Genomic DNA, 56,619 nt, shown 5'->3' on the forward strand with positions numbered 1-56,619 from the left:
TCGCGGCGATCGCGGGCGTATAGCTGTCCGAATTGAGACCACTGGTGCAACTGGGAAAAACTCCAGGTCACGGTGATGTCACGGAAATCGGGGCCATCGGGGAGACGAAAAAAACCGTGCCCTTGCCAGCCGATGACTGACAAGGGCACGGTTTGCGTGTTGTGCGCCATCAGGGACTCGAACCCCGAACCCGCTGATTAAGAGTCAGCTGCTCTGCCAATTGAGCTAATGGCGCTTGCTCCGTGTTCCGGTGCGGGACAAACCTTAACAGGCCGGGGCCGCAGAAGTGAAATCGTGTCCTGACCGGCGCGGATGTGATGCTCTCCGCCGCCGTAACGCGTGGGTTCGCCGCGGTGATCTAGTGGTGGTAACGCTGCAGTGACGGACTAGGTGTTCACATTGGCCAGGAGGTGACGCACTGGCAGAATGTCCGATTGTGGTTTCGACCGCCCGCGTACACGGCGGGGTGAGCGGCGTGGCGGTCGGTATCCGAAGCCCTCGGTGTGTCCTGGAGCGCCGAGACTTTGAAACGGGGTTGAAATGAGTTTTGGTCGAGGTCGGCACGTGCGCAAGCCGACTACGAGGCGGTCGCTACGCACGTTCGCGGGACCGGTGATAGTTGTCGCGGTCGCCGCGCTGGCATTGACCGGATGTTCGGCATCCGACGCCAAGGACGCGGCTCAGGTCGCCATCGACCGCAACCCCATCACAGAACTGATCAAGCCGAAGTTGTTGTCGCCGGTGAAAGATGGCGAGGTAGGGGTATCGCCGGGCGTCCCGTTGGCGCTCAAGGTGGAAGACGGCAAGTTCACCAACGTGAGCTTGGTCAGCCCGCAGGGCAAGGCGGTGGAGGGCAGGCTCGCCGCCGACGGGCGTTCGTGGGAGACCACCGAGGTGCTCGGCTACGGCAAGACCTACCGACTGAAGGCCGACGCGATCGGGCTCGGCGGGGCGAACTCCGCGACGCTGAGTTTCACCACGAGTTCGCCCGGTAACCAGACCAAGCCCTACCTGGTGCCCGGCGAGGCGGAGGTCGTCGGTATCGGACAGCCGGTGGCCGTCCAGTTCGACGAGAACATCCCCGACCGGAAGGCCGCGCAGGATGCGATCAAGATCACCACGGAGCCGCCGGTGGAGGGCGCGTTCTACTGGGTGAACAACCGCGAGGTGCGCTGGCGGCCGGAGCATTTCTGGGCGCCGGGATCGAAGATCACCGTCGATGTGAACGTCTACGGACGTAATCTCGGCAACGGCCTGTACGGGCAGGACAACATCCACTCGTTCTTCACCATCGGCGACGCGATGGTCTTCACCGCCGACGACAACACCAAGCAGGTGACCGTCGAGTTGAACGGCCAGGTGATCCGCACCATGCCGACCTCGATGGGCAAGGACAGCACCCCCACCGACAACGGGGTCTACATCGTGGCCGACCGCCACGAGAAGATCATCATGGACTCCTCGACCTACGGCGTGGCGGTCAACGCGCCCGACGGGTACAAGACGCCGGTCGACTTCGCGACGCGACTGTCCTACAGCGGCATCTTCTTCCACTCGGCGCCCTGGTCGGTCGGTGCGCAGGGGTACAGCAACACCAGTCACGGCTGCCTGAACCTCAGTCCGGCGAACGCGCAGTGGGTCTTTCAGAACGCCAAGCGCGGTGACATCACGATCGTGAAGAACACCGTGGGCGGCACCCTGTCCGGTGTGGACGGCTTGGGTGACTGGAACATCCCGTGGTCGGTCTGGAAAGCGGGCAACGCCGAAGACAATCGCTGAGCCGAAGCGGAACGCCGAACGGGCCACCGGAGCGATCCGGTGGCCCGTTCGGCGTTCAGGGGGTCACGGCAGCATGTTGCAACCCAACTGGGCGTCGCCCAGGATCGCGATGGCGCTGCCGGTGGCGGCGCACAGCAGCTTGCTGCCCGCCGAACCAGTGCCGGAGGAGCCGGTGGTGGCCAGGCCGCCCGCCGATCCGCTCGACGCCGAGCCGGAGTCGGGCAGCGGGGGAAGTCCGATTCCCGCGACCGCGGTTCCGCTGGATCCGGTGAGGAGAGTGGCGCCGACGAAGGCTGCGATAACCGCGGAACGCATCACGAGGTGTGTCTTTCTGGTCGAACCGGGAAGGCGCCCCAGCGACACCGTCCCACGTGCACCGCAGTCTACGGACGCGTGGCGGATTCTGGAGTGGTTTCGTTTCACATCGCGGCGAGTGCCTGCGGCAAAAGGTCTGGGGCGCAGTGAAAGAGCCTTGCGCGGAGTGTCAGCCGCGCCCGATCGAGCCGACTCGGCTCTCGGTGGGGACGTGGGCCGGTTTCCTCGATCGGCGGCGCGAAGCGATGCCCGCGACGAACGCGTCAGGACCCGGCCGGTGCGGCGAGGCGGGTCATGCGGGCGCTCGGCCTCTGCGGAAGATGATTTCCATAGGCGCCGAGACCTTCGGTGGTCGGCCGTGGCAGGAGGGCGCGCTCAGGCATGAAATGGCACGCCGCATCGTGACGCATTTCGCATGTGGACCCATTCGAGTGCAGGCGCTTGCCGATGGCTTGGGGTCTTCGGGACATGATCGCCGCCTCGGAGAGATACGGACGGCTATTTCACGTCGCGCGCCGATGCGGGGAATGAACAGAGTAGAGAAAGCGCCAGCCGTAGTGTGCGAACCGCCTCAGAGGACGGTTCGCACACCGCGACACCTGGGGTGAGCGACGGGACTCGAACCCGCGACAGCCAGGATCACAACCTGGTGCTCTACCAACTGAACTACGCTCACCATCGCCGGTGAAGAACCAGCGGGCTAGATATTAGCGTGTCTACCCGCCCACTCCCTAATCGTTATCTGGCGAGCCGTTGACCTGCGCCGATTCGGTCCGCTGTTCGGCGGTCTCGGAGACCTCGGCGGCGACGGCGGCGATTTCGGTGGTGGAGGGACCGGGCGGCGCGACGAACGCGGTCCGCCGGTAGTACTCCAGTTCCCGGATGGACTCCTGGATGTCGGCCAGTGCGCGATGGCTCAGGCCCTTCTCCGGCTGGCCGAAGTAGATGCGCGGGTACCAGCGGCGGCACAGCTCCTTGATCGAGCTCACGTCGACCATCCGGTAGTGCAGGTGGGCATCCAGCAGCGGCATGTCCCTGGCGATGAAACCGCGGTCGGTGGCGATCGAGTTGCCTGCCAGCGGCACGGTGCGCGGGGTGGGGATGTACTGGCGGATGTAGTCGAGCACGCGCTGCTCGGCCTCTTCGAGGGTGACGGTGGAGCGACGGACCTCGTCGGTCAGCCCGGAGCGCGCGTGCATCTCGGCGACCACGGCAGGCATCGCGGCCAGCGCGTCGTCGTCGGCGTGGATGACGATGTCCACGCCCTCGCCGAGGATGTTGAGATCGCTGTCGGTCACGAGTGCGGCCACCTCGATCAGCTTGTCGCTGTCCAAGCGCAAGCCGGTCATCTCGCAATCCATCCACACCATGTATTTGTCGGACACCCGTGCAACATTAGCCGGGCGAAGGTCCGGTGCCCGCGATACGGCTCGGCAACCCCGAAGCCGCCTATGCGGACGGGAATCCGACCGGTGGCGATACAGTTTCTTCCAGATCGTCACCCGGCGTTTTCGGTGCGGCAGCAAACATTGAGTGAAGCAGCCCGGTCGAGCCAGGACGGAGACGTGCGATGACCACCCCGCAGGAGAAGGCGGCCGCGGCGCGCAAAGCGGCCGACGAGGCGGCGCGGATCGCGGCGGAGGCGTCCGCCGCCGCGGAGGCCGCGGAACGTGAACTGGCCGAGCAGACAGCGGGTGGAGCCGGTGCTGCCGAAGGAAGAGACGAACCGTCCCCGGGCTCGACCGCCGCACAAGAGATCGCCGCGGGCTACGCGTTCGAGGGCGCTGCGCTGGACCTGGGCACCGTGGTGGTCGACGGGAGGGTGGATTCCGGCGCGCGCGTCCGTATCCCGATGCGGATGATGAACCGGCACGGTCTGGTCGCGGGGGCGACCGGCACGGGGAAGACGAAGACCCTCCAAGGCATCGCGGAGCAACTGTCGAGCGCCGGGGTTCCGGTGGTGCTGGCCGATATCAAAGGCGACCTGTCGGGTTTGGCCGAGCCGGGCCGATCGAGCGAAAGACTCGCCACGCGGATCGCGGAGACCGGCGCCGCGGACTGGGCGGCGACCGGCTTCCCCACCGAGTTCGTGTCGCTGGGCACCACCGGGGCAGGGCTTCCGATCCGCGCCACGATCAGTTCGTTCGGCCCGGTTCTGCTGAGCAAGGTGCTCGGGCTGAACGAGACGCAGGAATCCACCCTCGGACTGATCTTCTACTGGGCCGACCGCAATGGCCTCGCGCTGCTGGACCTGAAGGACCTGCGCGCCGTGATCACTCATCTGACCAGCTCCGAGGGAAAGGATGACCTGAAAGGCATCGGCGGTGTCTCCGCGGCCACCGCGGGCGTGATCCTGCGCGCCTTGGCGAATCTGGAGGCCGACGGCGGCGACACGTTCTTCGGCGAGCCGGAACTCGATCCGGCCGACCTGGTGCGGGTGGTGGACGGAAAAGGGGTGATCACACTCTTCGAGCTGGGTGCCGAGGCGGCGCGGCCGGTGATGTTCTCCACATTCCTGATGTGGGTGCTGGCCGACCTGTTCCAGACCCTGCCGGAGGTCGGCGACGTGGAGCGTCCCGAGCTGGTGTTCATCTTCGACGAGGCGCACCTCCTGTTCTCCGACGCCTCGAAGGCGTTCTTGGATCAGGTGGAGCAGACCGTCAAACTGATCAGGTCCAAGGGAGTGGGCGTGTTCTTCTGCACACAGTTGCCCACCGATATCCCGAACCCGGTGTTGTCCCAGCTCGGCGCGCGCATCCAGCACGCGCTGCGCGCGTTCACCCCGGACGACCAGAAGGCGTTGGCCAAGACCGTCCGCACCTACCCCAGGACCGGTGTATACGACCTGGAGCAGGCGCTGACCTCCCTCGGCACCGGCGAGGCGATCGTGACGGTGCTCTCCGAGCAGGGCGCGCCGACGCCGGTGGCCTGGACCAGGATGCGGCCACCCCGGTCGCTGATGGACACCATCGGCGTGGACGCGATCCGGTCGCGGGCGCTGTCCAGCCCGCTGGCCTCGAAGTACGCCCGGACCATCGACCGGGAATCGGCCTACGAACTGCTGGCCGCCAAGATGGCCGACGCGACGCGGGAGCCGGAACCGGCACCCGTCCCCGGCCGTAACGTGAACCGCGTGGAAGAGGAGTCCGCCGCCGAGCGGATCATGCGGAATCCCGCGGTCCGCGGCTTCCTGCGCTCGGCCGCCACCGCGGCGGGACGCGAGATCACCCGCAGCCTGTTCGGCACCCGGCGCCGTTGAGCGCGCCGGTCATCCGACCTCGCGGGCGAGCAGGTCCGCCGTCGTCTCCCTGCGGATCAGTTCGCGGGCGCGGCCGTGTCGAACGGCGATGATCGGCGGCCGCCCCACAGTGTTGTAGGACGAGGCAAGGCTGTGATGGTAGGCGCCGGTGCACGGCATCGCGAGCACCTCGCCGGGGCGCAGGTCGGCAGGTAGCCGGACGTCGGCGGCGAGGATGTCGCCCGCCTCGCAGAAGCGACCGGCGACCGTCGCGGTCATCTGCGGACCGCACGGGTGGCGGCTGGCGACCACGACCTCGTAGCGCGCGCCGTAGAGCGCGACGCGCGGGTTGTCGCTCATCCCGCCGTCCACGGTGACGTAGGTGTGCCCGCCTTCGACGTGCTTGATCGAGAGCACTCGGTACAGCGTCACCCCGGCCCTGGCGACGACGGCGCGGCCGGGTTCCAGCGCGAGGACCGGGCGTGGGAAGTGGTGGCGGGCGCAGGCGGCGTCGAGGGCGTCTTCGAGGATGTCGGCGAGTTCGGCGAGATTCATTTCGGCGTCACCGGCGCGATAGGCCACCGCGTGACCGCCGCCGAGATCCAGTTGGGTCAGCACGACGCCGTGGTCTTGCCGCACCTGCGCCATCGCGGCGACCAAGCGCCGTACCGCCTCGCCGTAGTGATCCGGGTTGTAGATCTGCGAGCCCAGATGGCAGTGGAAGCCGACCAGGGTGAGGTTCGGTTGGCGCAGCACACGGTCGATCGCCTCGGCGGCCGAATCGCTGCCGAGGGGGAAGCCGAACTTCTGGTCGTGCACACCGGTGCGCACCGCGGGATGACCGTGGACATCGATGCCGGGGGACAGCCGCAGCAACACCTGCTGTGGCTTCGTGGCCAGGGCGGACAGCAGCGTGATCTCGGTGTGCGAGTCGATCACGATCCGGCCGAGCCCGCTGCGCACGGCGGTGGCCAGTTCGTCGAACGACTTTCCGTTGCCGTGCAGGACGATGCGCGCGGGGTCCACACCGGCCGCCAGCGCGACGGCCAGTTCGCCCGCCGAGCACACGTCGACCGAAAGGCCTTCCCGGGTAACCCAATCCAGCACCGACCGGGTCATCAGGGCCTTGCCCGCGTAGATGATCTCGGCCTCGGGAAAAGCTTTGCGATAGGCCCGGCAGCGGGACCGTACCTCCTGCTCGTCCAGGACGTAGGTGGGCGTCCCGTACTGATCGGCGATGTCGGCGAGGGCGACGCCGCCGAGGGTGATCCCGCCGTCGCCGTCGTAGTGCGTGTCCCGCGGCCAGACCGCGGCATCCAGGCGCGAAGGTGATCCCGACCGCAATGACGGGAGGATGTCGAGCAGCGTCACGATGTTCTCCTGGGTCGCCCCCGCTTTCTCGAATTGCGGGGCCGATGCCAGGACTACGCCGGGTGCGGGGCCGGTGGGCCGGTCATTTGCGGATCCTTGACCACCGGGCGTCGCTTCTTGACAGCTCGCTGACGCGGCTGGCTCAGCTGCCGAGTTTCTTGTAGAACGCGCCGGCGATGGGAGCGGTGACCGCGCGCGGGCCGTACTGTCCCGCCACACTCATTCCCTTGCTGATCAGGCCGGGGACAACGCGCATCTTGTTACGGGCGAGCGCGTCGATGGACACCTTCGCGGTGGCTTCCGAGGAGACCCACATGAAGTCGGGCACCATCCGGTCGACGATGGAGGCGTCGGCGGGATCCGGGGTCTCGGTGCGGACCGGGCCGGGCGCGAGCAGGGTGACGTGCACCCCGGAGCCTTTCAGCTCGCCGCGCAGCGATTCGGAGAAGGTGTTGGCGAACGCCTTGCTCGCGGCGTAGGTGGCGTTGTTCGGGATCGGCATGTTGCCCGCGGCCGAGCCGCTGATCAGGATGCCGCCGCTGCCGCGGGCGAGCATGCCGGGCAACACGGCCAGCGTCAGGTCGTGCACGGCGACGGCGTTGAGTTCCATCTGCGCGCGCTCGTAGGCCGGGTCGAGTTCGGCGATCGCGCCGAAGGTCGCGATGCCCGCGTTGTTGCACAAGACGGCGATCTCGCGGGTCGCCAGTTCTTTCACCAGTACAGCGCGCTGCTCGCGGTCGGCCAGATCGACCGCGCGCACCTCGGCGGTGATGCCGTGGGCCAGGGTCAGTCGCTGCGCGAGCTCGGTGAGCAGCTCCTCGCGGCGGGCGACCAGGATCAGCGAGTAGCCGCGGGCGGCGAGTTCGGCGGCGAGCGCGGTGCCGATGCCGGAGGAGGCGCCGGTGACGACCGCGCGGTTCTCGGAAGTGGGGGAGGGCAGGCTCACCCGATGCAGCCTAGGCGACGTGACCCGGTGGTCCGCCGCACGATCCCCGGCGGGGTTCCGTGCCGCGGTCACGGCGGCCGGGCGTCCGGGCCCGGCCGCCGCCCGCTCACAGCCGTGCGGCCAGCCGGGTGCCCTGGTCGATGGCTCGTTTGGCGTCCAGCTCGGCGGCCAGTTCGGCGCCGCCGATGAGGTGCGGCCTCATCCCGGCGGCGCGCAGCGGGGCCTCCAGGTCGCGCACGGATTCCTGGCCCGCGCAGACGATGACGTTGTCGACCGGGATCAATTGGGGCCGTTGTCGCTTCTCTCCGAAGCTGATGTGCAGGCCGTTGTCGTCGATGCGCTCATAGTTCACACCGCCGATCTGCTCGACGCCCTTGGCCTTCAGCGCGGCCCGATGCACCCACCCGGAGGTCTTGCCCAGGTCCTTCCCGAACGGAGTGGTCTTGCGTTGCAACAGAACGACTTCGCGCGCCGCCGGAGCCGGCCTGGGCGTGGTGAGCTGCCCGGGAACCTGCTCGTCGCCGGAGGTGACGCCCCACTCCTCCTTCCACTCGTCCAGCTTGAGGGCGGGATGCCCTTCCACGGTGAGGAATTCGCTGACGTCGTAGCCGATGCCGCCCGCGCCGATCACGGCGACGCGCTTGCCGACCGGCTTCTCCTCCCGCACCAGTTCGGCGTAGGACAGCACCATGGGGTGGTCGATACCGGGGATGTCCGGGATCCGCGGCTGTACGCCGGTGGCGAGCACGACCTCGTCGTAGCCGCCCGCGATGAGTTCTGCGGCGCCGACCCGCTTGTTCAGGTGCACCGTGACGCCGGTGAGCTCGAGCATCCGGGTGTAGTACCGGATCGACTCACTGAATTCTTCCTTGCCCGGGATGCGGCGGGCGATGTCGAACTGGCCGCCGATCTTGTCGTCGGCCTCGAACAGGTCGACGCGATGGCCGCGTTCGGCGAGGCTCACCGCCGCCGAGAGCCCGGCCGGGCCCGCGCCGACCACGGCGACGCGCTTGCTGCGGCGGGTCGGCAGCAGTTTCAGCTCGGTCTCGTGCCCGGCGCGCGGATTGAGCAGGCAGGACACCGTCTTGCGCTGGAAGGCGTGATCCAGGCACGCCTGGTTGCAGGCGATGCAGGTGTTGATCTCGTCGACGCGATCCTGGGCGGCCTTGTTCACCCACTCCGGATCGGTGAGGAAGGGACGGGCCAGCGAAATCAGCTGCGCGTCACCGCGGGTCAAGATCTCCTCGGCCACCTCGGGCATGTTGATCCGGTTCGACGCGCACACCGGGATGGTCACCCGCGCGGTGATCTTCGCGGTGAATTCGACGAAGGCGGCACGGGGTACCGAGGTGACGATGGTGGGCACCCGCGCTTCGTGCCAGCCGATGTCGGTGTTGAGGATGTTTACCCCGGCGGCTTCGAGTTCCACGGCCAGCGCGACGATCTCGTCGAAGCTCTGTCCCTTCTCCACCAGCTCGGCCATGGACAGCCGGAACACGATGATGAAGTCCGGGCCGACCGCGGCGCGGGTGCGGCGCACGATCTCCACCGCGATCCGGCGCCGGTTCTCCGGGGAGCCGCCCCACGCGTCCGTGCGCTTGTTGGTGCGCGGCGCGAGGAACTGGTTGATGAAATATCCTTCACCGCCCATGATCTCGCAGCCGTCGTAGCCCGCGAACTGGGCCAGCTTCGCGCAGCGGGCGTAGTCGTCGATGGTGCGCTCGACGCCTTTGGCCGACAGCGCGCGCGGCCGGAACGGGTTGATGGGCGCCTTGATGGACGACGCCGACACACTGCCCGGCATGTAGGAGTAGCGACCCGCGTGCAGGATCTGGATGGCGATCTTGCCGCCGTGCTCGTGCACCGCTTTGGTGATCGCGCGGTGCCGGTACGCTTCGGTTTTGTTGGTCAGCTTGGCGCCGAAAGGCAGCAGCCAGCCTGCGCGATTCGGCGCGTAGCCGCCGGTGATGATCAGGCCCGCGCCGCCGCGTGCTCGTTCGGCGAAGTAGGCGGCCAGTTTGTTGGTGTCCCAGGCGCGGTCCTCCAGCCCGGTGTGCATCGAACCCATCACCACGCGATTGCGCAGGGTGGTGAAGCCGAGATCGAGCGGCTCGAACAAATGGGGGAAGGAGCTCATGGGGCAGGTCGCCTTTCTCCGTCCGCGTGCGGGGCTGTCGCGCGCGGGTGTAGTGCTTGCAGAACTTCGTCGCACCATTCGACGAATCCGGCCTCCACGCGGATGCCCGCGCGCAGGACGAGGTACTGGTGCAGGGCCGTCCCGGCGAGCCGCTCGGGAGCGGGGAAGTCGTGTTTCTCGATGTGCCGGTACAGCTCGAGCCGCTGGGCGTGCTGGTCGCGGTGGCGGGCCACCTCCGCGCGCAACGCGGTGATGTCGCCGTACGCGGCGGCGCGGATCTTCACGGCGAGTTCGTTGCGCGGAGTGGCGGAATCGCTCGGTTCGGCGATCCAGCGCGCGAGTTCGGCGCGTCCGGTCTCGCTCACCGAGTAGACCTTCTTGTCCGGCCTGCCCTCCTGGATCACCGTCTCGCCGTCGACCCAGCCGGACTCCTCCATGCGCTTGAGGACGCGATAGATCTGCTGGTGGGTCGCGCTCCAGAAGTAGCCGATGGACTTGTCGAAGCGGCGCGCCAGCTCGTACCCCGAGCCGGCGCGCTCGGTCAGCGATACCAGCAACGCATGCTCGAGTGCCATGCGGTGAGGATAGCCGTGACACTCGGTACTATGCAACTAGGTGCATAAGCACCCTCCGTTTCGTCACGGCCGGACCCGATTTCGGCCCGCCTCGTCACCGTCTCGCGCATTAAGCTGCGCGGCATGACCGAGGTGAACGCCCAGGCGACAGTCGGGCAGGCCGCCGGGCGCGGGCAAGTGGTGGCGTGGGGGCTGTGGGATTGGGGATCTTCGGCATTCAACGCCGTGATCCTCACCTTCGTCTTCTCGGTGTATCTCACCGACAAGGTCGGCGACGATCTGCCCGGCGGTGTCTCCGCCAGCGCGTGGCTTGGGTGGGCGCTGGGCATCGCGGGCCTGATCGTGGCGTTGACCGCGCCGGTCAGCGGACAGCGCTTCGACGCGTCCGCGAAACGCAAGGGCTCGCTCGGTGCGCTGACCGCGCTGACCGTCGCGGCGATGACGCTGATGTTCTTCGTGCACGACGACTACCACGACCTGTGGTTCGGCCTGGCGCTGCTGGCGTTCGCGTCGGCCTGCTTCGAACTGGCGAACGTGCCGTACAACGCGATGCTGCGGCAGGTCTCCACGCCGCAGACCGTTGGCCGGGTCTCCGGATTCGGTTGGGCGATGGGTTATTTCGGCGGCATCTTGCTGCTGCTGATCTGCTATTTCGGCTTCATATCCGGCGAGGGAGACAACCGCGGGCTGCTCGGCGTGCCCACCGATCAGGGACTCAACATCCGGCTGGTCGCCGTGCTCGCCGCCGTCTGGTTCGCCGCCTTCGCGTTGCCGGTGCTGTTCGCGGTCCCCGAACTGCCACGGACGAACGCCGATCCCGGCGCGGCGAGCGCGGGGTTCCTCGGCTCGTACCGGGTGTTGTGGCGTGACCTGCGCGAGCTGTGGCGCGTCGACCGGCGCACGGTCGGCTTCCTGGTGGCCAGCGCCGTCTTCCGGGACGGCCTCGCCGGGGTGTTCACCTTCGGTGCGGTGCTCGCCGTGCGGGTCTACGGGATCGCCGACTCGGATGTGCTGCTGTTCGGCATCGCGGCCAATGTCGTTGCGGCGCTGGGGGCGATCGTCGCGGGGCGCTTCGACGACCGGGCCGGGCCGAAGATCGTCATCGTGGTGTCCCTGGCCGCGATGCTGGTGTGCGGGCTGGCGCTGCTGGTGGTGTCCGGCCCACTGATGTTCTGGATCTTCGGCTTGCTGCTCACCGTCTTCGTCGGCCCGGCGCAGGCGGCGGCGCGCTCGTTCCTGACCCGCCTCGCGCCGCCGGGCCGGGAGGGGCAGCTCTTCGGCTTGTATACGACCACCGGGCGCGCGGTGTCCTTCCTCGCCCCGAGCCTGTTCGGCTTGTTCGTCTGGCTGTTCGGTTCGGACCGGGCGGGGATCGCGGGCCTGTTGGTCGTGCTCGCGGCCGGGCTCGCGGTGCTGCTGCCGGTGCGGTCACCGGATCCGGTCACGGTGCGCGGCGATGTCGAGGAGCCCCGGCCCGCCGAGTGAGTTCGGCGGATCCGGTCGCGGCGGGCGGCGGCGTCGAGGAGTCACGGCCCGCCGAGTGAGTTCGGCGGCGGATCAGCGCCGCTTCGGTGGCCGCCAGCCGCCCATGCCGAGTGCGATCAAACGCATCTGCTGGACGGTGCGGTCGATGATCGCCTGCTCGTCGCGCGGCGCGGCCGACACGTAGGCGGCGATCCCGTCGGTCACCGTGCTGACCATCAGGTCGGCGGCGATCTCCAGGTCTCGTGGCGTCCAGGAGTCCAGGGCCCGGATGCGGGAGAGGTCGGCGACGAGCTCTCGGACGATCAGTTGGATCTCCCGGGCGATGGCCGTGCGCAAGGCGGCGGACCCGCCGTGGCGCTCCCTGGTGAGGAAGCCGAACAGCTCACGTTTGGGGCCCACTTGCGCGAACACGAAGCGGACCGTGTCCGACAGGCCCGCGTCGGCATTGCGGCGGACTTCGCGCAGCGCCAGCCGCAGCGCGGTGACGCCGTCGTCGACCAGCGTGGCGCCGAGGTCCTCCAGCGACGCGAAGTGCCGGTAGAACGCCGTCGGCACGATGCCGGCCGAGCGGGCGATCTCCCGCAGGCTGAGCGCGGCGAATCCGCGTTCGGCGGCCAGCGCGAGCGTGCCGTCCAGGAGCGCCTGCCTGGTCCGCTCCTTGCGTTCGCCTCGGGTAGCCGCCTGCTCACTCATCTCGGTGAGCATACATCCGTTCACCATTCGACCTATCCCCAGATGTAGTTCGAGTCACATGTTTCGCCGGTTGACACCTAGCCCCGGTCATCCGTCACACTAGTTGAGTGTACAGACGTGCACTGAAATTCCAGCCGCACGTCGTCAGTCCGACAAGATTGACGGAGAACAAATGGTGGATCTCATCAACTTGGTGCAGACCCTGACCTCGCCGCACCCGCTGGATCGGTACCTCGAGCTGGTCCGCCCCACCCTCACGGTGCGGGACATGCGGGCCGAGATCACTCACGTGCGCCGCTCGGCGCCCGGCTCGGTGACGCTCACGCTGCGCCCCACCCGGCACTGGCAGGGCCACGTCGCCGGACAGTACGTCCAGATCGGCGTGGTGATCGACGGCGTGCGGCACACGCGGTGCTACTCGCCGGTGAACCCGGAAGGCGGTCGGGATCGTCATATCGAGCTGACCGTGAAAGCGCATCCGGACGGTTTGGTGTCGCAGTACCTGTACCGTCACGCCGCCCCCGGCATGGTGGTCGACCTGGCACCCGCCGACGGCGTGTTCCGGCTGCCCGAGTCGCGGCCGCGGCGCGTCCTGCTGATCAGCGGTGGCAGCGGCATCACGCCGGTGCTGTCCATGCTGCGCACGCTCGCCGCGGAGGACCATTCGGGCGAGGTCGTCTTCCTGCACTACGCCAAGTCGCCCGCTGTGCTGCCGCACCGAGCGGAACTGGACGCGATCGCTGCACGGCATCCGAACTTCCGCATCGAGCTGCGCTATCCGCATCGCATGCCGGATCTGGCGCCGCGGGCGGATTCCGGTGCGCCGTGGGTGGATCTCGCCCGGCCGAAGGGCAGCGGGTACTTCGACTACGACGAACTGGAGCGCGTCGCGCCTTGGTTCGCCGACGCGCAGACCTTCGTCTGCGGCCCGCCGTCGCTGATGGACGCGGTGCGCACGGTCTATCAGGCCGAGCAACTCGAGGACCGGCTGCACTCCGAGGAGTTCACGCTGTCGGTCGCGCCGGTGGACGCCGCCGACGCACACGGCACCGTCAGTTTCTCGGCCAGCGGCGTGAGCGCCGACAACACCGGAGCCACGTTGCTCGAGCAAGCCGAATCCGCCGGTCTCACGCCCGAGTACGGCTGCCGCATGGGGATCTGCTTCTCCTGCACAGCGGTGCGCCGCTCCGGCTGCACGCGCAATCTGCGCACCGGCGAGACCGACACCGACCCCGACCAGCCGATCCAGCTGTGCATCAGCGCGCCGGTCGGCGACGTCGACATCGACATCTGATTCACGAAGGGGAGCCAATTATGACCATCCTGACCGAAACCGAGAACGGACCGCTGGTCCTGAGCCCGGACCAGATCGAGGAACTCGGCCGTGAACTCGACGAGCTGCGCGCGGCCATCGTCGCCGACCTCGGCGAGCGCGACCGGGAATACCTGTACTCGATCATCAAGGCGCAGCGGGGATTCGAGATCGCCGGGCGCGGCCTGATGTATCTCGGCTTCCTTCCGCCCTTCTGGCTGGCCGCCGTGGCGGCGCTGAGTGTGTCGAAGATCCTGGACAACATGGAGATCGGCCACAACGTCATGCACGGCCAGTACGACTGGATGCGCGAGCCCGGCCTGAATTCCCGCGTGTTCGAATGGGACACGGTCTGCCCGGCCGACCAGTGGAAGCACTCGCACAACTACCTGCACCACACCTACACCAACATCCACAACAAGGACCGCGACATCGGCTACTCCATCCTGCGCATGGACGAGGCGCAGGAGTGGAACGTGCTCCGGCTCGGCCAGCCGCTGTACGCCTTCGTGCTCATGATGCTGTTCGAGTGGGGTGTGATGGGCCACGACCTCGAGGTCGAGCACATCCTGGCGGGTAAGAAGAAGTGGCCGGAGGTCAAGAACCTGATCCTCGGTCAGTGGCGCAAGGCGGGCAAGCAGGTGCTCAAGGACTACCTGGTGTTCCCCGCGCTGACCGGACCGCTGTTCTTCCACACGCTGGCGGGTAACGTCACCGCCAACCTGGTGCGCAACGTGTGGGCCTTCGCCATCATCTTCTGCGGTCACTTCCCGGCCGGCGTACAGACGTTCACCGAGGAGGAGACCGCGGACGAGACCCGCGGCGAGTGGTACATCCGGCAGATGCTCGGCTCGGCCAACATCACCGGCAGCAAGCTGTTCCACATCATGTCCGGGAATTTGTCGCATCAGATCGAACACCATCTGTTTCCCGATCTGCCCGCGAGCCGTTATCCGGAGATGGCGCCTACGGTCCGCGCACTGTGTGAAAAGTACGGTTTGCCGTACAACACCGGCTCGCTCGGTAAGCAGATCGGCTCGGTATGGAAGAAGATTTTCAAGCTGGCACTTCCGCCGCGCTGGGTCGAGAGCGAACCGTCCCCCGGTGTTATCGTGATGCGTCAGCGAAAGGCGAGCGAAGCGGGCGTGTGAATGATCGGGAAATTCGAGAGCAACAAGGATCTCATTCAGGAATTGACGTCTTCCGGTGCCAGGCACGTCGGCAATATCGCCAACATCATCACGGGGACGGTCGCCGAGGTCACCAAGGAGATCGGTGAGTGGATCACCGACGCCATCGAGATGAACGAGGCGGCGGCCGCGGCGCGCCGGGACGCGGAGGCACAGCGGGATCTCGATCGTGACCTCGACACCGAGACCGAGGTCACGGTCACGAAACCGCGGGCGGACGCGACGGAGGCGTTCCTCGACGCCGAGGTCGTCGAGCCGGGCGTCGACGAGCCGCGCTGATCACCAGACCGGCAGCCTGCGCCGATGCTCGATGACGTCGGTGATCAGATCCTGATAGCCGTCGACCAGCTCGGCCAGCCTGGACCACTGCAGGTGGGCCTCACCGCCCGCCTGCCCCGGGTGCGGCCCGGTCGTGATCTCGTCGTCCAAAGAGTGTCGGGCCGAAACCCATTTGGCCGCGATTCGGTCGATGACCGCGCCGAGTGTCTCGGTATGCAGGGAGGCGCCCTCTCGGTGCTGCACGTTCTCCGCCACCCATGCGTCGATCCGCCCGATCCATTCCGCGCGGCAGCCGTCGATGTCCTCCACTTGCTGGGTGCAGGCGGCGACGCGGGTGCTGGATGCCTCCGGGGCGTGTGATCGCTCGAGTGCCCGCTGCCGTCGCTCATGGCAGTCGACGAGCTTCCGCGCGGCGTGCAGCACGCTGTGCCGGTGCTGGTTCTCGCCGGGTTCGCGAATCGCGCGAAGCAGTGCGGCGGGCGGCGGCAGCTCTTGGGCTCCGAAACTGCGCTGAGCGTATTCGGTGGGCATGACATACCTCTGCGACACGACGAATCCTGGATGCGCCAGGGCCGAGGGGGATTTCGGGGAGGGGCGCCCCTCGGCTCCGGCGCAGTCCCGCACCCGGATGCCATCCCGCGTTCCACCAGCACGGCAGAGAAACCGGGAAATCCGCGACGATGCGGGAGAAGACGGTCCGAGAAATCAGGACACTTTCAGGAAAGCGCGGTAACCGAAGCCGCGCAATACTCTGGTCTGTGAATCCGAAAGCTGCCGGGAAATCGTTATATTCCGTTACGGATCGGTCACCCGGACCGGCGCTCGGCGGTGCGTTCTCGAAATTGTCGAGCGTATGAGCAGCAACCGATTCGGTGCGTGCGCTGCGCGCCACCGCCGCATGGGCTAGCCTCGGTATTCGTGCCCGCCTACGTGTCATCGCCGGAGCTGACATTCGGCTTCATGTTCGCGCTGGAAGACCCTGAGCGAATCGCGGAGGTCGTGCGTGATCTGATCGTCCGCAAGACCGTCTCGGTCTTCCGTCTCGCCCGGCTGTCCGACGACGACGGCCCGCCGGAGCGCTACGTGGTCAACTGGGCGGTCATCCCGCAGATCTCGATCACCACCGCCGCGCCGGACGAGGAGGAGCTGCGAACCACCCGTACCATGCTGGTCAACGCTTTTCTCAGTGAGGGTGGCGAGGTCAGCCTGTATTCGGCGCAGTCGAGCGGACCGGCCTGAGGCGGACCGTCCCGGAGGCGCACATCCAGGACGGTCCGATCGATCACCCAACCGGTAGCGGTGCGTCGAGCCGTCCGGAGCGGGCGAGCGCGAACAGCCCCGCCGCCGCGGCTGCTCCCACGGCGACGAGCGCGGCCCACGCCAGTGCGCTCATCCCGGCCTCGCGCGTGCGGTCCAGCAGCGTTCCGATGCCCAGATTCCCGAGCAGGATGCCGATACCGACGATGGTGTTGTAGAGGCCGTAGTGCGTCGCCACCAGGCGGTTGCCCGACAACGCGACCACGGTGTCCATTTCGAACGGAAAGACCGCTGCCGCACCGATTCCCAGCGCGACCGCGGTCAACAGCAGTGCGCCGATCGCGGGCCCCACGCCGAAACCGGTGCCCGGGATCACCACCAGCGGCACGAACGCGGACGCGAGTATCGCCATGCCGAGCGCCAGGCTGTGCGCGCGGCCCCACCGCTGCCCGAACCAGCGGGTGATGCGCAGTTGCCCGGCGATCGCGATCAACCCGGACAGTACGAACACCGCCGTCATCAGCACGGTGGCCGAGTCGCCCGCGATCCGTGCGGCGTGCACCGGCAACGCCAGGTAGACCTGGAAGGCCAGGACCGAGGAACTGATCATCGCCGCGGCGAACAGCAGGAACGGGCGGTTGGCCAGCACCACGCGCCAATCGTCCAGCACCGAGGTGGTTTTCGGCTCGGCGCGGTGCTGCGGCAGCGCGCGTAACTGGGCCAGCGTCAGCACGCCGAACACCACCGCGGCGCCCGTGGCGGTCGCACGGAAGTCGACGGCCATCAGCGCGAGCCCGGCGATCGGGCCGAACAGTATGCCCGCCTGGTAGAAGACGTTGAACACGGCGAACGCCTCCACCCGGCGCTCGCCCGAGTCGACCGCCAGATACGCGCGGACCGCCGGGTTGAACAACGCGCCCGCGAAGCCGGTCGCGGCCGAGGCCACCAGCAGCGAGGGCAGCGTGTCCGCGACCGCGAGCAGCGCGAAACCGCCGGTGCGCAGCAGGCATCCGGTCACGATGAGCGGCTTGTAGCCGAGTCGATCGGCCAGCGTGCCGCCGACGAGGAACATGCCCTGCTGGGAGAAGTTGCGGATACCGAGGACGAGCCCGACCGCCCACGCGGCCAGCCCGAGCGGACCGGCCAGGTAACCGGCCAGGTAGGGCATCAGCATGTAGAAGCCGGTGTTGATGGCGAACTGATTGACCATCAGCATCCGGCTGGGACGGTTGAAGCCGCGGTAGGTGGCGATCAGATCGGTCATCGCGTCCGCTCCTTCCCGGCGGCGTCGCGGGGATCGACGACCGTCGTGCACCGGGTCCACGAGAGCGCGACGGCGTCGGACGGATGCGCGATGCGCAGCGGTGCGGTGGGTGGTGCGACGTCGAGCAAGCCGTGCTCGCGGCAGTAGTCGTCGTTGTACACCGTGTCGAAGTAGCGCAGCGGTCCGTCGGGAAAGACCGCGGCGATCCGCGTGGCCGGATCGCCGGTGCGGGCGAGCCAGCCCGCGACCAGGGCGACCGCGCCGACGCTCCAGCCGCCGCTGGCGTGGTGTGTCGCGGCGAGTCTGCGGCAGGCCCAGACCGCCTCCGCGGGCGCGACCCAGTGCACCTCGTCGAACGCCGAATAGTCGACGTTGTCCGGGTGGATACTCGAACCCAGCCCGCGCATCAGCCGTGGCCCCGCGGGCTGTCCGAAGATCGTGGACGCCACCGTGTCGACGCCGACCAAGCGCAGGTGCGGAAAGTATCGGCGCAGCGTGCGGGTGATCCCCGCGGAATGGCCGCCGGTGCCGACCGAGCAGACCAGGACGTCGATCCTGCCCAGCTGGGCGACCAACTCGAGCGCCAGGGTCTCGTAGGCGTCCTGGTTGTCGGGGTTGCGGTACTGGTCCGGGCACCAAGCCCGCGGATCGCGCGCCAGCAGTTCGGCGACGCGGTCGCGCCGCGCCTGCTGCCAGCCGCCGGTGGGGTGCGGCTCGGTGACCAGTTCCACCCGCGCGCCGTAGGCCGCGAGCATCCGGTGCATGAGCGGTTCCAAGCCGGGGTCGGTGACCAGCGTGACCGGGTGGCGATACACCATTCCCGCCAGCGCCAGGCCCAGACCGAGCGTGCCGCTGGTGGATTCGATGATCGGAGCGCCAGGTGCGAGCGCACCGCGCGCGATGGCGCGCTCGACCATGTGCAGCGCGGGCCGGTCCTTCATGCCGCCGGGGTTGGCGCCCTCCAGCTTGGCCCAGAAGCCGAGGCCGTCCGGTCGCGTTGTGCCGCCGAGCGGTTCGGTGATCCAGAGCACGGGCGTGTTGCCCACCATGGTCGCCGGACGCGGACAGCGCTGGGCCGCCGTCAGGAGACTCGCCGGGCTCGCGAGCGGGGTCGTCTCCGGTTCGCGCGGAGCGGGATCGGGCACAGCCGGGTTCTGCAGCGCAGAAGTCATAGGGAATCGTCGATTCTGTGCGGTCGCTGTCGCAGCGACGGTGTGAGTGCGGACTTCGCACGAACACCGGCCGGGCCCCGGCAGGCTCCGGCCTGACGCTGACCGATCAGTTCCGATCGATGCCGAATCGAGTGAGTCTGTCTCTGCCCGGATACACCGGGAGGGTCGCGACCGGGGGTGCGCGCACGCCGCCCCCGAGCGCGGACCCAGGGGCCGCGAGCAGCACCGACACGGACGCGATCAACAGCAACAGCAGCAGCGAGACAGCGCGCGGCAGGGCGGCGAGCACACCATCGGCGGGCACATGCCGGTCCGGTTCGGCGGCGTGCTGATGCCGGTCGACGAGGATCGCCGGGGAGACGATAGAGGCCACGACGGGCCCGGACGCTTCGATGTGGGCGTGTGACGCGACAGCGTGGCCGAAGACATGGCACTGGGGCACCGCCATGGCGACCACCCAGACGGTGTACGTGAGAGCCACGATCATCCGGATCACCGGTAGCCGCAGCGCGCCGAACGTCACGCTGTCCGATGGTACAAGTTCGCCCGCGCGACGATCCGCGGGCGGGAACGACGATGCGGTCGCGGTGCGGGTGATATCGGCTGCGGCACAACGCCGGTCGTTTGCCGAAGACCGAATGCACCCCGATTCGTTGGCATGTCGGTATCAGATGGTGCCGTTCGCCGGCGGCCGAATACGCGACAATCAGGACACCTACTGGTTGTGGCATGGATCACAGCAACCGTAAGGAGCGTTGCTCATGGAACTCGAGAAGCCCGTCACGCCGCCCAGCCCGATTCGTGTTCGAGGCGATCTGGACTCCGCGCTGTCGCGGTGGCTGTGGCTGGTCAAGTGGCTACTGGCGATTCCGCACTACGTCGTGCTGTTCTTCCTACACATCGCGTACGCCGTGCTCACGGTGGTGGCCTTCTTCGCCATCCTGATCACCGGCAAGTACCCGCGGGGACTGTTCGACTTCAACGTGGGCGTCATGCGCTGGGGATGGCGGGTGACTTTCTACGCGCTCTCGGTACTGGGCACCGACAAGTACCCGCCGTTCAGCCTGCAACCGAACGCGGACTACCCGGCCGACCTGGAGATCGACTATCCGGAGACCTTGCACCGCGGCCTGGTGCTGGTGAAGTGGTGGCTGCTCGCCATTCCGCACTACCTGATCGTCGGCGCGGTGCTCAGCGGCGGCATCGCGATCGCGGGGAGCGACGGTGACGACTGGGGCGGCGGCTCGATCTCGTTGCTGAGCATCCTGCTGATCGTCGCGTTGATCGGGTTGCTGTTCACGGCGCGCTACCCGCAGGGCATCTACGACTTCGTGATGGGCGTCAATCGCTGGATCATCCGCGTGCAGGCCTATGCCGGTTTGATGCGGGACGAGTACCCGCCCTTCCGGCTCGACCAGGGCGCTCGCGAGCCCGACTGAACCGGTACCGAATCCGCCCGCCTGTTCAGCGGGCGGATTCGTATATCCGCCGGACGACGTCCTCGATCTCGGGCTCCTCGATCGACAGGTCCCGCACTTCGGCGCGCTCCGACACCGCGGCCAGCAATTGCGCGGCCGTGATCTGCTCGGGATCGAAGGCCAGCCGCTGCCGCATACCGTCGCCTTCGGTGCCGAGCAGCTGGGCGCAGCGTAGATCGTCGAGGTCGGGCGCCGGTTCGGCCAGGTCGACCACCAGTACCCGGCGCGCGCCGACGGTGGCCGCCAGGCCGGTCAGCGACCCGTCGTACACCAAGTGTCCGTGATCCACGACGAGCACACGCTCGCAAAGCCTTTCGATATCGCCCATATCGTGGGTGGTAAGCAGCAGGGTCGTACCGCGCTCGGCCCGCTCCGTGCGCAGGAACTCGCGCAGCCGTTGTTTGGACAGCACATCGAGGCCGATCGTGGGCTCGTCCAGGATGACCAACTCGGGCGAATGCAGCAGTGCCGCGGCAACTTCCGCGCGCATGCGCTGGCCCAGCGAGAGCTGGCGCACCGGTGTGTCGAGTGTGTCGGCCATTTCCAGCTGCTCGATCAGTTCGTGCGCGCGCTTGCGCGCGGCGCCCGGCTCCAACCGGTGGATCGCGGCGAGGATCGAGAACGACTCGCGCAGGGGCAGATCCCACCACAGTTGCGAGCGCTGGCCGAACACCACGCCGATCCGCCCGGCCAGTTCACGTCGCTGCCGCACGGGATCCAGCCCGCAGGTGCGCACGGTGCCCGCGGTGGGGACCAGGATGCCGGTGAGCATTTTGATCGTGGTGGACTTGCCCGCGCCGTTGGCGCCGATGTAGCCGACGGCGGCGCCCCGCTCGATCCGGACGGTCATCCCGTCGACGGCGGTGAGCGTCTCGCGGCGCCTGCGCCAGCGGCGGCCGTTTTTGCGATACAGGATGAACTGCCTGGTGAGGCTCTCCATGTCGATGATCGCCTCCGGGCTGCCCGTGCTCATCCGCCGCCTCCCTGGTAGTGCCGAGTGCCCGATCGCCACAAACCCAGCGCCAGCAGCCAGACCCACAGCGCCGCCGCCGGGGTGAGCCAGGCCAGCCAGGCGGGCAGCAGCGGAGGGCCGGGCAAGCCGAGCAGCGCGAGGGTGGGCAGATAGGCCGTGAACGAGACCGGAATCGCGAACCCGAACAGCAGCCGCATGGGAGTGGGGAACACCGACGCCGGTTGCGTCGCCGCGAACGAGCCGCCGTAAGTGAAACTGTTGGTGAGCTCGGAGCCGTCGATCAGATAGAACTGCAATCCGGCGGCGCAGACGAACACCCCGCCGAACAGTGCGATACCGCCGACCAGCGTGAGTGCGAGCAGCGCGGCCGTGGTCGAACTCCAGGCGATGTCGTTGCGTGCCGCACCGGTCACCAGCGCGACGATCGAGACCGAGGCGCGAGCGAACCGGCGCAGGGAGATGTCGCTGGTGATCAATTGCAGCAGCAGTGGTTGCGGCCGCAGGTGGTAGGCGTCGAGCTGGCCCATCCGGATCAGCACCGGCAGCGTGTCGAGGTGGCCGAAAAGCACCTGGGACAGCGCGAAACTCGTGTTGCTCAACCCGAACAGAAGCAGTGCGCCGTCCAGGTCGAGGCCGCCGAGGACGCGTGCGGTGCGGAAGATGAGCCACACCTCGGCCAATTCGACCAGGCCCACCAGAAATGCGCTCAGAAGCTCACTGGCGAACGACAACCGGTAGCTGCGCTGCGCCCGGATCCTGGAGCGCAACACGGCCACGTAGGGCGTCGACCACGACTCGGTGCGCGGGGCAACGATGTCACCCACCCTGCACCTCCAGCCTGCGTCGGCCCGCGACGAGCAGCACGCGTCCGGCGATCGCGGTGACCACCACCCAGAACACTTGGATCCCGACGACCGAGAGTGCTTCCGCGCCGGTGATCCGTCCCGAGAGCACGTCGATCGGAGACTGCAGAATCGACGGGAAAGGCGTGGCCGCCGCGATGGCGCCCAGCCACGATGGGAACATGTGCACCGGCACGAACAGTCCGGCCAGGAACGTGCCCGCGGCGTAGTACAGCACCCGGATGCCGCGGGTTTCCACGACCCAGAATCCGATCAGCACCACGAGGAACCGGCACAGGAACGAGATGACCACCGCCAGCAGGACACTCACCGCTCCGAGCAGGTAGGGACCGGGCGTGACCGGCATCGCCAGCCCGAAGGTGAGCGTGCCCACCAGCACGCTCGGCACTCCGCGCGGCAGGAAAGTGCACGCCGCGCGCCCGAGATCATCGGCGAGATAACCGCATTGGATGTCGACCGGGCGCAGGAAATCGATCGCGATGTCGCCGTTCTTCACCCGATCGTCCAGCGGTCCCAGCGGTCCCATGAACTGCACCGCGCCGAGCAGCCCCTGGGAGAGCCACACGTAGGCGCCGACGCTGCCCCGGTCGTACCCGCCGAAGTCGCCCGCGGCATCCACCGCCGCGGCGAGGACGGCCGCGCGGACGAACCCGAACACGCAGTTGGTGAACAGCCCCGCGAACATGGCCATTTTGTATTGCCACTGTCTGCGGAATCCGGCGCCCACGAGGGATGTGTAGAGGGCGACGGCGCTGCGAAATCGTTCTCTGACGGCACGCTGTCCGCCCCCCTCCGGTCTGCCGCGCACAAGGAGTTGACTCTACTGGCCGCGGCGCGGAGCGGGAAAGGCTTCGGCGCGTTTTGAAGAAAAGGCCACATCCGGGCTGCGTCGATGTTAGAAACACTCTCACTTCAGATTGTGGAGCGCTCGCGCATGATGAGTAAGGAACGCCGATGACCGTCGCCGAGATGACTGTTTTCGAGGCACTCGAATCGAACGTGCGCGGGTACTGTCGCTGCTGGCCCGCCGTCTTCGACACCGCCAGCGGAGCGTGGTTGCGCGACGAGAACGGCAAGGAGTACTTGGATTTCTTCGCGGGCGCGGGCTCGCTCAACTACGGCCACAACAACCCCGTACTCAAGCGGGCGCTGCTCGACTACATCGCCGGGGACGGCATCACCCACGGGCTGGACATGTCCACCGTCGCCAAGCGGCGGTTGCTGGAAGTGTTGCGCGACAACGTCCTCGCCTCGCGCGGGCTGGATTGGAAAGTCCAGTTCCCCGGGCCGACCGGAGCCAACGCGGTCGAGGCCGCGTTGAAGCTCGCGCGCAAGGTGACCGGGCGGCAGACCGTGCTGAGCTTCACCAACGCTTTCCACGGGATGTCGCTGGGCGCGCTGGCGGTGACCGGGAACGCCGCGAAGCGGTCGGGTGCAGGGGTGCCGCTCGGGCACGCGATGCCGATGCCATACGACGGGTATCTCGGTGTCGCCGACGATCTGCTGTGGATGCGTAAGGCGCTGGATGATCCGTCATCGGGGTTGGACAAGCCTGCGGCGGTGATCGTGGAGACGGTGCAGGGCGAAGGCGGCATCAATGTGGCCCGGGCGGAGTGGTTGCGTGGACTGGCCGAATTGTGTTCGGCCCGTGGCATTCTGTTGATCGTCGACGACGTGCAGATGGGTTGCGGCCGTACCGGGCCGTTCTTCTCTTTCGAGGTCGCCGAGATCAGGCCCGATATCGTGACGTTGTCGAAGTCGATCGGCGGCTACGGTCTGCCGATGGCGTTGGTGTTGTTCCGGCCGGAGCTCGATCAGTGGGCGCCCGGTGAGCACAATGGCACCTTCCGGGGCAACAACGCGGCGTTCGTGACGGGGCGTGTCGCGCTCGAGCACTATTGGTCGGATTCCGCACTGGAACTCGCGACCGTCGCCAAGGGGGAGCGGATCGCGCGAGCCCTGGGCGAATTCGTCTCGACCTTCCCCGGAGTCTCGACGCGGGGGCGGGGTTTGGTGCACGGCGTCGCGTTCGAGGACACGTCTCTCGCGGAAAAGGTCGGCCGGGCCGCTTTCGATCGTGGCTTGCTCGTGGAGACGTCCGGTTCGATGGACGAGGTGATCAAATTGATGCCGCCCCTGACGATCGCCGACGACGAGATCGACCACGGCATCCGGCTATTGGCGGCAGCGATGGAAGCGGTGTGCGGATGAAGGCTTTCCGTACGTGTTGCGAAACTATCTCAGCGATGCCCGCGTGGCGGTGAGGAGCGAGTAATCGCGCTGCGACGAAGGCAAAAGAGTCGCGACACTGTACTAATCCGGACGCAACAGTCCGGTGGTGTCCTGGTAGCCATGCGAATGCCCTCCTGGCTCGGGAAGAGCAAGACAACCAGCAGCATCTACGACCAGATCGGCGGTCACGCGGCACTCGAGGTCGTCGTGGAAGATTTCTATACCCGCGTGCTCGCCGACGGTGAGCTGGCCGGATTCTTCACCGGCACGAACATGTCGCGCTTGAAGGGAAAACAGGTCGAGTTCTTCGCCGCGGCCCTCGGCGGTCCCATCCCGTACACCGGTGCTCCGATGAAGCAGGTACACCAGGGCCGGGGTATCACCATGCAGCACTTCGGCTTGGTGGCGGGGCATCTGGAGGCGTCGCTCACCGCGGCGGGCGTGCCCGCCGATCTGGTCGCCCAGATCCTGGGCGCCATCGCCCCGCTGGCCGACGACATCGCCTCGTCGACCGCGACGATCTAGCCGCCGGGTCCGGTGGCGTGCCCGCTTCCGGTGGCGGGCAGGCGGGCTCGGCGACTGCGGTCCGCGCCCTACGCCGTAGTCGCCGCACTTTTCGGGTCCTGGCGGTTGCGCACCACGGTGTGATTCACGCGCGTTCGAAGGCGTCGACTATGTGGCCGACGAGGCCGGGGAACCGGGCCTCGATATCGTTGCGGCGCAGTGATGTCCAGCGCTTGGTGCCTTCGTCTCGCTGGTGGATCAGGCCGGCTTCGCGTAGGACACGGAAGTGATGGCTGAGCGTCGACGGCGCGACATCCACGGGAAAGGTGCCGCAAACCCGCTCCGGCCCGGTCCACAGCGTCCGCACGATCGACATTCTGGTCCGGTCGGACAGCGCGTGCAGGATGTCGAGGAGGTCCAGCTCGGCGACGTCGGGGTGCCGCGGTGGGGCCGTGTTCCGTTGCGATCGGGCCATGTACGCACTCCTTCCCCCTTGGTGAAACCAGGCTACCGTGCTTATTCTATGTTCGACGAACATCGAACATCGAATAAGGGGTCCTCATGCGGGCAGTGCAGCTGACCGGTCCGGCGCCGGATGCCACCACGACGCGGGTCGTCACGACCGACGAGCCGCGCCCGGGTCCGGGCGAGCTGGCGATCGAGGTCGCCTACGCAGGTATCAACTTCATGGATGTCATGGCGCGACGCGGCGACGCGGGATATGCCTCCGGCTGGCCGTACACGCCCGGGTTGGAGGTGGCGGGCCGGGTGCGCGCGCTCGGCGCGGGGGTCGACCGTTTCGCCGTCGGAGACCGCGTCGCCGCGTTGACCCGCGCGGGCGGGCTGGCCGAGGTCGCACTCGCTTCCGCCGACGTGGTCACCGCGGTACCTGCCGCCGTACCGCTACCGGTCGCGGCCGCCGCGCCGCTCGTGCTGTCGACCGCCACGTTGTTGCTGCGCGATGCCGCCCGGCTGCGGCCCGGCGACTCGGTGCTCATGCACTCGGCCAGCGGGGGAGTCGGCCACGCGGTCGCGCGACTGGCGGCCGCCGAGGGCGCGGGCCCGCGGTTGGGCACGGTGGGCAGGCCGGACAAGATCGCGGACGGGCTCGCGGCGGGGTGGGATGTCGTCACCGCGCGCGGCGAGGATGTCGTCGCCGCGGTGCGGGCCGCGGCCCCGGGCGGGGTGGACGTCATCCTCGATCCGACCGGTACCGCGAATCTCGAGCTCGACCTGGAACTGGCCGCGCCCGGTGCGCGAATCGTGCTGTTCGGCAACGCGACCGGTGGCACGCCCACGCCGTTGCCGCCGTTGGCCCGGCTCATCGGCGGCAACGTCGCCCTGATCGGGTTCAGCATCAGCCGGCTGCGGGACACGGTGCCGCACAGAGTCGCCGCGGCCCTCGCCGACGGTCTGGCCAAGGTCGGTGACGGCGGACTGGAACTGCCGGTGACGGTGGTCGACTCGCTGGACCGGGTCGCTGAAATACACGATCTGCTTGCCACTGGACGAGGTTCCGGCAAGTACGTCGTCGCGATCGGCGGCGAGTGAGGCTTCGGTGATCTCGGCTCGAGACACGGACCTAGACGAAGTGCTCGATGTGCGGGAACCCGGCCCAGCCGGGATCACCGGTGTGCACGAACGCAGCGCAGGCCTGCTGCACTTTCATGGTCAGTCGCCGCAGGTCGGCCGGGTCCGCGCCGGCCAGCATCGGCGCCGTGCGCCAGGCCTCGAGACGGCCGAACACTCCGCCCACGCTCGGCCAACAGGGAGCCGTCGTACCAGGCTTCGGCGCCCGAACCGCTGGAGAACCCGCCGCCGTGCAGCCAGACCAGCACCGGCAGCCCGGTGCCGCCCGGTGTCCATACGTTCAGCGACAGGCAGTCCTCGCTTCTGTCGAGAGCACTGCCCGGCCCCATCACCCGTTCCAGCCGCGAGCGTGGCTGTGGAGACGCCGGACCCGGCCGCCGAGCATCGCGTATCCCGGTCCAGGCGGCAGCGGGCCCTGGCGCGGCGAACCGCGCGGCCCGGCCGAACGGGATGCCGCGAAACGCGGTCACCGACCCGCTGCTGACACCGCGCAATGCCCCGGCGGGCGCGTGTACCAGTTCGTTCATCGCTCATGCCGCCAGGAAGGCGACCGCCCCGCCGCGGGCCTCGGCAGCCCCGACAAAGAATCCCCCGGGCAGCTCGCGCACGGTGAAACCGTTGCCAACCACCAGTTTCCGCGCGGCGTCGAGATCGGCGACGGCGACGGCCTGGCCCGCGAGGTAGGGCAGTGCGGGCACCGGCTCCCCGGGCAGGACCGCCTCGAAGTCGGAGACCGCGACGATCTCCATCCGGCCCACTGTCAGCGGCAGGACCGTCAGCGGCGGCTCGGTCAGCGGCCGGACGTCGAGGATGCGGGCGTAGCGGTCGACGGTCGCCGCCAGTTCCGTGTCGTCCACGACGAGCAGCACGCTGTGCAAGTGGGTGGCGCCGTTGGCGTGGTCCAGGTAGCGGGACTGATGGATCAGTTCGGGCGTCAGATGCCGGGCGATGTGGATCAGCCCCTCGGGGGTCAGCGCGCGGTCGAGGTGCACCGCCTCGAACCGCGCGGTCGCCGGGCCGTCGGGGGTGTCCACGTCGCGTTGCAGCGGCAGCACCCCGGACGACGACAGATCGGCCGCGCGCAGCCGGCGCTCGACCGCTTCGGCGTCCGCGCAGCCGAACGAGCAGCCGTGCAGACCCTCGTATTGTGCGATCAGGGGCCGGATCTGCCACGGATCGACCGAACCGTCCCCGAACAGCCCGAGCAGTTCCAGGTAGGTCGAGCCGAACAGCGCGCACCGGTTGCCCGCACCCATCGGTTTGCGCTCACCACCGGGCCGATCCGAGCCCATGTGCATGGACAGCGGCGTGAGGGTGAAGCCGAGCGCCTCGTATGTTCCGGCGGTGGCATCCATGTCGGTGGTGTAGAGGACGGAGTGGTCGATGCGATCGATGTCGGTCATGCCCAAAGGCTGGGCCGCCGTGGGGCACCTGTTCCAGTCACCGCCCGTTGATTGCGGGATTTCGACATATTGCCGTCTGCAATGGTGGAATCGCTCACCCGGCCACGCAACGGCTCCCGCCCGGACTGAGCACCGAATAGGGCGGAAGTATGTGTCGCGCTCAGCGGCGTGTTCGGGTGAGGGCTGCGCCGACTCGCTTGCTGTTACGGATGACCGGAGCGCTCTCCACGCCGCGGATGCCCGGTAGGTTGCCGATGCCCTGTTCGAGAAAGTCGTAGAGGGCGTCCACATCGCGGCAGGCCGCGAACAGCAGCAGGTTGGTGGGGCCGGTGGTGGCGGCGGCGAAGGCGACGTCGGGATGCGCGGCGATCGCCTCGGCGGCCTGCCGCACCCGTGCCGGGTCGACGGTCAGCCACAGGATCGCCAGCGTCTCGAATCCCAGCAGTACCGGATCGATATCCACGTCGAAGAACAACGCACCGCACTCGCGTAACTGGGCCAGGCGGCGTTTGGCCGTCATCTCGGACCACCCGGTCGCCCGGGCGATGTCGGAGTAACCGACGCGACCGTCCTGCGCGAGGATGGCGAACAATTCCTCGTCGCCCTCCGCAGGCGCTGTCGACGCCTGTTGAGACGGGGCCAGCGCGGCGATCTGCTCGGCGGTGAGCGAGTCGGCCCGGCCGTGCCAGCCGGCCGGACCGCCCGCGAAGACGCGCAGCAGGCAGTGCGCGGTGACGCCGGTGACCCGCGGCGTCTTCGGCAACTGCCCGAGCAGCAGGGCATCGCTCTCTCGGGAACTGCGGGTGCGGGTGACGCAGACGATCTGCGTGCCGCCAGAGGTGAGGCAGACCCACGAGGTATCCGGCCGCCGGGCCAGCGCATCGGCGACAGCCACCGCCGCGTCGGGGGTCACCTGGACCCGGACGAACCACTCCACCCACCCCAGTCGCCGGGCGTTCGGCAGGCCGACCACCCGCAGTTGCCCGGTGGCGCGCAGCCTGCGATACCGCCGTGCGACCGTCTGATCGGACACGCCGAGCACCGCTGCGATGCGGCTGAACGGCGCGCGCCCGTCGATGTGCAGCGCGTGCACGATCGCGCGATCGATGTGGTCCAGGACCGGAGAACTCACCGGCGACAGCGTACTGCGGCCCTCCGCGACCGAATCCTCATCATGGGCGTGCTCACCCACGGCGATCTTCCGGGCCACCTTCGGCGTGCCGCCGTACTTTCTGGCCGGCTGCTCCGAAGCGGTGCCGCAACTCGGTCGCGAAGTCGTCGGCGAACTCGGCCGGATCGTCGAAATTACGCTCCGGATAGGGAAGCCGACCGGGCAATGTTCTTTGGTGTTTGAGCGACGCGCTCGGTGGGTACTACCCCTGTGACCCGTTGTATGTACAGGTCACAGGGGTTGTTGCGCCCCCGGCAGGAATCGAACCTGCGACCTAGGGATTAGAAGGCCCTTGCTCTATCCAACTGAGCTACGGAGGCAGCGGGTTCTACGATGGCCGACATTGGCCGTGCTGTCCAGCGAGTCGATTATAGCGAGCGTCCAGGTGGCCGGATTCTTAGCGTTAGCAACGTTTCAGCCATCCCGAACAGTAGGTGACGCGCCGTGGTGATCGGGGCCAAGGATATCGGTACAAACCCGACCGGGCCACGGAATACTCGCCGAACTACGCTCAGTCGTATGTCCTCCGCCCCCACCTCGTCCGCCGCTCCCCGAGTCGAGGCCGCTCGGTCGGGGGCGACGTTCGGCACGATCACCGCGCTGGCCGGCGCCACCGCGGCCGTGGTCGCGGCGCTGGTGGTGGGGTTGTCGGCGGCGCAGGCACTGAGCCTGCTCGGCATCCCCGACCCGGGTGCGGCGACCACCTACGGACTGCCCGCGGTCCGGGCGCTCGCCGACCTGTCGGCCGCGCTGACAGTCGGCTCGCTGTTGTTCGCGGCCTTCCTGGTGCCGCCGCAGTCGAACGGGCTGCTGGACGTCGGCGGGTATCGCGCGGTGCGCAGGGCGTCGAATTTCGCGGTGGTCTGGGCGTGTTGCGCGGCGCTGCTGGTGCCGCTGACGGTTTCGGACACCACCGGACGGCCGGTGGGGGAAGTTCTGCGCCCGCAGGAACTGTGGCAGGCGATCGATCGAATCGAGTTGGCCGGAGCTTGGCGGACGACCGTCGTTTTCGCCCTGATCGTCGCCGTGGGCTGCCGCCTCGCATTGCGCTGGGGCTGGACTCCGGTCCTGCTCGGGGCCGCGATCGCCACCATGATGCCGCTGGCGTTGACCGGCCATTCCTCCTCGGGCGGGTCGCACGACGTGGCGACCAACAGCCTGATCCTGCATCTGATCTCGTCCGCCGTCTGGGTCGGCGGCCTGTTCGCGGTGCTCGCGCACGCCCTGCGCGGCGGTGCGTACACCGACGTCGCGGCCCGGCGTTTCTCGTCGACCGCCACGGTCGCCTTCGCCGTGATCGCGGTCAGCGGCGTGATCAACTCCTGGGTCCGCGTGCCGCTGGACGAACTGCTCTCCAGCACCTACGGCAGGCTGGTGCTGGCCAAGGCCGCCGCGCTGGCGGTGCTCGGTGTGTTCGGTTACGTGCAGCGCCGCGCCTCGTTGCCCGCCCTGGCGGCCGATCCCGGCGACCGGTTGGCCCTGGTGCGGTACGCGGGCGTCGAAGTATTGATCTTCGCCGCGACCATCGGCCTCGCGGTCGGGCTCGGCCGTACGCCGCCGCCACCGCCGGATTCCGTTCCGACGCCGGTCGAAGTGGAGCTGGGCTACAACCTGGCCGGGCCGCCCAGCTTCGCTCGCCTGGCGTTCGACTGGCGGTTCGATCTGATCTTCGGAACGCTGTCCATCGTGCTCGCGGTGCTGTACCTGCTCGGCGTGCGGCGGCTGCGAGCGCGGGGTGACGCGTGGCCGGCCGGGCGGACGTTCGCCTGGCTGTCCGGTTGTGTGGTGCTGCTCGTCGCCACCTCCTCCGGCGTCGGCCGGTACTCACCCGCGATGTTCAGCGTGCATATGGGAGCCCATATGGCGCTGTCCATGCTCGCGCCGATCCTGTTGGCGCTCGGTGGCGCGGTGACGCTGGCGCTGCGCGCGCTGCCGCCGGCCGGCCGCGGTGGCGTGCCGGGTCCGCGGGAATGGCTACTGGCCGCGGTGCACAACCCGGTCTCGCGTTTCCTTACTCACCCGATCGTGGCGTCGGCGATCTTCGTCGGCGGCTTCTACGCGCTGTACCTGGGCGGTATCTTCGACGGCTACGCCGACTCGCACGCGGCGCACCTGCTGATGAACGTGCACTTCCTGCTCAGCGGTTACCTGTTCTACTGGGTGGTGATCGGCATCGATCCCAAGCCGAGGCAGGTGGAGCCGTTGACCAAGCTCGCCATGGTGTTCGGCTCGCTGCCGTTCCACGCGTTCTTCGGCATCGCGCTGATGAGCATGACCACGGTGCTCGGCGGCTGGTTCTACCACGGCCTCGGTCTCGGCTGGAACGGCGATCTGCTCGGCGACCAGCGCACCGGCGGCAGCCTCGCGTGGGCGAGCGGTGAGGTCCCCCTGGTGGTGGTGATGCTGGCGTTGCTGATCCAATGGTCGCGCAGCGATCAGCGACTCGCGCAGCGCACCGATCGAGCCGCCGAACGCGACAACGACGCCGCACTCGCCGCACACAACGCGATGTTCGCCGAACTGGCCAAGCGAGATGGAGAAGTGCGTAAGTGAGTGAACGCGCCACCACGGTCTCCCCACACAGACCGGCCGGGCGGGTGGAACGGTCGGACGTGCGATCCGCACGCAAGCGGCTGGCGGGGCAGATCCGTAAGACGCCGGTCTTCCACACCTCCATCGCGAGCCCGTCCGGTCCCGTCCCGGTGACGATCAAGCTCGAGCACCTCCAGCACGGCGGGACGTTCAAAGTACGCGGCAGCCTCAACGCGCTGCTCGAGTCGGGCGCCGGGGTCGATCAGGTGGTGATCGCCTCCGGCGGCAACGCGGGTATCGCGGCGGCGCTGGCCGCGGCGCGGCTCGGAAAATCCTGCACCGTCGTCGTCCCGGAGACGGCGCCGCACACCAAGGTCGCCGCGATGTGGTCGCACGGCGCGGAGGTGCTATGGCACGGCACCTGCTACGCCGAGGCCTTGCAGCACGCGACCGAGCTGGCCACCGAACGGGGCGCGCTGCTGCTGCACGGCTACGACCTGCCCGCGGTGGTCGCGGGCATCGGTGTGGTGGGGCTGGAACTCGAGGAGCAGGTACGTGGTCGGCCGCCGGTGCTGGCCGCGGTGGGCGGTGGCGGACTGGTCGCGGGCATCGCGGCCGCGGTCGGGCGGCGTCAGCGGGTGATCGGGGTGGAACCCGACGGCGCCGCGATCCTGCGCGCGGCGTTGGCGGCCGAGCGTCCGGTGGACATTGTCGGGTCCGGGATCACCGTCGACTCGCTGGGGCCGACCCGGATCGGTGACATCGCACTCGACGTCGCCCGCCGCCACGGCGTGCGCTCGGTGCTGGTCAGCGACGACGCGATCAGCGCGGCGCGGGAATATCTGTGGCGCGAATTCCGCATCCTGGTGGAAGTGTCCGGCGCCACGGCGCTGGCCGCAGTGCACAGCGGCGTCTACGTTCCCGCGCCGGACGAGCGACCGGTCGTGGTCCTCTGCGGCGCCAATACCGACGTGGCGGTGTTCTGACCACGCGGGCGTGAAAGCTCGATCTTCACATTTCGGGAAGTTGTGCACATTCCCGGATCGGATCGCTCGGGTCCGCGAAGTCGGCGCACGCTGGAAGTGCCTCCTGGAGGGGGAGGACATTCCGGGCGGTTCCGGATCCGAATGTGAAGGGGCGTAGCTATGTACGAGGCGAATGCGACCGTGATCGGAACGATCGCCACCCATCCGGTCAAGCGTGATCTGACCAATGGCGAGCAGGTGGTCACCTTCCGGTTGGCCAGCAATTCCCGCCGATTGGACCAGACGTCGGGGCAATGGGTGGACAACGGCACCCTCTATCTCACCGTCAGCTGCTGGCGCAGGCTGGTGGCAGGTGTCGACGCGTCACTGCGGCGCGGCGATCCGATCATCGCCTACGGCCAGCTGCGCTCCCACGAGTACCGGAGCAAGGACGGTGTGGAGCGACGGGACCTGGAGATGCGCGCCACCGCGGTCGGACCGGACCTGTCCCGCTGTGTCGCGCACTTGACGCGGCTGTCCGACCTGCCGCCACGGAATACTTCCGCGATCGCGAGCGCTGAAGGTCAGGTGCCGGTGGGCGACGCGCCGGGGGAGAATATCGTTGCCGCCGATTCGGCACCGCCGCGCGGCAACGCGCCCGAGCCGGTCGACGCTTGATCGCATGGCCGGTTTTCGTCCCGGCGGCAGGGTAGCTCTGCTTCGTCCCCTCATCTCTCGCACCGATAGGCTTCACACTTATGGCTGAGTTCATCTACCAAATGAAGAAGGTTCGCAAGGCGCACGGCGACAAAGTCGTGCTCGACGATGTCACCTTGAACTTCCTTCCCGGCGCCAAGATCGGCGTCGTCGGCCCGAACGGCGCGGGTAAATCCAGCGTGCTGAAGATCATGGCCGGACTGGACCAGCCGAACAACGGTGACGCGTTCCTCGCTGCCGGCGCCACCGTCGGGATCCTCCAGCAGGAGCCGCCGCTCAACGAGGAGAAGACCGTCCGCGGCAACGTCGAGGAGGGCATGGGCGAGATCAAGGTGAAGCTGGATCGCTTCAACGAGATCGCCGAGCTGATGGCCACCGACTACTCCGACGAGCTCATGGAGGAGATGGGCAAGCTGCAGGAGGACCTGGATCACGCCGACGCGTGGGACCTGGACTCCCAGCTCGAGCAGGCAATGGACGCGCTGCGCTGCCCGCCGCCGGACGAGCCGGTCACCAACCTCTCCGGTGGTGAGCGCCGCCGCGTGGCGCTGTGCAAGTTGCTGCTGAGCAAGCCCGACCTGCTGCTGCTCGACGAGCCGACCAACCACCTGGACGCCGAGAGCGTGAACTGGCTCGAACAGCACCTGGCGCAGTACCAGGGCGCCGTGCTCGCGGTCACCCACGACCGGTACTTCCTGGACAACGTCGCCCAGTGGATTCTGGAGCTGGACCGCGGCCGCGCCTACCCGTACGAGGGCAACTACTCCACCTACCTCGAGAAGAAGGCCGAGCGGCTCGAGGTCCAGGGCAAGAAGGACCAGAAGCTGCAGAAGCGGCTCAAGGAAGAGCTCGCCTGGGTCCGTTCCGGCGCCAAGGCCAGGCAGGCCAAGAACAAGGCTCGCCTCGGCCGGTACGAGGAGATGGCGGCCGAGGCCGAGAAGATGCGGAAGCTCGACTTCGAGGAGATCCAGATTCCCGCGGGCCCGCGCTTGGGCAACGTGGTGGTCGAGGTCGAGCACTTGGACAAGGGCTTCGGCGACCGTCAGCTGATCAAGGACCTGTCGTTCACCCTGCCGCGTAACGGCATCGTCGGCGTGATCGGGCCCAACGGCGTCGGTAAGACCACGCTCTTCAAGACCATCGTCGGGCTCGAGTCGCCGGACAGCGGCGAGGTGAAGGTCGGCGAGACGGTCAAGCTGAGCTACGTCGACCAGAATCGCGCGGGCATCGACCCCAAGAAGACGGTTTGGCAGGTCGTCTCCGACGGCCTCGACTACATCGAGGTCGGCCAGCAGGAGATGCCGTCGCGCGCCTACGTGAGCGCGTTCGGCTTCAAGGGCCCCGACCAGCAGAAGCCCGCAGGCGTTCTGTCCGGCGGTGAACGCAACCGGCTGAACCTGGCGATGACGCTCAAACAGGGCGGCAACCTGATCCTGCTGGACGAGCCGACCAACGACCTCGACGTCGAGACCCTCGGCTCGCTGGAGAACGCGCTGGAGAAGTTCCCCGGCTGCGCCGTGGTCATCTCGCACGACCGCTGGTTCCTGGACCGCACCTGCACCCACATCCTCGCGTGGGAGGGCGACTCCGACAACGAGGCCAAGTGGTTCTGGTTCGAGGGCAACTTCGAAGCGTACGAAGCCAACAAGGTCGAGCGGCTCGGCCCGGAAGCGGCCCGCCCGCACCGGGTTACGCACCGCAAACTCACCCGCGGCTGAGTTCGTCGGCGTAGGCGGGTGCACGGTGCGGCCGCACCCGCCCTACGTGCCGCACTGCCTGGATGCTGTGGCCGGGCGAGGTCGACAACGCCGCGAAAGCCCGGATTTCGGCGGACCCCACGGTTCGACTTCGGGCGGCGCAGGACCTCGCCTGTGGAGGGCCCCGGTCGGCGGTGGTTGCTGGGGGCCATAGGGGGCAAGGCAGGGACGTCGGACGCATATGTTCCCGGGGTGGGTCACTCGGATGCAGTTCGCCCCGCGCAGCGTAAACCTTGTTGGGCCTGGCCGGTGAGCGGGGAAGGGCTCCGACTGTTCGGTATACGTCCGGGGCACCTTCACCGCCGCTGGATCTGGTGTCGGCGAGGTTTCTCCTTGCCAGGGTGCCCGCCTGCCTGCTATGAGCGAGTGAGCGCTGCCTGGCGTTTGCTGGTGTGCCATGCGGGGGCGGTTGAGCCGGAGTTCGGGTCGAGAGCGGGGGCGACGGCCGCGGTGGGGTGGCGCGAAAAGTCTTTCCGGGGAACGCGGAACAGGAGTGACACCTACCCGCGCGTAGCTCGCTAGGGTGGGAGTCGTGAATGCGCAGGCGCAGTTCGAGCAATCGGTGGCTTCGACCGCCGACGCGGTGGTCGAGCTGACCCGAGGTACCGGTGCGGCGCCGCTGCCGCCACGGATACGACCTGTCGCGCTCACCTGACGTTCGCGGGTCCGACTTCTGTGCTGTGCCCGAGGTTGTCGCGTGTGATCTCGGCACACGAGCGGCGAACTCCGCCGTCGTGGTGAACCACCGGATGTGAAAAGGGAATTCACCCACGCGTCATCGGCGCACAGTTACTCTCGGACCGGCGTCACTTTGTTACGGAACCGATATCCGAGGGAGTTGGCGAAAAATGACCGTCTCGTCCGAATTGTCCAGCGCGGCGTGGGCCGCGGGTTTGCCGCAGTCACTGCGCGGCGAACTCGCGACGCTCGAGGAGGCGTACTTCCGCCACGTCGACGCGGGCGATGTGGACTGTGCGATCACCGGCATCACCCAGATCTTCCGAAGGCACTTGGAGTTGGCGGTGACGCGCCGCCCCGGTCGCGCACTGGTGCGGGTGTACCACCCGGACGACGGCTCCGGAATCGGTGCGGCGGTGCAGATCGTCACCGATGACATGGCGCTGCTGGTCGAGTCGATCAGCTCGTCGCTGAGCCGGATCGGCGCCAGCGTCAGCGAGATCATCCACCCGATCTTCGAGGTCGAGCGGGACGAGGAGGGGCGGCTGACGCACGCCGCCGCGCACGAGGTGGACGGCACCGGCGGGGCGGGACTGCGGGAGTCCTGGATGCACGTGCAATTGCACCCGTCGACCAGTGCGGCGCTGCTGGCCAAGATCGAATCCGCGGTGCCGGACGTGGTGGACGACGTGCGTCAGGTGATCGGCGACACCGAGGCCATCGAAGACGTGCAGAGCAGACTGGCCGACGATCTCGAATCGGCCGCGCAATCCGGGTCCGCGCTGTTCCAGCCGACCGAACTGACCGACACCGCTCACTTGCTGCGTTGGCTGGCCGGGGGGAACTTCACCCTGCTCGGCTACGCGCGCTACCGACTGAGCACCGACCAGGGCCGCGAGATGTCCACCGTCGTGCCCGACACCTGCCTCGGCGTGCTGCGGCCCGACGTGGGCACCGACTTCCACGTGCCGGTCAACGGCGGTGACCGTCCGCTGCTCACGCTGACCCAGGGGCTGGTCCCCGCCACCGTGCATCGTGCGGTGTATCCCTATTTCGTCGGTGTGGCCGATTTCGACGCCGACGGAACCATCGTCGGTGAACACCTGTTCATCGGCGTCTTCACCGTCACCGCCGTGCACGAGAACGTTCTGGACATCCCGGTGATCGAACGCCGGGTCCGTTCGGCGATCGAGGAGAGCGGATTCGACCTGGACTCGTTCTCCGGTCAGGCCATGCTCGAGGTCATCCAGTCCTTCCCGCGCACCGAGCTGTTCTCCGCCGACAGCGAGACGCTGCGCCGCACCGCCACCGCCGTGCTGAGCGTCAGCCTGCGGCGCCAGGTGCGCCTGTTCCTGCGCGCGGACACCTATGGTCGCTATGTCGCCTGCCTGGTCTACCTGCCGCGGGACCGGTACACCACCAGCGCTCGGCTCGAGATGCAGGAGATCCTGGTCCGCGAACTGGGTGGCGTGTCCATCGACTACTCCGCGCGGGTGGGCGAAAGCGAGTTGGCGCGAGTGTATTTCACCGTGCGCATGCCGGAGGCCGAACTCGGTGTCCCGCGCCGCACGCCGCCCGGCGCCGATACCTCCGAGCCCACCAGGCTGCGCTTGCAGAACATGCTCGCCGAGGCCAGCCGCACCTGGGAGGACCGGCTGAACGACGAGGTGAGCACGTCGACGGTGCTGGATCCCGCGGTGGTGCAGCGATACGCGGAGGCCTTCCCCGAGGGTTACAAACAGGATTTCGCCGCGGCCCGCGCGCTGAGGGACATCGTGCGCCTGGAACATTTGCGAGACGGCGTCATCGATCAATATCTGTACCGGAAGCCGGATTCGGCGCCGGGCTCGTGGCGTTTCACGCTCTACGTCGGTGGTAGCGGCATCTCCTTGAGCCAGGTGCTTCCGCTGTTGCAGAGCCTCGGTGTGGAGGTGGTCGACGAGCGGCCGTACCAGATCGCGCTGGAGGCGGCGGCGGACGGCACCGGCGGTGAGCGGTGGATCTACGACTTCGGCCTGCTGGCCCGCCCGGAGCTGCTGCGCAGTTCGCTCGATCGCGATCTGGACGCCGAACTGCTCGAGTCCTCCAAACGCGCCGACGTGCTGGAGGCGGAGGTGCGCGGGCTGCGGGAACGGTTCGTGGAAGCCTTCGCGGCCATGTGGTACGGCCGCGCGGAGGCGGACGGGATGAACGAGCTCGTGCTGCGTGCCCGGTTGCCGTGGCGGGCCGTGTCGATCCTGCGCACCTACGCGAAGTACTTGCAGCAGGCCAATTTTCCGTACAGCCAGGCCAACATCTGCCGTGTGCTGCTCACCTATCCGGATATCGCGCGCCTGTTCGTCGACCTGTTCGCGGCGCGCTTCGACCCCGACACCGTCTCCGCCGAGCACGCCGCGGAACTGGAGACCCAGGTGCGCGGGCGGATCGACGAGGTGGTCAGCCTGGACGCGGACCGCATCCTGCGCGCGATCCTCGGCCTGGTCAAAGCGACGCTGCGGACGAACTTCTACGTGACCGACGCGGAAGGCAAACCGCGCGACTTCGTGTCGGTGAAGGTCGAGCCACGGGAGATCGCCGAATTGCCCAGGCCGAAGCCGCAGTTCGAGATCTTCGTGTACTCGCCGCGGGTGGAAGGCGTGCACCTGCGCTTCGGGCCGGTGGCCCGTGGTGGTTTGCGGTGGTCGGACCGTTTGGAGGATTTCCGTACGGAGATCTTGGGCCTGGTGAAGGCGCAGGCGGTGAAGAACGCGGTCATCGTGCCGGTCGGCGCCAAGGGCGGTTTCGTGGTGAAGCAACCACCCGCGGCCACCGGTGATCCGGTCGCGGACCGGCAGGCGCTGGGCGCCGAGGGTGTGGCTTGCTATCGCACGTTCATCTCGGGCCTGCTGGATGTCACCGACAACGTGGATCGCGCGAGCGGGGAGGTGCTTCCGCCCGCTCGGGTGGTGCGGCGTGACGGTGACGATACCTATCTGGTCGTTGCGGCCGATAAGGGCACCGCGACGTTCTCCGATATCGCCAACGACGTGGCCCAAAGTTATGGCTTTTGGTTGGGTGATGCGTTCGCTTCGGGTGGTTCGGCGGGTTATGACCACAAGGCGATGGGCATCACGGCCAAGGGTGCGTGGGAAAGCGTCAAGCGGCATTTCCGTGAGATGGAGATCGACACTCAGACCCAGGACTTCACGGTGGTCGGTGTGGGTGACATGAGTGGTGATGTGTTCGGCAACGGCATGTTGTTGTCCGAGCACATTCGTCTGGTGGCCGCTTTCGACCACCGCCACATCTTCCTCGACCCGATTCCCGACGCGGCGCGGTCGTACCGGGAGCGGCAGCGGTTGTTCGCGTTGCCGAGGTCGTCGTGGGCGGATTACGACACGTCGCTGATCAGCCCCGGTGGCGGTGTGTGGGATCGCACCGTGAAGGCCGTGCCGATCAGCCCGCAGGCCAGGGCGGCTCTCGGCCTGGGCGACGACGTCGTATCGCTGTCGCCGCCGGATCTGGTTCGCGCGATCCTGCTCGCTCCGGTGGATTTGTTGTGGAACGGCGGTATCGGCACCTACATCAAGGCGAGCACCGAGACCAACGCCGAGGTGGGCGACAAGTCCAACGACGCGGTCCGGGTCAACGGGGATCAGTTGCGAGTCAAGGTGATCGGCGAGGGCGGCAATCTCGGCGCCACGGCCCTCGGCCGCATCGAGTTCAACCGCAACGGCGGCAAGATCAACACCGACGCGCTGGACAACTCGGCGGGCGTGGATTGCTCCGACCACGAGGTCAACATCAAGATCCTGCTCGACGCCGTGGTCTCCGGCGGTCAGCTGCCGCCGGACGAGCGCAACCCGCTACTGGCCTCCATGACCGACGAGGTCGCCCAGATGGTCCTGCAGGACAATGTGGCGCAGAACTTCCTCATGGGCATCTCGCGCACCGAGGCGCCGCAGATGCTCAGCGTGCAGACGCGGCTCATCGAGGAACTCGAACAGCGTCGCGGCCTGGACCGCGAACTCGAGGCCCTGCCCTCGGACCAGGAGATGAAGCACAGGCTGGAGGAGAACGCCGGACTGGCCTCGCCCGAGCTGGCCAATCTCATGGCGCACGTGAAGCTCTCGCTCAAGGCCGATCTGCTCGATTCCGACCTGCCCGACAGTCAATACTTCGCCGCGCGGCTGCCGGAGTACTTCCCCACGCCGCTGCGCGACCGGTTCGGAGCGGCGATCAAACGCCACCGGCTGCGCCGGGAGATCGTCACCACCATGATCGTCAACGAGATGGTGGACTACGGCGGCATCACCTACGCGCACCGGTTGAACGAAGAGGTCGGCGCCACCACCACCGACGCGGTGCGCGCCTTCGCCGCGGCGAGCGGAATCTTCGACCTGGACGAACGATGGGCGCGAATCCGCGCCTGTGACGCGCCGACCCCGGTGCGCGACCTGCTCGAACTGGAGACGAAGCGGACCCTCGACCGGGCATCCCGGTGGCTGCTGAGCAATCGCCCGCAGCCGATCGCGGTGGGCTCCGAGATCAGCCGGTACCGGGCCGACGTGCGGGAACTCGCCCCCAAGGTGCCGGGATGGCTGCGCGGGCACCACGTGTTCTCGCTCACCGACCGGTCCGCCGAGTTGATCGCTCGCGGTGCGCCGACCGACCTCGCCACCGAGGTGTTCGGTCTGCTCCACCTCTTCCCGCTGCTGGACATCGTGGACATCGCCGACATCACCGACCGGGACGGAGACGAGGTCGGGTCGCTGTACTACGCGCTCAACGACCACCTCAAGATCGACTGGCTGCTGCAGGCGGTCAGCCACCTCGAACGCGGCGACCGCTGGCACGCGCTGGCGCGGCTCGCGCTGCGCGACGACATGTACGGGTCGCTGCGCTCGCTCACGCTCGACGTGCTCTCCGGCGGCGACCCCGAGGAGACGGCGGACGAGAAGATTGCATACTGGGAGTCGAAGAATCAGTCCCGCCTCGGCAGAGCCAGGGCGGCGCTGTCGGAATTGTTCGAGTCCGGAACCCACGATCTCGCCACGTTGTCGGTTGCAGCGCGGCAAGTGCGGAGCATGGTGAGCGGGGTGGGCGCTCAATCGGAGGTACCACGTTGACGAGTTCGGTGAGCGGCAGCGGGAAGGCCGCGGGCAGCCTGGTGCTGCCCAAGCGGTTCCACGCCAAGGTGGATGTCAGGTGGTCGGACATGGACGTGTTCCAGCACGTCAACCATGCCCGGATGGTGACGCTGCTGGAAGAGGCGCGCATTCCGTGGCTGTTCGAGGACGGCCGCCCGACCGCACCGCTGCGTGAGGGGTGCGTCCTCGCCGATCTGCGTGTCCGCTATCGCGGTCAATTGCGGCATGAGGATACGCCGCTGGACATCGCCATGTGGATCGAGCAGCTGCGCGCGGTCGACTTCACCATCGGCTACGAGGTGCGGGCGGCGGGCGCGCTGCCCGACTCGCCCGCAGCCGTGGTGGCGTCCACGCAGATCGCGGCGTTCGACATGCGGGCGCAGCGGTTGCGCAGGCTCACCGACGCCGAGCGTGATTACCTGTCCGAATGGATGGACTGAGCGACCGCGTCGGTGGCGGCGGAGTGCTGACGGCGGAGCGGCCGTGATGGCGGAACAACGAGTGTTGCATGTGCCCGATCCGGCGGAGCGGGAGAATCTCGCGACGTTTCTGACCAGGGCCGTGCGGCTGGACCCCGGGGCGGTGGTGCGCCTGCGCCGCCGCGGGGAGAAATACGTCTCGGCCTGGGTGGCGACGGGTTTCGAAGCGCTGGCGATGCGCACCGTGGTCGCCGAACTCGGCGTCGACGACGTGACGGTCGGCGCCGACCTCGTGCTGGCCGGTTCGGCCGGTGGCAGTCCGATCGACCTCGGATATTCGATGGACTCCGCATGGCGCGGCGCGCTGCCACCCGTCGACGGTTTCGCACACGTCGACGACGTGCCCGCACGCACCCTGGTCGAGCTCGCCGAGCAGGGTGCGCAGCTGGCGAAGGAACACGGCAGCGGCCACGGCCCGCCCGCCTCGTTGCTGGATCAGGCGGTGCTGACCGTGTCCGGCGCGGGTACCCGGGTGCAGGTGCCGATGCGTGTCGTCTTCGCGCTCACGGCGATGGATTTCATCCCGCACTCGGGGGAGAAGGCCGACCCTCGCCGTATCCCAGCCGCCGAGATCGTCCGTGTCCGCGCGACCAGAACCTGGCTGCGACTCGACGCTCGCTACGGCTCGGTCGCGCGTCGGCTCGGCGGTGGAATTCCTCTGCTACCGCGTTGATCGCGTCGTTCGATGGTCGTCGCCGGGTGCGGCGCACCATCCGCGCCGGAGGGCGGTCAGCCGGGGATCGTCGCTACCGATCATCATTCGGGATGAGGTCGCGGGGCTCGGCCGCTCCGCTGCCTCCCCACGAAGCGCTGGTGCGTTCATTCCTGCTCGCCCGCGATCCGCGGTGGGCGGCCGACCTCTCGACGGAGGACAAGGCCCTACAGCCGCGTCGGACCGATTCCCGCAGTGAAAACTGCCTTTCGGTCGGTTTGAAGGAACTGGTGCCGAGCGCATGTCGCTCCGGCCGCGGCGGTGCGAGGCCGTCCGAACGCGCGCTGTATCGCTCCGTCGCGTGAGTCGCCGGGTGACCATCACGGCCTAGCGGGGGTCGGCATCGAAAATACGCACATCTCTAGTTCTTTCGCTGCCGCTGGATCGGTGCCAATGCGGGCCGCGGACTGTAAACCCGAGTAGCACAGGAGCGCTCGGATGCGATCGATGGGACAGGCGGCGCCGTCGGCAGGAGGGGACGGCGCCGCCTCCTGCTGCGGGCACGGTGCCGCTCAAGAGACGCCGATGTAGCGGAGGACTGCCGTCGTCGCGGCTGCGGCGAGAATGACCAGCAGAATGGGGCGTCGGAACCATGCGACCAGTCCACCCGCGAAAACGCCTGCGGGCACCGCGAATCCGAGGTCTGCGGTGCCCAGCGGCAAGGTGGTGACGGCCACGAGTGCGGTGAGCAATACGACGGCGCCGATCTCCAGCAGCCACACCACACGTTCGGGAAGGCGCACTCGGTCGCGGAGTGCGGGGCCGGCCCAGCGGAACGCGTAGGTGCCCGCGGCGAGAGCGACGACTCCGGCTGCCAGCATCACGCCGCTCCCCGCGCGGTCGCTGGTAGAGGCTTTTGCCGCGCCGCGACCAGCACCCCGGACAGGGCGAGCAGCACCGGCAGCCCCGTGGGCAGGAACGGAGCGCTGACCAGGGCGATCGCGGTGCCGACACCCACCGCGGCGAGGGTGGTCCGGTCACGCAGCGCGGGCAACACCAGCGCTAGCAGGACCGCGGGGAACACCGCATCGAGTCCGAGCGCCGAGGTGTCGGTGACCACCGATCCGATCAGCGCTCCGACGGCGGCGCCGCCGGGCCAGGCGAGCAGCACCCCAGCGCCGGTGATCCAGTAGGCCGCCCGTCTGCGTGGCGCGTCGGGCTGCGCGATGGTCATCGCGACGGACTCGTCGTTCATCAGATGAACGCCGAGCGAGCGGCGCCAGCCCGTGCCGACCGCGTCGGGAACCGACAGCCCGTACGGAACATGCCGCGCGTTCACCAGCAGTCCTGCCAGCACGGCCGCGATCGGGTTGCCGCCGGCGGCAACGATCCCGAGAAACAGGAACTCCGAGCTTCCGGCCAGCACCACGCACCCGAGCAGCACCGGCAGCCAGACCGGAAAGCCCGCCGCAACCGCGGTCGCCCCGTAGGAAATCCCGATCACACCGACGGCGAGGCACACCGCCCCGATCCCTAGCAGCGCATTCCGATCGAGTGTTCGCCATATCGAACGCATGTAGTTTATAGTGAACATGCCGCCGCACTTCGTCAATATGGTTTCCCGGCGAGAGCTCCGAAGGACACGCGCTGTGAACATGTCCGCACCGCAACCACCCAGCACTCCAGCGCAACCACAACACCACGACCCCACGGCATAATCGCGGCACACGCGGTGCCGAAGGCGCTGCAAAACAAGCAGAGGTGGGAATGACGCAGCAGGACGCGACGACAACACCACAGGCGGTGATCGCCGCCGCGCTGCGCCGCGAGCGCGCCAGGGCCGGACTCTCGCTGAGCGAGGTCGCCGGCCGGGCGGGTATCGCGAAATCCACTCTGTCGCAATTGGAATCGGGAACCGGGAATCCGAGCCTGGAGACCTTGTGGGCGTTGTGCGTCGCCCTGGACATGCCGTTCTCCCGATTGCTCGACCCGCCGCGCCCGAACGTGCACGTCATTCGCGCCGGTGAGGGGCCGGTGGTGGCGGCCGAGCAGTCGGAGTACCGGGCGACGCTGCTGGCGGCCGGGCCGGCCAATTCCCGCCGCGACCTGTTCCGCATCACCGCGGAACCGGGGCGTGCGCGGCGATCGGATCCGCATAGCGTCGGTGTGGTCGAGCACGTCCTGCTCGCCGAAGGGCGCGCGCTGGTCGGCCCCGTCGACGCGCCCGTCGAACTACACCCGGGCGACTACATCGCGTACCCGGGTGACCAACCGCACGTGTTCGAGGCACTGGCGTCGCCGACCTGGGCGACGCTGGTGGTGGAGTACACCTGATCGGTCAGGCGGCGCCTTCGTCGAGATACTGCAACCACACGGGGTCGAGTTCGGCGGTAGTGGACAGCAGGCGCCAGTGCGGGCCCTTCGGGGAGACCAGTGGGGCACGCAGCGTCCAGCCCAGCTCGCTGAGCAGTTTGTCGGCTTTGCGATGGTTGCACGGCGCGCAGCTGGCGACGCAGTTCTCCCAGGAATGCTCCCCACCGCGGCTGCGCGGGATGACGTGGTCGATGGTCTCGGCCTTGCCGCCGCAGTAGCCGCAGCGGTAGCGATCCCGGTGCATGAGCGCGGCGCGGGTCATCGGCACCCTGGCGCGATACGGAACGTGCACGTAGGTGCGCAGGCGGATCACCGAGGGAATGGCCACCGACGTATCGGCGGAGTGCACTACCGGCCCTTCGTCGTTGTGGTGAACGGCGTCGGCCTTGTCGCAGATGAGGAGGACGATCGCGCGGCGCGCGGACAATGCGGTGAGCGGCTCGTAGGTGGCGTTCAACAGCAACACCCTGGTCTTGAGCCAATTCGTGCCCTCGGCGGGCGGGGCGGTCGGGCGGGGTCCGTGGTCGTGATGGCCACGATGTCCACCCGGATATCGTTCGGACAAGATGTGCAGCGGAGTAGCCCCCGACCCACAATTGTGGACGTCGGCGGGCTGGAGTTGTCGGTGCGCTCGCGCCTCATGTGATCGGGCGCCGTGCCGCTGCTTCATCTCGACCTCGATTTCATGATTGGCAGGATCATGTGGTATCTGCAAAGCAGAGACTGTCCCCCAGTTGACCATGGAATGTCGGGCATTGCACGGTGATTTTCAACAATGTCCGGTTAACTGTGGCTGAAGTGCCATTCCGGCGCGATGTTCCGGTTGCCGATCGGCGGCGCAAGGGCGGTACGGCGGCGGTGCCCGGGCGCGGGCACAATGGACAGCGGCGCATCCGGTGAAGCGAGAGGGTCTATGACTTCGGGCGAGCAAACGGCGACGTCGTTCTACGAGGCGGTCGGTGGGGCGGAGACGTTCCGGCGGCTCGTCGCGACGTTCTATCGCGAGGTGGCCGCCGATGAGGTGCTGCGCCCGCTGTATCCGGAGGAGGATCTCGGTCCGGCGGAGCGTCGTTTGCGGATGTTCCTGGAGCAGTATTGGGGCGGTCCGCGCACTTACTCCGACGAGCGCGGCCATCCCCGCTTGCGCATGCGGCACATGCCGTTCACCATCGGACCGATCGAGCGGGACGCGTGGCTGCGGTGCATGCGTATCGCGGTCGCCGAGATCGAGCCGGAAACGCTCGACGACGAGCACCGTAAGGCGCTGCTCGACTACCTGGAAATGGCTGCCAACTCGTTGGTGAACGCCCCGTTCTGACCGCGGCGCAGCACCGCGGCGCTGGTGTGTTTTCTACCGCGTTGTGGTGGCGAAACATTCGCTGGTGAACCGCAGGTGGCGTGACGGTTGCGTGCGAGAGGCGGAGCGGAGCAGCCTTTTTCGCCTGTGCGGGTGGCAGTGCTGGGTATTTGCCCGCTATTCGAAACTGTGTGCCGGGAGAAGGCTTTCGCCTCGAAACTTTGGCACTATTGCGGATGTGAGTGATGCACCAGCCTTAACGGCGCCGGTGGATCGCACCACGCAGTCGTGGTGGCGGTCGGCCGTGTTCTACCAGGTTTATCCGAGATCTTTCGCGGACTCGAGCGGAGACGGGGTCGGTGATCTCGGGGGAGTCCGGGACAAACTGGGCTACCTCGAACTGCTCGGCGTCGACGCGCTGTGGATCTGTCCCGTGATGCGTTCGCCGATGGCCGATGGTGGCTACGACGTTGCCGATCCCCGCGACATCGATCAGCTCTTCGGCGGTCTCGCCGCGATGGACGCGCTGATCGCCGAGGCGCATGCCCGCCGGATCAAGGTCACCATGGACCTGGTGCCCAATCACACCAGCGACCAGCATCCGTGGTTCCGCGCGGCGCTGGCGGCGGCTCCCGGCAGCCCGGAGCGCGATCGATACATCTTCCGCGACGGCCGCGGCCCCGGCGGCGCCGAGCCGCCGAACAACTGGCCGAGCATCTTCGGCGGCCCCGCTTGGACCAGGATCACCGAACCCGACGGCACTCCCGGCCAGTGGTACCTGCACATCTTCGCCCGTGAGCAGCCCGACCTGAATTGGGCCGACCCCGAGGTCGCCGCCGATTTCGAGCAGACGCTGCGGTTCTGGCTCGACCGCGGGGTGGACGGATTCCGGATCGACGTCGCACACGGCATGGCCAAACCCGACGGTCTGCCCGACATGCCCGAGCTGTCCGTCTCGGCCCTGCTCGCGCACGACGACAGCGACCCGCGGTTCAACAATCCCGCCGTGCACGACATCCACCGCCGGATCCGCAAGGTGGTCGACGAGTACCCGGACGCGGTCACCATCGGTGAAGTGTGGGTGAACGACAACACCCGCTTCGGCGAGTACGTGCGAGCCGACGAACTGCACCTGGCGTTCAACTTCCGCCTCGCGGAATCGGCGTTCGACGCCGAAGCGGTGCGTGACGCGATCGACAACTCGCTGTCGGCCGTCGCACCGGTCTTCGCCGTGCCCACCTGGACGTTGTCCAACCACGACATCGAGCGCGAGGTCACCCGCTACGGCGGCGGTGCGCTCGGCGTCGCGCGGGCGCGGGCGATGATCCTGCTGGAACTGGCGCTGCCGGGCGCGGTGTTCATCTACAACGGCGCCGAGCTGGGGCTGCCCAACGTCGACGACCTGCCGGACGACGTCTTGCAGGATCCGGTGTGGGAGCGCTCCGGCCACACCCAGCGCGGCCGCGACGGCTGCCGAGTGCCGCTGCCCTGGGAGGGTGCCGCGCCGCCGTACGGGTTCACCACCGGGACACCGTGGCTGCCGATTCCGGGCGACTGGGCGTCGCTGACCGTCGAAGCGCAACTCGAGGAGTTGGGGTCGACTTTGTCGCTGTATCGCCTGGCACTCGAACTGCGCGCGCTGCGGCCGGAGTTCGCCGGGGATCGGATCGAGTGGTACGGCAGCCCGGCGGGTTGTCTCGCCTTCCGCAGGCCGGGGGGACTGGTCTGCGTGCTCAACGCCTCGGACGCGCCCATTCAGCTACCGCCGGGAGACGTGCTGCTGGCCAGCGCACCGACCGACGGAGGTCAGCTGGCGCCGAACGCGACCGCCTGGTTGGTCTGAGGCGCGTCGGAAAGTCCCAGCTCGGAGCCGATGCAATCGACACGGAGGGCGATCCGGCTCGACCGGACGGAGAACTACTACAGAGGATCGTCTACCTTTGATCCGTGAGCATTCTCGAGACAGTGCTGATCTTCGCCGGCATACCGCTGGTGATCTACGGCATCATCGCCGGATTGTCGTTCCTCGGTAAGCCGCTGCCTGGCGAGAAGCCGGTCCACTTCGCCCTCGGCCAGAAGTGGACCGCGTCGCCGGTGCTGTGGAGTGCCACCGAAGAGGTGATCGGCTCGGGTCACCATTTCGCGGAAACGCCGCATGAGCAGCATGCGGCCATCGAGTCCACCGCGGTGGAGCTGATCGGAGGACGGGCAAGTGGCAGGTTCTAAGTGGCCCGCGGTGGTCGAAGCCGATTTGCCGCACGGATACGCGATCACCAGCAGCGGACGCGTCTCCGGCGTGCACGAGGCAGGCGATGTGTTCAAGGAGGCGCCGTTCAACGACGTGGAGCGGCTCACCATGGACAACGTGCTCACCGAGGCGACCCGCGCGACGAAGGTGCGCTTCAACGTCTACATCGGCGATCTGGGCGAGGACCCGGCCGCGTCCGCGGACGCGATCTTCCCTGGCACGCCCGAGGCGGCGCACTCGGTGCTCATCGCCGTCTCGCCCAACGAGAAGGCGATCGAGGTGCGCTCGGGCCGGGCGGTCGCCGACCGTGCGAACGATCGCGTCTGCCAGCTCGGCGTCACCGCCGCGCTGAGCTCGTTCCGGCAGGGCCAGTTGATCGACGGCGTGGTCTCGGCCGTCCGCGTGATGGCCGCCGCCATCGGCAGGTAGCTGTTTCACCTGCAGCGACTGCGGCGCTGGTGTTCGCGGCCCTCTTGTGGCTCCGAACGGTAAATGCGCGGTCTCGCTTCGCTCGTAAGACGTGGTGTGGCCGCTGCGGTTGCGCACCGCGATAGCTGCCGTAAGTCCGGCGCGTCCACCCGACCAGGGTGGACGCGCCGGTTTCGTCTACGGCTGTGCGTCGAAGGCGCGGGCCCGCAGCGAGCGTTCGATCCCCGCCTTGCCCTCGCTGACCAGCCGGCGCAGCGCCGGGGGATGATCGCCGGCCAGGAACTTGTCGGCGACGGCCACCGCGTCCTCGCTGATCGCCCAGTGCGGGTAGAGGCCGACCACCACGGTCTGGGCGACCTCGCTGGAACGACGCTCCCAGACGCCGGGCACCTCGGCGAAATACCGCTCCACGTAGGAGGCGAGCAGCTCACCCTGCCCGGCGGGCGCGAAGCCACCGACGATCGAGCGGGCGGTGATGTTGGGTACCGAATCGTCGCCCATCACCGTCGCCCACGCCTGCTCCTTCACCTCGGCGATCGGACGCGCCGTCGCTGCGGCGGCCGCCTGCCGCTTGCCGGCGGCCGTGGGGTCGTTGGCCAGCTCCTCATCGATGACCGGAGTGTGCAGCCCCTCGGCGTCGATCTCGCCCGCCGCCGCGAGCGCCGACACGATCCGCCAGCGCAGGTCGGTATCGACCACCAGGCCGGGCAATCCGACCTTCGCCGGGTCGCCGTCGCGCAGCTCGCTCAGCACCTCGGTGTGCCAGGCCGACAACTTCGCGCCGGTCAGCGCGTTGACGAAGGCCAGCTGGTGGTCGGAGCCGGGTTCGGCTTCGCGCGCCAGCTCCAGCAGCCTGTTCGCGTATTCCGGCCAGCCGGTGGTCGCGGCCCATTCCGGCTCCGCGTAGCTGCCCAGCGCGGTGTTGGCCTGCATCAACAGCCGTTGCACCACACCGATCTCGCTCTCGGCGCCGACTCCACGCTCGACCAGCGCGACGAAATCACGGGCGCGGAACTCGGCCTGGCGCGTCATCTCCCAGGCCGCCGACCAGGCGAGCGTGCGCGGCAGCGGCTCCGCGATGTCGGCGATGCGGTTGACCAGCACATCGAGCGAACCGGCGTCGAGGCGGATCGAGCAGTAGGTGAGGTCGTCGTCGTTGACCAGCACGAACTGGCCGCGCGGCACGCCGGCCAGCTCGGGTACCTGGGTGCGTTCTGCGGCGTCGAGGTCGAGCTCGACGCGCTTGGTGCGCACCAGTTTTCCGTCCTGGTCGTCGTAGACGCCGACCGCGAGACGGTGCACGCGCCGCTCGCCCGCGCCCGGCTGTGCCCCCTCCTGCACGACCGCGAACGAGGTGAACCTGCCCTCGGCGTCCACCTCGAAGTCGGGGCGCAGGATGTTCAATCCGGTGGTCTTGAGCCACTGCGCACCCCAGGTGGACAGGTCGCGGCCGGACGACTTCTCCAGCGCCGACAGCAGATCGTCGAAGGTGGCGTTGCCGTAGGCGTGGTCGGCGAAGTACGCGCGCAGGCCCGCCAGGAACGGCTCCAGCCCGACATACGCGACGAGCTGCTTGAGGACGCTGGCGCCCTTGGCGTAGGTGATGCCGTCGAAGTTGACCTCGACCGCGGCGAGATCGGGGATGTCCGCGGCGATCGGATGGGTGGAGGGCAGCTGGTCCTGCCGGTAGGCCCAGGACTTCTCCACGTTCGCGAAGGTGGTCCAGGCGTTGGTGTACTCGGTGGCCTCGGACTGGCACAGCACCGACGCGAACGTGGCGAACGACTCGTTCAACCACAGGTCGTCCCACCATTTCATGGTGACCAGGTCGCCGAACCACATGTGCGCCATCTCGTGCAGCACGGTCTCGGCGCGGCGCTCGTAGGACGCCCGGGTGACCTTGGACCGGAAGACGTAGTCCTCCAGGAAGGTCACCGCGCCCGCGTTCTCCATCGCGCCCGCGTTGAATTCGGGGACGAACAGCTGGTCGTACTTGCCGAACGCGTACGGCACGCCGAAGTTGCGGTGGTAGAAGCCGAAACCCTGCTTGGTCTCGGTGAACAGTCGCTCGGCGTCCATGTGCTCGGCGAGCGAGGCGCGGCAGTAGATGCCGAGGGGGATATCGCCGTGGTCGTCGGTGTAGACGTCGGTCCACTGCGCGTACGGGCCCGCGATGAGCGCGACCAGGTAGGTGCTCATCTTCGGGGTGGTGCGGAAGACGTGCTTGCCCGGCTCCGCCACGAGCGTCTGCACCACGGCCGCGTTGGAGACGACCTGCCAGTCCTCCGGTGCGGTGACGGCGATGTCGAAGGTGGCTTTCAGATCCGGCTGATCGAAGCAGGCGAACATCCGCTTGGCGTCGGCGGTTTCGAACTGCGAGTACAGGTACACGGCGTCGTCGGCGGGGTCGACGAACCGGTGCAGACCCTCGCCGGTGTGCGAGTACTCGCAGTCGGCCTCGACCACCAGCTCGTTGTGCTCGGCCAGGTCGGTCAGCGTGATCCCGGTCGACTCGTCGTAACCGGAGACGTCCAGCGCGGTCCCGTTGAGCACCGCCGAGCGCACGCCGCGCGCCACGATGTCGACGAATGTGCTCGCGCCGGGTGTCGCGCCGAAGGTCACGGTGCTGCGGGAGAAGAAGGTCTGCTCGCCCGGTTTGCCCGCGCCGTCGGTCAGATCCAGCTCGACGCGGTAGTTCTCGACCGACACCGTCGCGGCGCGTTCGATCGCCTGGTCGCGAGTGAGGTTGGGTGCGGACATAAGGCTCCTTCGTGGTCGAAGAACTGGCACGGGCAAAACCCACAATGCCACCTCGGGGTGGCAGGCCGCGCGGGACTTTCCCGATCGACCCTAATGTTCGCGGCACTTACGCACCGGTCCGCTGTGTGCGGCGGACGGCGCGGCGGCGGTGCTCGGGGGCGGCGGTATTGTGCCTGGTACAGCGCAGGTTCACCCCAGGGATTCGGAGGCTCGACGTTGAAGCATGTGCACGCCGGGAAGGTGCGTGACCTGTACGAGGACGGCGACACGCTGGTGCTGGTCGCGTCCGACCGGGTTTCGGTGTACGACGTGGTGCTGCCGACGCCGATCCCGGACAAGGGCGCCCTGCTCACGCAGTTGTCCAACTGGTGGTTCGAGTACTTCACCGATGTGCCCAACCATGTGGTCTCGGCCACCGACGTGCCCGCCGAGTTCGCCGGTCGCGGCATTCGGGTGAAGCCGCTGAAGATGGTGCAGGTGGAATGCATCGCGCGCGGTTACCTGACCGGGTCCGGGCTGGTGGAATACCGGCAGACGGGCTCGGTGTGCGGGATCGCGCTGCCGCCCGGTCTGCGCGAGGGCGACAAACTGCCGGAGCCGATCTTCACACCGACCACCAAGGCGTCCGAGGGGCACGACGAGGCGATCACCTTCGCGGACGTGGTGAACCAGGAGGGACGCGAGGTCGCCGAGCGGCTGCGCGAACTCACCTTGCACATCTACGCCAGGGGCGCCGCGCACGCCGCCGAACGCGGTGTCATCGTCGCGGACACCAAGGTCGAATTCGGCTGGGACGGCGATGTGCTCACTCTCGGCGACGAAGTGCTCACCTCCGATTCGTCGCGTTTCTGGCCCGCCGACGAGTGGGAGCCGGGCCGCGCGCAACGCTCGTTCGACAAGCAGTTCGTCCGCGACTGGTCCACCTCCACGGGCTGGAACAAGGAGGCGCCCGGCCCGGAGATCCCGGCCGATGTCGTCGCGGCGACCCGCCAGAAGTACGTGGAGGCCTACGAACTCATCACCGGCCGGACCTGGGCGGGCGTGCCGCGATAGCGGTCAGTCCGCGAGCAGCTCGGTCAGCCGGTTCAGGCAGGGCCGCTGCCCCGCGACGAGCTTGTCTCGCGCGGTGGGTGCGTCGAACCAGTCCGCGCGGTCGATCTCGGGGAACTCCGCGAGGCGGCCGGAGCGCGGCGGCCATTCGAGCTGGAAGGTTCCCGGTACCACGGCGGCGGGATCGAGGTCGCCTTCGACGGCCCAGACGGTGAGCACCTTCTTGCCGCTGCTGTAACGCACCTCGCCCAACGGCAGCCACGTGCCGTCCGGGACCGGCAGCCCGAGTTCCTCGGCGAACTCCCGGTTCGCCGCGACCTCGGCGGCCTCCGTCTCCGGCTCGTACTCGCCCTTCGGAATCGACCACGCGCCCAGGTCTTTTCGCGCCCAGAACGGCCCGCCCATGTGTCCGAGCAATACTTCGACGGCGCCGTCGGGGTTCCGGCGGAAGAGAAGGACTCCCGCACTGTGTTTGCCTGCCACACCGGGTAGTCTGCCCGGTCGCGATCGGACGAGTGCCCCGCATGCTGGTGCCCGGCGCGCCGCACAGCAGCTCCCACCACAGCCATTCGGACATCCACTCAGCCCGTGCGGTCCGCCCGCGCTTCGTGGCGCAGCTGTGCCGCACGGATGGTCAGATAGTCGCGCTCGGGGACGCTCGTCGTGCGGGCGGCGGCCTTGGTGTAGCAGGCGATGGCCGCGTCGATCGCACCGGCCATCTCGTGCAGATGGCCGCGCACGGCGTCGAGCCGGTGGGTACCCGATAGGTGTTCGTCGAGGGTCTCGGCCAGTGCGAGACCGGCTCCGGGCCCCGCCACCATCGCGGTCGCCACCGCCCGGTTCAGCGTCACCATCGGATTGTCCGAGAGCCGTTCGAGCCGGTCGTACAGCGCGAGGATCTTGGTCCACTCGGTGTCCTCGGCACGCGGAGCCTGCGCGTGCAGGACCGCGATGGCCGCCTGGATCTGATAGGGCCCGCGCAAGCCGCCGGAGAGCGTGCCGGTGACCAAGGTCGTCCCTTCGGTGATCAGCGCCCGATCCCACAGCGCGCGATCCTGTTCGGCCAGCGGGACGAGTTCGCCGTGCGCGCCGGTGCGTGCGGCCCGGCGGGCGTCGGTGAGCAGCATCAACGCGAGCAACCCGGTGACCTCGTTGTCGCCGGGCAGCAGCCGGTGCACCGCCCTGGTGAGCCGGATCGCCTCATCGGACAGGTCCGTTCGCTGCAACGTGTGCCCTGAACCGCTGGTATGACCTTCGTTGAAGATGAGGTACAACACGTGCAGTACCGCGCCCAGCCGCTCGCGCCACCGCTGATCCCCCGGCTGCGCGAAGGGCCGCTCGACGGTGGCCAGCTTCTTCTTCGCTCGTGTGATCCGTTGCGCCATGGTCGCTTCCGGTAACAGGAAGGCGCGGGCGATCTGTTCGGTGCCGAGTCCGCCCACCGCGCGCAGCGTCAGCGCGATGGCGGCGGCGGGCGTCAGCGCCGGGTGGCAGCAGAGGAACAGCATGGTCAGCGTGTCGTCGTGGTCCACGGGGACGGCGTCGGGCACCTCGCGGTCGAAAGCCGTGGTCTCCCTGCGCCGCCGGGCCACCTCCGCGCGCACGGCGTCGGCCATGCGGCGCTGCGCGACCTGGATCAGCCAAGCCCGCGGATTGTCCGGCAGGCCCTCCATCGGCCACTGGGTCGCGGCCGCGAGCAGCGCTTCCTGCAGCGCGTCCTCTGCGGTGTCGAAATCACCGAAGCGGCGGACGAGCGTTCCGAGGACCTGCGGCGCCAGTGCGCGCAGCAGGTCCTCGGTGCTCGCCGGGAGCGGTGTGTCGTCGGGCACCGCACTCCGGTCGCTCATTGCTCGGTGGCGGGGGCGCCCATCACCGCGCGAACTTCGATGTACTCGCCGATCGGTTTGCCGCCGGGGCCGGGGGCGGCGGAGGCCTGCGCCGCGATCTCGTAGGCCCGCTCGGGGCTGTCCACGTCGACGATCCAGTACCCCGCCAAGAACTCTTTGGTCTCCGGGAAAGGCCCGTCCGTGACCACCGGCGCCGACCGGCCGTCCGAACTGACGATCCGCGCCTCCTCCGGCCCGGCCAATCCCTGCGCGTCCACCAACTCGCCCGCCTCGGCCAGTTGCGCACCCAGCGCGCGCTGGAAGTCTATGTGCGCCTGGATCTCTTCCGGGGACCATTCGTTGATCGGTGTGTCGCAGTACTTGGTGGGTGCGTAGGTCTTCAGCAGCATGTATTTCATGGTCGATTTCCTCTCCGGCGTTCGGTCGCTGGGAGCGCTCCGGTGGCGCCCGCGAGGAGGTCGGAGCACGTCGCGTGCGTTCGACACATCGCTGCAGTGATCCACATCACAGCTCGGCCGAGGTGTCGGCCAGCCGATCCGGATCGACCGGTTCGCCCGCCAGGATCAGTTCCTTGATCCGGTCGGTCACGTCCCAGACGTTCACGTTCATCCCGGCGAGCACGCGGTTGTTCCCGTCCAGCCAGAACGCCACGAACTCGCGTGCCGCCGTGTCGCCGCGCACGACGACCCTGGCATGTTCGCCCGGCGCGGCGTACCCGGTGTACTCCATGCCCAGGTCGTACTGGTCGGTGAAGAAATAGGGCAGCCGGTCGTAGGAAGCCTGCTTGCCGAGCATGGTCGCGGCGGCGACCGCGGGTTGGTTGAGCGCGTTGGCCCAGTGCTCCACCCGGACCCGCCTGCCGAGCACAGGGTGCTGCTGGGCGGCGATGTCACCGACCGCGACGATGTCCGGATCGCTGGTGGCCAGGCGTTCGTCGACCAGCACGCCGTCGTCCACGGCGAGACCGGCGTCGGCGGCCAGCTCCACGTTCGGGCGCGCGCCGACGGCGACCAGCACCGCGTCGGCTTCGATCGTGCTGCCGTCGGCGAGCCGGACGCCGTTGGCGACCGCGGTCGCGATCGCGTCCTCGGTGGTGATCGCCTCGACCTGCGCGCCGAACCGGAAGTCGACGCCGTTGGCCCGGTGCAGATCGGCGAACACCTCGCCCATCTCCGGTCCGAGCACCGCGAGCAGCGGCAGGTCGGCGCGTTCGACGATGGTCACCTCGACGCCCGCCGCCCTGGCCGCGGCGGCGACCTCCAGGCCGATCCAGCCGGCGCCGATGATGACGAGCCGCCGCGTCGCGCTGCCGAACAGCTCGATCAACGTGTCGGAGTCCTCGATGGTGCGCAGCGTGTACACGTTGGGCGCGTCGGCGCCGGGAACGGGCAGTATCCGCGGCGTGGAGCCGGTGGCGAGCGCGAGCTTGTCGTAGGACAGTGTGGAACCGTCGGGCAGGGTGACCGTCTTGGCCCCGGGGTCCAGCCCGGTGACGGTGGTGCCGAGGCGGATGTCGATGTGGTGGTCGCGATACCACTGCGCGGGATCGACGATGAATTCCGGCAGCGCCTTCTTCCTGAGCAGATGCTCCTTCGACAGCGGCGGCCGGTCGTAGGGCAGGTGCTCCTCGGCGCCGATCAGTGTCACGCTTCCCTCGAAGTCCTTCTCGCGCAGAGCTTCTGCTGTCTTGGCCGCGCCCAGTCCGCCGCCGACTATGACGAAATGCTGGTCAGAACTCATCGCGGACTCCTTCTCCGAAGGGAACCAAGCACCTGCCGGTCAACCCTACTGGCAGCCGTGCGCGCCGCTCGGGAAAACGGATGCCGCGAGTGGGAACGAATCGCGCGCCGACGTGGTTGCTCGGTAGGGCGGCGCAGTGTGCGGCCGCCCGTCCGCTTGCGATCGAGAGGAAGCCGCCCGTGACCGACGAAGCCACCAAGGACGTCGCCGATTTCTGGTTCGACCCGCTGTGCCCGTGGTGTTGGATCACGTCCCGCTGGATCCTCGAGGTCGAGCAGGTGCGCGACATCGAAGCCCGGTTCCACGTGATGAGCCTGTCGGTGCTGAACGAGGGCAGAGATGTGCCGCCGCAGTACAAGGAACTGCTCGACACGGGATGGGGCCCGGTCCGCGTCGCGATCGCCGCGGCGCAGGAGCACGGCGACAAGGTGCTGTCGCCGCTGTACACCGCGATGGGCACGCGCATCCACAACCGGCGGGCCGAGTACGAACGCGAGAGCCGCAAGGAGACCCTCGCCGCGGTGATCGCCGACGCGCTGGCGGAGGTCGGTCTGCCCGCCGAGCTGGCCGCGGCCGCCGAGAGCACCGACTACGACGAGGCGCTGCGTGAGAGCCACCACGCGGGCATGGACAAGGTGGGACCGGACGTCGGCACCCCGACCATCCACATCAACGGGACCGCGTTCTTCGGTCCGGTGCTGTCCCGTATTCCCCGCGGCGAGGAAGCGGGCAAGGTCTG

53 protein-coding genes, 3 tRNA genes and 1 pseudogene (2 of these 57 only partly in view) are annotated in these 56,619 nt (G+C 68.2%); 26 read left to right on the forward strand and 31 right to left on the reverse strand.

Going from position 1 to position 56,619, the window contains the following annotated elements; all coding sequences use genetic code 11:
- Positions 1 to 170 carry the 5' portion of a hypothetical protein gene (locus ABZW96_RS17885; RefSeq protein ID WP_355075856.1) on the reverse strand. The gene continues 31 nt to the left of window position 1, outside the view, so only the first 170 of its 201 coding nucleotides appear in the window; its start codon is at positions 168 to 170; the stop codon falls past the left edge of the window.
- Positions 163 to 235 (reverse strand) — tRNA-Lys (locus tag ABZW96_RS17890). Before ABZW96_RS17890 ends, ABZW96_RS17885 begins: the two co-directional genes overlap by 8 nt.
- A 401-nt stretch (positions 236 to 636) precedes the next feature.
- Between ABZW96_RS17890 and ABZW96_RS17895 the strand changes: the two genes are divergently transcribed.
- A complete protein-coding gene (locus ABZW96_RS17895; protein ID WP_355075988.1) occupies positions 637 to 1,779 on the forward strand; it encodes an Ig-like domain-containing protein in 1,143 nt (380 codons plus the stop codon).
- A gap of 63 nt (positions 1,780 to 1,842) precedes the next feature.
- On the opposite strand, the gene ABZW96_RS17900 is transcribed toward ABZW96_RS17895, so the two are convergent.
- The 3 genes from ABZW96_RS17900 to orn form a co-directional block, all read right to left on the reverse strand.
- The gene (locus ABZW96_RS17900) at positions 1,843 to 2,094 is read right to left on the reverse strand and encodes a hypothetical protein (protein ID WP_355075858.1); all 252 of its coding nucleotides are present in this window, start codon (positions 2,092 to 2,094) and stop codon (positions 1,843 to 1,845) included.
- 600 nt (positions 2,095 to 2,694) lie between these two features.
- Positions 2,695 to 2,770: transfer RNA gene (locus ABZW96_RS17905), tRNA-His, on the reverse strand.
- Between the two features lie 55 nt (positions 2,771 to 2,825).
- The gene (gene orn / locus ABZW96_RS17910; RefSeq protein ID WP_355075860.1) at positions 2,826 to 3,479 is read right to left on the reverse strand and encodes an oligoribonuclease; all 654 of its coding nucleotides are present in this window, start codon (positions 3,477 to 3,479) and stop codon (positions 2,826 to 2,828) included.
- Between the two features lie 185 nt (positions 3,480 to 3,664).
- On the opposite strand from orn, the gene ABZW96_RS17915 reads away from it, so the two are divergent.
- Positions 3,665 to 5,353 carry a helicase HerA-like domain-containing protein gene (locus ABZW96_RS17915; protein ID WP_355075862.1) on the forward strand — a complete coding sequence of 563 codons (1,689 nt, stop codon included), beginning with the start codon at positions 3,665 to 3,667 and terminating at the stop codon, positions 5,351 to 5,353.
- 9 nt (positions 5,354 to 5,362) lie between these two features.
- On the opposite strand, the gene lysA is transcribed toward ABZW96_RS17915, so the two are convergent.
- From lysA to ABZW96_RS17935, 4 genes are all read right to left on the reverse strand, one after another.
- Positions 5,363 to 6,703 carry a diaminopimelate decarboxylase gene (lysA, locus tag ABZW96_RS17920; RefSeq protein WP_355075863.1) on the reverse strand — a complete coding sequence of 447 codons (1,341 nt, stop codon included), beginning with the start codon at positions 6,701 to 6,703 and terminating at the stop codon, positions 5,363 to 5,365.
- Between the two features lie 142 nt (positions 6,704 to 6,845).
- Complete coding sequence (gene cmrA, locus ABZW96_RS17925) at positions 6,846 to 7,649, reverse strand: mycolate reductase (protein WP_355075865.1); 804 nt, start codon at positions 7,647 to 7,649, stop codon at positions 6,846 to 6,848.
- Positions 7,650 to 7,755: 106 nt separating this feature from the next.
- On the reverse strand, positions 7,756 to 9,786 hold the full coding sequence (locus ABZW96_RS17930) for an NADPH-dependent 2,4-dienoyl-CoA reductase (RefSeq protein ID WP_355075867.1): 2,031 nt from the start codon (positions 9,784 to 9,786) through the stop codon (positions 7,756 to 7,758).
- The gene (locus tag ABZW96_RS17935; protein WP_355075869.1) at positions 9,783 to 10,361 is read right to left on the reverse strand and encodes a PadR family transcriptional regulator; all 579 of its coding nucleotides are present in this window, start codon (positions 10,359 to 10,361) and stop codon (positions 9,783 to 9,785) included. Before ABZW96_RS17935 ends, ABZW96_RS17930 begins: the two co-directional genes overlap by 4 nt.
- A 123-nt stretch (positions 10,362 to 10,484) precedes the next feature.
- Here ABZW96_RS17935 and ABZW96_RS17940 point away from each other — a divergent pair, with 123 nt between their 5' ends.
- Positions 10,485 to 11,846, forward strand: coding sequence for an MFS transporter (locus tag ABZW96_RS17940; RefSeq protein ID WP_355075871.1), 1,362 nt, complete (start codon positions 10,485 to 10,487; stop codon positions 11,844 to 11,846).
- 72 nt (positions 11,847 to 11,918) lie between these two features.
- On the opposite strand, the gene ABZW96_RS17945 is transcribed toward ABZW96_RS17940, so the two are convergent.
- Positions 11,919 to 12,539 carry a TetR family transcriptional regulator gene (locus ABZW96_RS17945; protein WP_355075873.1) on the reverse strand — a complete coding sequence of 207 codons (621 nt, stop codon included), beginning with the start codon at positions 12,537 to 12,539 and terminating at the stop codon, positions 11,919 to 11,921.
- A gap of 172 nt (positions 12,540 to 12,711) precedes the next feature.
- On the opposite strand from ABZW96_RS17945, the gene ABZW96_RS17950 reads away from it, so the two are divergent.
- From ABZW96_RS17950 to ABZW96_RS17960, 3 genes are read left to right on the forward strand one after another with little or no spacing between them, the layout of a single operon-like run.
- Positions 12,712 to 13,833 carry a ferredoxin reductase gene (locus ABZW96_RS17950; RefSeq protein ID WP_355075875.1) on the forward strand — a complete coding sequence of 374 codons (1,122 nt, stop codon included), beginning with the start codon at positions 12,712 to 12,714 and terminating at the stop codon, positions 13,831 to 13,833.
- 20 nt (positions 13,834 to 13,853) lie between these two features.
- On the forward strand, positions 13,854 to 15,002 hold the full coding sequence (locus tag ABZW96_RS17955; protein ID WP_355075877.1) for an acyl-CoA desaturase: 1,149 nt from the start codon (positions 13,854 to 13,856) through the stop codon (positions 15,000 to 15,002).
- Positions 15,003 to 15,320, forward strand: coding sequence for a hypothetical protein (locus tag ABZW96_RS17960; protein ID WP_355075879.1), 318 nt, complete (start codon positions 15,003 to 15,005; stop codon positions 15,318 to 15,320). It begins immediately after the preceding gene.
- Here ABZW96_RS17960 and ABZW96_RS17965 read toward each other — a convergent pair whose 3' ends face one another.
- Positions 15,321 to 15,851, reverse strand: a complete 531-nt coding sequence (locus ABZW96_RS17965) for a DUF4254 domain-containing protein (RefSeq protein ID WP_355075881.1) — start codon at positions 15,849 to 15,851, stop codon at positions 15,321 to 15,323.
- Between the two features lie 387 nt (positions 15,852 to 16,238).
- Here ABZW96_RS17965 and ABZW96_RS17970 point away from each other — a divergent pair, with 387 nt between their 5' ends.
- The gene (locus ABZW96_RS17970; RefSeq protein ID WP_355075883.1) at positions 16,239 to 16,559 is read left to right on the forward strand and encodes a hypothetical protein; all 321 of its coding nucleotides are present in this window, start codon (positions 16,239 to 16,241) and stop codon (positions 16,557 to 16,559) included.
- A gap of 43 nt (positions 16,560 to 16,602) precedes the next feature.
- On the opposite strand, the gene ABZW96_RS17975 is transcribed toward ABZW96_RS17970, so the two are convergent.
- The 3 genes from ABZW96_RS17975 to ABZW96_RS17985 all read right to left on the reverse strand — a co-directional run bounded on the left by ABZW96_RS17975 (position 16,603) and on the right by ABZW96_RS17985 (position 19,536).
- A complete protein-coding gene (locus ABZW96_RS17975) occupies positions 16,603 to 17,841 on the reverse strand; it encodes an MFS transporter (RefSeq protein ID WP_355075885.1) in 1,239 nt (412 codons plus the stop codon).
- Positions 17,838 to 19,013 (reverse strand): PLP-dependent cysteine synthase family protein, encoded by a 1,176-nt coding sequence (locus tag ABZW96_RS17980; protein ID WP_355075887.1) that lies wholly within the window; start codon positions 19,011 to 19,013, stop codon positions 17,838 to 17,840. The genes ABZW96_RS17975 and ABZW96_RS17980 overlap by 4 nt, the downstream gene beginning before the upstream one ends.
- Before the next feature lie 106 nt (positions 19,014 to 19,119).
- Positions 19,120 to 19,536: a hypothetical protein gene (locus ABZW96_RS17985; protein ID WP_355075889.1), complete on the reverse strand. Its 417-nt coding sequence runs from the start codon at positions 19,534 to 19,536 to the stop codon at positions 19,120 to 19,122.
- A gap of 238 nt (positions 19,537 to 19,774) precedes the next feature.
- Here ABZW96_RS17985 and ABZW96_RS17990 point away from each other — a divergent pair, with 238 nt between their 5' ends.
- Positions 19,775 to 20,452: a DUF4389 domain-containing protein gene (locus tag ABZW96_RS17990; RefSeq protein ID WP_355075891.1), complete on the forward strand. Its 678-nt coding sequence runs from the start codon at positions 19,775 to 19,777 to the stop codon at positions 20,450 to 20,452.
- A gap of 25 nt (positions 20,453 to 20,477) precedes the next feature.
- Here the strand turns inward: ABZW96_RS17990 and ABZW96_RS17995 are convergent, their stop codons facing one another.
- From ABZW96_RS17995 to ABZW96_RS18005, 3 genes are read right to left on the reverse strand one after another with little or no spacing between them, the layout of a single operon-like run.
- A complete protein-coding gene (locus ABZW96_RS17995) occupies positions 20,478 to 21,464 on the reverse strand; it encodes an ATP-binding cassette domain-containing protein (protein ID WP_355075893.1) in 987 nt (328 codons plus the stop codon).
- Positions 21,461 to 22,288, reverse strand: a complete 828-nt coding sequence (locus ABZW96_RS18000; RefSeq protein WP_355075895.1) for an ABC-2 family transporter protein — start codon at positions 22,286 to 22,288, stop codon at positions 21,461 to 21,463. The genes ABZW96_RS17995 and ABZW96_RS18000 overlap by 4 nt, the downstream gene beginning before the upstream one ends.
- Entirely contained in the window at positions 22,281 to 23,054 is a 774-nt protein-coding gene (locus ABZW96_RS18005) for an ABC-2 family transporter protein (RefSeq protein ID WP_355075897.1), read from the reverse strand. The genes ABZW96_RS18000 and ABZW96_RS18005 overlap by 8 nt, the downstream gene beginning before the upstream one ends.
- A gap of 227 nt (positions 23,055 to 23,281) precedes the next feature.
- Between ABZW96_RS18005 and ectB the strand changes: the two genes are divergently transcribed.
- Positions 23,282 to 24,538, forward strand: a complete 1,257-nt coding sequence (gene ectB, locus ABZW96_RS18010; RefSeq protein WP_355075899.1) for a diaminobutyrate--2-oxoglutarate transaminase — start codon at positions 23,282 to 23,284, stop codon at positions 24,536 to 24,538.
- 147 nt (positions 24,539 to 24,685) lie between these two features.
- Positions 24,686 to 25,084, forward strand: a complete 399-nt coding sequence (locus tag ABZW96_RS18015; protein ID WP_355075990.1) for a group 1 truncated hemoglobin — start codon at positions 24,686 to 24,688, stop codon at positions 25,082 to 25,084.
- Positions 25,085 to 25,208: 124 nt separating this feature from the next.
- Here the strand turns inward: ABZW96_RS18015 and ABZW96_RS18020 are convergent, their stop codons facing one another.
- A complete protein-coding gene (locus ABZW96_RS18020) occupies positions 25,209 to 25,538 on the reverse strand; it encodes a helix-turn-helix domain-containing protein (protein ID WP_355075901.1) in 330 nt (109 codons plus the stop codon).
- 86 nt (positions 25,539 to 25,624) lie between these two features.
- On the opposite strand from ABZW96_RS18020, the gene ABZW96_RS18025 reads away from it, so the two are divergent.
- Positions 25,625 to 26,614 carry a zinc-binding alcohol dehydrogenase family protein gene (locus ABZW96_RS18025; RefSeq protein ID WP_355075903.1) on the forward strand — a complete coding sequence of 330 codons (990 nt, stop codon included), beginning with the start codon at positions 25,625 to 25,627 and terminating at the stop codon, positions 26,612 to 26,614.
- A gap of 31 nt (positions 26,615 to 26,645) precedes the next feature.
- Here the strand turns inward: ABZW96_RS18025 and ABZW96_RS18030 are convergent, their stop codons facing one another.
- The 5 genes and pseudogenes from ABZW96_RS18030 to ABZW96_RS18050 form a co-directional block, all read right to left on the reverse strand.
- Complete coding sequence (locus ABZW96_RS18030; RefSeq protein ID WP_355075998.1) at positions 26,646 to 26,810, reverse strand: hypothetical protein; 165 nt, start codon at positions 26,808 to 26,810, stop codon at positions 26,646 to 26,648.
- 16 nt (positions 26,811 to 26,826) lie between these two features.
- Positions 26,827 to 27,180 (reverse strand): annotated as a pseudogene (locus ABZW96_RS18035) (carboxylesterase family protein); the annotation flags it as partial.
- 3 nt (positions 27,181 to 27,183) lie between these two features.
- Entirely contained in the window at positions 27,184 to 28,056 is an 873-nt protein-coding gene (locus tag ABZW96_RS18040; RefSeq protein WP_355075905.1) for a VOC family protein, read from the reverse strand.
- Positions 28,057 to 28,216: 160 nt separating this feature from the next.
- A complete protein-coding gene (locus tag ABZW96_RS18045) occupies positions 28,217 to 29,188 on the reverse strand; it encodes an Lrp/AsnC family transcriptional regulator (protein ID WP_355075907.1) in 972 nt (323 codons plus the stop codon).
- A gap of 285 nt (positions 29,189 to 29,473) precedes the next feature.
- Positions 29,474 to 29,547, reverse strand: a tRNA-Arg gene (locus ABZW96_RS18050).
- Between the two features lie 199 nt (positions 29,548 to 29,746).
- On the opposite strand from ABZW96_RS18050, the gene ABZW96_RS18055 reads away from it, so the two are divergent.
- The 8 genes from ABZW96_RS18055 (at position 29,747) to ABZW96_RS18090 (ending at position 42,157) form a co-directional block, all read left to right on the forward strand.
- Positions 29,747 to 31,780: a cytochrome c oxidase assembly protein gene (locus ABZW96_RS18055; protein ID WP_355075909.1), complete on the forward strand. Its 2,034-nt coding sequence runs from the start codon at positions 29,747 to 29,749 to the stop codon at positions 31,778 to 31,780.
- Positions 31,777 to 32,745, forward strand: coding sequence for a serine/threonine dehydratase (locus ABZW96_RS18060; protein WP_355075911.1), 969 nt, complete (start codon positions 31,777 to 31,779; stop codon positions 32,743 to 32,745). The genes ABZW96_RS18055 and ABZW96_RS18060 overlap by 4 nt, the downstream gene beginning before the upstream one ends.
- Before the next feature lie 159 nt (positions 32,746 to 32,904).
- A complete protein-coding gene (locus tag ABZW96_RS18065; RefSeq protein WP_355075913.1) occupies positions 32,905 to 33,402 on the forward strand; it encodes a single-stranded DNA-binding protein in 498 nt (165 codons plus the stop codon).
- Between the two features lie 80 nt (positions 33,403 to 33,482).
- The gene (gene ettA, locus ABZW96_RS18070) at positions 33,483 to 35,159 is read left to right on the forward strand and encodes an energy-dependent translational throttle protein EttA (RefSeq protein ID WP_039796561.1); all 1,677 of its coding nucleotides are present in this window, start codon (positions 33,483 to 33,485) and stop codon (positions 35,157 to 35,159) included.
- A 571-nt stretch (positions 35,160 to 35,730) separates the two neighbouring features.
- A complete protein-coding gene (locus tag ABZW96_RS18075; RefSeq protein ID WP_355075915.1) occupies positions 35,731 to 35,853 on the forward strand; it encodes a hypothetical protein in 123 nt (40 codons plus the stop codon).
- Between the two features lie 193 nt (positions 35,854 to 36,046).
- The gene (locus ABZW96_RS18080; RefSeq protein ID WP_355075917.1) at positions 36,047 to 40,984 is read left to right on the forward strand and encodes an NAD-glutamate dehydrogenase; all 4,938 of its coding nucleotides are present in this window, start codon (positions 36,047 to 36,049) and stop codon (positions 40,982 to 40,984) included.
- 8 nt (positions 40,985 to 40,992) lie between these two features.
- Complete coding sequence (locus ABZW96_RS18085) at positions 40,993 to 41,445, forward strand: thioesterase family protein (RefSeq protein WP_355075992.1); 453 nt, start codon at positions 40,993 to 40,995, stop codon at positions 41,443 to 41,445.
- 46 nt (positions 41,446 to 41,491) lie between these two features.
- On the forward strand, positions 41,492 to 42,157 hold the full coding sequence (locus ABZW96_RS18090) for a hypothetical protein (RefSeq protein WP_355075919.1): 666 nt from the start codon (positions 41,492 to 41,494) through the stop codon (positions 42,155 to 42,157).
- A 551-nt stretch (positions 42,158 to 42,708) separates the two neighbouring features.
- Here the strand turns inward: ABZW96_RS18090 and ABZW96_RS18095 are convergent.
- A complete protein-coding gene (locus tag ABZW96_RS18095; RefSeq protein WP_355075921.1) occupies positions 42,709 to 43,017 on the reverse strand; it encodes an AzlD domain-containing protein in 309 nt (102 codons plus the stop codon).
- Positions 43,017 to 43,712, reverse strand: coding sequence for an AzlC family ABC transporter permease (locus ABZW96_RS18100; protein WP_355075923.1), 696 nt, complete (start codon positions 43,710 to 43,712; stop codon positions 43,017 to 43,019). Before ABZW96_RS18100 ends, ABZW96_RS18095 begins: the two co-directional genes overlap by 1 nt.
- Positions 43,713 to 43,903: 191 nt before the next feature.
- Between ABZW96_RS18100 and ABZW96_RS18105 the strand changes: the two genes are divergently transcribed.
- Positions 43,904 to 44,470 carry an XRE family transcriptional regulator gene (locus tag ABZW96_RS18105; RefSeq protein WP_355075925.1) on the forward strand — a complete coding sequence of 189 codons (567 nt, stop codon included), beginning with the start codon at positions 43,904 to 43,906 and terminating at the stop codon, positions 44,468 to 44,470.
- Between the two features lie 4 nt (positions 44,471 to 44,474).
- On the opposite strand, the gene ABZW96_RS18110 is transcribed toward ABZW96_RS18105, so the two are convergent.
- Positions 44,475 to 45,179 carry an HNH endonuclease gene (locus ABZW96_RS18110; protein ID WP_355075927.1) on the reverse strand — a complete coding sequence of 235 codons (705 nt, stop codon included), beginning with the start codon at positions 45,177 to 45,179 and terminating at the stop codon, positions 44,475 to 44,477.
- A gap of 243 nt (positions 45,180 to 45,422) precedes the next feature.
- Between ABZW96_RS18110 and ABZW96_RS18115 the strand changes: the two genes are divergently transcribed.
- From ABZW96_RS18115 to ABZW96_RS18130, 4 genes are all read left to right on the forward strand, one after another.
- Positions 45,423 to 45,827, forward strand: coding sequence for a globin (locus ABZW96_RS18115; RefSeq protein ID WP_195043276.1), 405 nt, complete (start codon positions 45,423 to 45,425; stop codon positions 45,825 to 45,827).
- 247 nt (positions 45,828 to 46,074) lie between these two features.
- The gene (locus ABZW96_RS18120) at positions 46,075 to 47,649 is read left to right on the forward strand and encodes an alpha-amylase family glycosyl hydrolase (RefSeq protein WP_355075994.1); all 1,575 of its coding nucleotides are present in this window, start codon (positions 46,075 to 46,077) and stop codon (positions 47,647 to 47,649) included.
- 104 nt (positions 47,650 to 47,753) lie between these two features.
- Positions 47,754 to 48,032, forward strand: a complete 279-nt coding sequence (locus ABZW96_RS18125) for a hypothetical protein (protein ID WP_355075930.1) — start codon at positions 47,754 to 47,756, stop codon at positions 48,030 to 48,032.
- Entirely contained in the window at positions 48,019 to 48,483 is a 465-nt protein-coding gene (locus tag ABZW96_RS18130; RefSeq protein WP_355075932.1) for a DUF5130 domain-containing protein, read from the forward strand. Before ABZW96_RS18125 ends, ABZW96_RS18130 begins: the two co-directional genes overlap by 14 nt.
- 177 nt (positions 48,484 to 48,660) lie before the next feature.
- Here the strand turns inward: ABZW96_RS18130 and pepN are convergent, their stop codons facing one another.
- Positions 48,661 to 51,243, reverse strand: a complete 2,583-nt coding sequence (gene pepN, locus ABZW96_RS18135; RefSeq protein WP_355075934.1) for an aminopeptidase N — start codon at positions 51,241 to 51,243, stop codon at positions 48,661 to 48,663.
- 216 nt (positions 51,244 to 51,459) lie between these two features.
- Here pepN and ABZW96_RS18140 point away from each other — a divergent pair, with 216 nt between their 5' ends.
- Entirely contained in the window at positions 51,460 to 52,296 is an 837-nt protein-coding gene (locus tag ABZW96_RS18140) for a phosphoribosylaminoimidazolesuccinocarboxamide synthase (protein WP_355075936.1), read from the forward strand.
- Positions 52,297 to 52,299: 3 nt separating this feature from the next.
- Here ABZW96_RS18140 and ABZW96_RS18145 read toward each other — a convergent pair whose 3' ends face one another.
- The 4 genes from ABZW96_RS18145 to ABZW96_RS18160 form a co-directional block, all read right to left on the reverse strand.
- Entirely contained in the window at positions 52,300 to 52,776 is a 477-nt protein-coding gene (locus ABZW96_RS18145) for an NUDIX domain-containing protein (protein WP_355075938.1), read from the reverse strand.
- Positions 52,777 to 52,874: 98 nt separating this feature from the next.
- Positions 52,875 to 54,140, reverse strand: a complete 1,266-nt coding sequence (locus ABZW96_RS18150) for a DUF6596 domain-containing protein (RefSeq protein WP_355075940.1) — start codon at positions 54,138 to 54,140, stop codon at positions 52,875 to 52,877.
- Positions 54,137 to 54,538, reverse strand: coding sequence for a YciI family protein (locus ABZW96_RS18155; protein WP_355075942.1), 402 nt, complete (start codon positions 54,536 to 54,538; stop codon positions 54,137 to 54,139). Before ABZW96_RS18155 ends, ABZW96_RS18150 begins: the two co-directional genes overlap by 4 nt.
- Positions 54,539 to 54,644: 106 nt before the next feature.
- A complete protein-coding gene (locus tag ABZW96_RS18160) occupies positions 54,645 to 55,880 on the reverse strand; it encodes an FAD-dependent oxidoreductase (protein WP_355075944.1) in 1,236 nt (411 codons plus the stop codon).
- Between the two features lie 179 nt (positions 55,881 to 56,059).
- On the opposite strand from ABZW96_RS18160, the gene ABZW96_RS18165 reads away from it, so the two are divergent.
- Positions 56,060 to 56,619, forward strand: partial view of a disulfide bond formation protein DsbA gene (locus ABZW96_RS18165; protein ID WP_355075946.1) — the 5' portion only. The gene runs 82 nt beyond the window's last position; 560 of the gene's 642 nt are visible here — the first part of the coding sequence; the start codon lies at positions 56,060 to 56,062; its stop codon lies off the right edge, out of view.

Origin of the sequence: Nocardia sp. NPDC004168, assembly GCF_040610355.1 — a bacterium.
GTDB classification, from domain to species: Bacteria; Actinomycetota; Actinomycetes; order Mycobacteriales; family Mycobacteriaceae; genus Nocardia; species Nocardia sichangensis.

Coding starts and splice junctions, on each gene's coding strand:
- ABZW96_RS17900 (WP_355075858.1), bottom strand. CDS start 2,094: ATGCGTTCCGCGGTTATCGCAGCCTTCGTCGGCGCCACTCTCCTCACC.
- ABZW96_RS17915 (WP_355075862.1), top strand. CDS start 3,665: ATGACCACCCCGCAGGAGAAGGCGGCCGCGGCGCGCAAAGCGGCCGAC.
- ABZW96_RS17930 (WP_355075867.1), bottom strand. CDS start 9,786: ATGAGCTCCTTCCCCCATTTGTTCGAGCCGCTCGATCTCGGCTTCACC.
- ABZW96_RS17935 (WP_355075869.1), bottom strand. CDS start 10,361: ATGGCACTCGAGCATGCGTTGCTGGTATCGCTGACCGAGCGCGCCGGC.
- ABZW96_RS17940 (WP_355075871.1), top strand. CDS start 10,485: ATGACCGAGGTGAACGCCCAGGCGACAGTCGGGCAGGCCGCCGGGCGC.
- ABZW96_RS17945 (WP_355075873.1), bottom strand. CDS start 12,539: ATGAGTGAGCAGGCGGCTACCCGAGGCGAACGCAAGGAGCGGACCAGG.
- ABZW96_RS17950 (WP_355075875.1), top strand. CDS start 12,712: ATGGTGGATCTCATCAACTTGGTGCAGACCCTGACCTCGCCGCACCCG.
- ABZW96_RS17955 (WP_355075877.1), top strand. CDS start 13,854: ATGACCATCCTGACCGAAACCGAGAACGGACCGCTGGTCCTGAGCCCG.
- ABZW96_RS17960 (WP_355075879.1), top strand. CDS start 15,003: ATGATCGGGAAATTCGAGAGCAACAAGGATCTCATTCAGGAATTGACG.
- ABZW96_RS17965 (WP_355075881.1), bottom strand. CDS start 15,851: ATGCCCACCGAATACGCTCAGCGCAGTTTCGGAGCCCAAGAGCTGCCG.
- ABZW96_RS17975 (WP_355075885.1), bottom strand. CDS start 17,841: ATGACCGATCTGATCGCCACCTACCGCGGCTTCAACCGTCCCAGCCGG.
- ABZW96_RS17980 (WP_355075887.1), bottom strand. CDS start 19,013: ATGACTTCTGCGCTGCAGAACCCGGCTGTGCCCGATCCCGCTCCGCGC.
- ABZW96_RS17990 (WP_355075891.1), top strand. CDS start 19,775: ATGGAACTCGAGAAGCCCGTCACGCCGCCCAGCCCGATTCGTGTTCGA.
- ABZW96_RS17995 (WP_355075893.1), bottom strand. CDS start 21,464: ATGAGCACGGGCAGCCCGGAGGCGATCATCGACATGGAGAGCCTCACC.
- ectB (WP_355075899.1), top strand. CDS start 23,282: ATGACCGTCGCCGAGATGACTGTTTTCGAGGCACTCGAATCGAACGTG.
- ABZW96_RS18015 (WP_355075990.1), top strand. CDS start 24,686: ATGCCCTCCTGGCTCGGGAAGAGCAAGACAACCAGCAGCATCTACGAC.
- ABZW96_RS18020 (WP_355075901.1), bottom strand. CDS start 25,538: ATGGCCCGATCGCAACGGAACACGGCCCCACCGCGGCACCCCGACGTC.
- ABZW96_RS18025 (WP_355075903.1), top strand. CDS start 25,625: ATGCGGGCAGTGCAGCTGACCGGTCCGGCGCCGGATGCCACCACGACG.
- ABZW96_RS18040 (WP_355075905.1), bottom strand. CDS start 28,056: ATGACCGACATCGATCGCATCGACCACTCCGTCCTCTACACCACCGAC.
- ABZW96_RS18055 (WP_355075909.1), top strand. CDS start 29,747: ATGTCCTCCGCCCCCACCTCGTCCGCCGCTCCCCGAGTCGAGGCCGCT.
- ABZW96_RS18065 (WP_355075913.1), top strand. CDS start 32,905: ATGTACGAGGCGAATGCGACCGTGATCGGAACGATCGCCACCCATCCG.
- ettA (WP_039796561.1), top strand. CDS start 33,483: ATGGCTGAGTTCATCTACCAAATGAAGAAGGTTCGCAAGGCGCACGGC.
- ABZW96_RS18080 (WP_355075917.1), top strand. CDS start 36,047: ATGACCGTCTCGTCCGAATTGTCCAGCGCGGCGTGGGCCGCGGGTTTG.
- ABZW96_RS18090 (WP_355075919.1), top strand. CDS start 41,492: ATGGCGGAACAACGAGTGTTGCATGTGCCCGATCCGGCGGAGCGGGAG.
- ABZW96_RS18095 (WP_355075921.1), bottom strand. CDS start 43,017: ATGCTGGCAGCCGGAGTCGTCGCTCTCGCCGCGGGCACCTACGCGTTC.
- ABZW96_RS18100 (WP_355075923.1), bottom strand. CDS start 43,712: ATGCGTTCGATATGGCGAACACTCGATCGGAATGCGCTGCTAGGGATC.
- ABZW96_RS18105 (WP_355075925.1), top strand. CDS start 43,904: ATGACGCAGCAGGACGCGACGACAACACCACAGGCGGTGATCGCCGCC.
- ABZW96_RS18110 (WP_355075927.1), bottom strand. CDS start 45,179: ATGAAGCAGCGGCACGGCGCCCGATCACATGAGGCGCGAGCGCACCGA.
- ABZW96_RS18115 (WP_195043276.1), top strand. CDS start 45,423: ATGACTTCGGGCGAGCAAACGGCGACGTCGTTCTACGAGGCGGTCGGT.
- pepN (WP_355075934.1), bottom strand. CDS start 51,243: ATGTCCGCACCCAACCTCACTCGCGACCAGGCGATCGAACGCGCCGCG.
- ABZW96_RS18150 (WP_355075940.1), bottom strand. CDS start 54,140: ATGAGCGACCGGAGTGCGGTGCCCGACGACACACCGCTCCCGGCGAGC.
- ABZW96_RS18155 (WP_355075942.1), bottom strand. CDS start 54,538: ATGAAATACATGCTGCTGAAGACCTACGCACCCACCAAGTACTGCGAC.
- ABZW96_RS18160 (WP_355075944.1), bottom strand. CDS start 55,880: ATGAGTTCTGACCAGCATTTCGTCATAGTCGGCGGCGGACTGGGCGCG.